The organism is Rhodococcus sp. 852002-51564_SCH6189132-a (genome assembly GCF_001665495.1).
Classification (GTDB): domain Bacteria; phylum Actinomycetota; class Actinomycetes; order Mycobacteriales; family Mycobacteriaceae; genus Rhodococcus; species Rhodococcus pyridinivorans.
In genome coordinates, this window is record NZ_LZMJ01000044.1 from 1 (window position 1) to 49,116 (window position 49,116).

The window sequence follows — 49,116 nt, forward strand, 5'->3', positions numbered from 1 at the left end:
TTCGCCCCGGACTCGCCGATCCGATCGTGGACCGAGTACCCGTATTATCCGGCCAAGGTTGCGTGACGAGCCACTAGTTCCACGAACGTTCGGGCCCGTCCGGAATTCTCCGGACGGGCCCCGTCGTGTATTCGGTGCCGCCTCAGCCTTCGGCGGCGAGCTGCCCGCAGGCTGCCGCGATCTCCTGGCCACGCGTGTCGCGCACGGTGCACGACACGCCCTGGGCCTGCACGCGCCGCACGAATTCGCGTTCGACGTCCTTCGGGCTGGCGTCCCACTCGCTGCCCGGTGTGGGGTTCAGTGGGATCAAGTTGACGTGCACGAGCGACCCGAGCGCCTTGTGGAGCTTCTTGCCGAGCATGTCGGCGCGCCACGGCTGGTCGTTGACGTCGCGGATGAGGGCGTACTCGATCGAGACGCGCCGGCCGGTCTTGTCGGCGTAGTATCGCGCCGCCTCGAGAACCTCGGCGACCGACCACCTGTTGTTGACGGGGACGAGGGTGTCGCGCAGTTCGTCGTCCGGGGTGTGCAGCGACACCGCGAGGGTGACGCTGAGTCCTTCGTCGGCGAGGCGCCGGATGGCCGGTGCCAGTCCCACGGTGGAGACGGTGACCGAGCGCTGCGACAGGCCGAGCCCTTCGGGGGCAGGTGAGGTGATGCGGCGCACCGCCGCGACCACCCGCTTGTAGTTCGCGAGCGGCTCCCCCATGCCCATGAACACGACGTTCGACAGCCGTCCGGGTCCGCCGGCGACGTCACCGTCGCGCAGCGCCGCAGCAGCCGCACGCACCTGATCGACGATCTCCGCCGTGGACAGGTTCCGGTCGAGGCCGCCCTGGCCGGTCGCACAGAACGGGCATGCCATGCCGCATCCGGCCTGGCTGGAGATGCACAGCGTGGCGCGGTCGGGATAGCGCATGAGGACGCTCTCGAGCAGGGTGCCGTCGTGGGCGCGCCACAGGGTCTTGCGAGTCTCCCCTCCGTCGCACGCGATGTGCCGGACCGCGCTGAGCAGAGGCGGGAACAACGCCTCCCCCACCTTGTCGCGGACGGCGGCGGGCAGATCGGTCATCTTCACCGGATCCGCCTCGAGCCGCCCGTAGTACTGGCGGGCGAGCTGGTCGGCGCGAAAGGCCGGAAGCCCCAGTTCGCGCACCGCATCACGACGCTGATCTGCGTCGAGGTCGGCGAGATGGCGTGGCGGAAGACCACGCTTGGGTGCATCGAAGACCAGGGGCAGGGAAGAAGCCATAATCACCTATTGTCCCATGATCCGGGACGGATGGGTCCGGGCGTCGCTGTGATACTCGCCCCCATTCCTGTGCCGGTGGCACCGCTCGGTCTCCCTCACGCCGAGTCACCCGGGCGCGGAGGGGGAATACGGGAGCATGGACATCATGACCGGTCTCGTCGCTCCCGAAGTCGCACGCTCGTGGTTGCTCGTTCCGGGCCGCTCCCCCGATCTCTTCGACGCCGCCGTCGGCTCGCCCGCCGATGCGGTGGTGCTCGACCTCGAGGATGCCGTGCCCGCCGCGGCCAAACCCGCCGCTCGCGACGGCATCGTGGCGTGGCTGCGCGAGGGTGGGAAGGCCTGGGTGCGGGTCAACGACGCCACCACGTCGTTCTGGGCCGACGATCTCGCCGCGCTCGCCGGCCTATCGGGCCTGCAGGGCGTCATGCTCGCGAAGGCGGAGAGCGGTCACCAGGTCGAGGCCACCGCCGACCTGCTGCCGGAGGGCACGCGCATCCTCGTGTTGATCGAGTCGGCGATGGGTCTCGAGGCGGCTCCCGAGATCGCCCGCGCGGAGGGCACCTTCCGCCTGGTCTTCGGCAGCGGCGACTTCCGGCGCGACACCGGCATGAGCGACAGCCCGATGGCGATGGCGTACGCGCGATCGCGGTTGGTCATCACGAGCCGCGCCGCGCGCCTGCCGGGACCCATCGACGGACCCACACTCAGCGACGACCCCGAGGTCCTCGAACGTGAGGCCGAGCTGACGCGCTCGATGGGGATGACCGGCAAGTTGTGCATGACCGGCGAACGCGCGTCGTACGCGAACGTGGCTCTGAGCCCGAACAGCACGGACGTGGACTGGGCGGAAGGCATCATCGACAAGCTCGGTGAGGACGGGCGCAACGTCCGCGACGGCAGCGACCTGCCGAACCTCGCGAAGGCGAAGAAGATCACCGAGCTGGCGCGGATGTTCGGTATCGGCCGGTAGCGCTGACCGGTCTCAGCTCAGTTCCAGGCCGCCGATGGGTCTGCGGCGCACGTGCAGCCGGTAGCGGACGGTGAGCGTCGTGCCGGGTGTCTCCCGGATCGCCCGGGTCGCGACGCGGGGTGCGAACTCGATGCCGAGCACCCGCTCGAGGGTCGCGCGGTCCGGGAACTCCCACAGCGTGTCGATGCGGCGCAGATCGAATCCCTGCGCCTCGAAGAACGCCTCGACCGCGGCCGGGTCGTAGTGCGGGAGGTCGTCGCGCATCCAGTCGCCGTAGGGATGGGCGGTGGCGTCGAGGTCGACGACGGCGAGCGCCCCGCCGGGACGCAGCACCCGCATGGCCTCGAGGATTCCGGCGCCGCACCCGGGGCCGAAGAAGTAGGCGGTGCGGGCGTGGACGAGATCGACCGAGGCGTCAGGCAGCGGCATGTCCGCGGCGGAGCCTTCCGTCACGGTGACCGACGGAAGACCTTTCACGCGGGTGCGGGCCGCGGCGACCAGCGGCGGGTGCGGCTCGATTCCGGTCACCGTGCGTGCGTCGGACGCGAACATCGGAAGGTGGAAACCCGAACCGCACCCGACGTCGACGACGTGGCGGCCGATCCAGTCCGCGGCCTCCCGCAGCGCCGCGTACACGGCGCCGCGGGGGTCCTGCGCGCGGTTCTCCTCCTCGTACACCTCGGGCCAGTGCCAGATGTTGGGGCTGGCGATCACACCACTTCCCGACTTCGGCGCACGAAGCTTCGACGGACGCACCATCGGCCGACTACACGAAGGCCGTGAGGATCAGCCAGGTGACGAAGGCCGACGGCAGGATCGAGTCGAGCCGGTCCATGATGCCGCCGTGACCGGGCAGCAAGGTGCCCATGTCCTTGATGCCGAGGTCGCGTTTGACCTGCGACTCGATCAGATCTCCGGCCGTCGCCGTGAACACGAGCACCGCACCGAGGATCACACCGACCCACCACGGGCCGTCGAGCAGAAGCATGACCGTGAGGACGCCGACGGCGACGCACGCCACGAGCGACCCGCCGAACCCCTCCCAGGACTTCTTCGGGCTGATCGCCGGCACCATCGGGTGCTTACCGAAGAGCACGCCCGCTGCGTAGCCACCGATGTCCGACGCCACGCACACGAGCATCAGGCAGAACACGCGCTGCGCGCCCTGATCCTCGAGGACCATGAGGGTCGCGAACGACGCCAGCAGCGGCAACCAGGCGGCGACGAAGACCGCGACAGCGGTGTCGCGCAGGTAGTTGCGTGGCTGCGCCACGAGACCGTGGTCGAACAGGCGCCACAGCATCGTCACGACGACCGTGCCCGCGAACGCGCCGAGCACACCCGTTGTGCCGTACGGCCACCCGAGCCAGATCATCGCCTGACCACCGGCCAGCAGCGGCAGTCTGGGGACGAGCACGTCGGCTTCACGCAGACGCTTGGTGACCTCCCAGGTCGCGATGCCGATGGCGATCGCGACGACGGCGAGCCACGCCTTCGGGGCGAACAGCAGGATCCCGATGACGAGCGCACCCAGACCCCCGCCGACCGCGAAGGCGGCCGGCAGGTCGCGTCCCGCCCGTGAGGGTTTCTTCACCGGCTCCGACGCAGGGTCGGGGGCCGGTGCCGGGTCTGCAGGGGAGGCACCGGAGTCGGCTCCGGCACCGAGTGGAAGCTGCGGGTCGGAGGACCCGTCGGCTCGACCCACTGTCAGACCTCCATCAGTTCGGCTTCCTTGTGCTTGATCAACTCGTCGATCTGACCGACGTACTTGGCGGTCGTCTTGTCGAGTTCCTTCTCGGCGCGGTTCACATCGTCCTCGCCGGCCTCGCCCTCCTTCTGGATGCGGCCGAGTTCCTCCATCGCCTTGCGGCGGACGTTGCGCACGGCGACCTTGGCGTCCTCGCCCTTGGCCTTTGCCTGCTTGACGAGTTCGCGGCGACGCTCCTCGGTGAGCTGCGGGACCGAGATGCGGATGATGTTGCCGTCGTTGGTGGGATTGACACCGAGATCGGAGTTGCGGATCGCGGTCTCGATCGCGTTCAGCTGCGAGGCCTCGTACGGCTTGACGATGACCATGCGCGCCTCGGGAACATTGATGCTGGCGATCTGCGTGATCGGCGTGGGAGCCCCGTAGTAGTCGACGACGATGCGGTTGAACATGCCCGGGTTCGCGCGACCGGTCCGGATGCCACCCAGATCGTCCCGGGCCACCGTGACGGCCTTCTCCATCTTCTCTTCTGCTTCGAAGAGGGCTTCATCGATCACGGCAGTTCCTCCATGTTCCGTTGTCCGTTCATGACCGTACGAGTGTTCCGATCTTCTCACCGGCGATGGCTCGGGCGATATTGCCCTTGGTCAGCAGATTGAAGACCATGATCGGCATGGCGTTGTCCATGCACAGGCTGAAGGCGGTCGCGTCGGCGACCTTGAGGCCCTGTTCGATGACCTCGCGATGGGTGATCTCCTCGAACAGCACCGCATCCGGGTTCGTGCGGGGATCGTCGGAATAGACACCGTCCACGGCCTTCGCCATGAGGACGACCTCGGCGCCGATCTCGAGTGCGCGCTGCGCGGCGGTGGTGTCGGTGGAGAAGTACGGCATGCCCATGCCGGCACCGAAGATGACCACACGCCCCTTCTCGAGGTGGCGGCGCGCACGCAGCGGCAGGTAGGGCTCGGCGACCTGCCCCATCGTGATGGCGGTCTGGACGCGGGTGTCGATGCCTTCCTTTTCCAGGAAGTCCTGCAGCGCAAGGGAGTTCATGACCGTGCCGAGCATGCCCATGTAGTCGGATCGCGCGCGTTCGAGACCGCGCTGCTGGAGTTCGGCGCCGCGGAAGAAGTTGCCGCCACCGATCACGACCGCGACCTCGGCGCCACCGCGCACGACCTCCGCGATCTGCTGGGCCACCGTCGTCACCACGTCCGGGTCGAGTCCGACCTTGCCGCCGCCGAACATCTCGCCGCCGAGCTTGAGCAGTACCCGGCGGAACCCGGGCCGATCGTGGGCGTGGTCGGACATGACTCTCCTCTGGTTGCGCATGAATCGGCCCTTATCATCCTGCCTCATCCGCTCGCGGGAACCGAGATCGGGCGGATAGACACGCCACACCTGTCACCGCGCAGCACGCGCGGGCGCCTCCGGGCCCCGAGGCGGCGTGGCCCGACACACCTCGACCCCGCCGGTAGCAGCACCGACGGGGTCGTGGAGTGGAAGAACTAGCTGGCGCCGACCTCGAAACGCACGAAGCGGACGACGTTCGCGCCGGCCTCGTCGAGGATCGCCTTGACGGTCTTCTTCGAGTCCGTCACGGACGCCTGCTCGAGCAGGACGACATCCTTGAAGTAGCCGTTGACGCGGCCTTCGACGATCTTCGGCAGAGCCTGCTCCGGCTTGCCCTCGGCCTTGGCGGTCTCCTCGGCGATACGACGCTCGTTGGCGACGATGTCCTCGGGAACCTCGTCACGGGTGACGTACTTGGCCTTCAGAGCGGCGATCTGCATGGCGGCAGCGCGAGCGGCCTCTGCAGCAGCGTCGCCCTCACCGGTGTACTCGACGAGCACGCCGACGGACGGCGGCAGGTCGGAAGCACGCTTGTGCAGGTAGACGGCGGTCTGACCGTCGAAAGCGGCAACGCGACGCAGCTCGAGCTTCTCGCCGATCTTCGCGGACAGCTCCTGGACGAGGGCGTCGACGGTCTTGCCGTCGGCCTCGACGGCCTTGAGCGCCTCGACGTCGTTCGCGCGGGCCTGTGCGGCAGCGGTGACGACCTTGTCGGCGAGAGCCTGGAACTCGTCGTTCTTGGCGACGAAGTCGGTCTCGGAGTTCAGCTCGACGAGAACGCCGTCCTTGGCGACGACGAGGCCTTCGGCGGTGGAGCGCTCGGCGCGCTTGCCCACGTCCTTGGCACCCTTGATGCGCAGCTGCTCGACGGCCTTGTCGAAGTCGCCGTCGTTGTCGGCGAGAGCGTTCTTGCAGTCCAGCATTCCGGAGCCGGTGAGCTCACGGAGACGCTTGACGTCGGCGGCGGTGTAGTTCGCCATGGAAGCGAGCCTCCTGTGTCTGTGGTGGAAAAGTCTCTGGGGGCGGCCCTGTCGCGCGGATGAGCTCGGGCCGCGATGCGACGGCCCCGACCAGGATCTCTCGATCGGAAGGTCGGGGCCGGGCAACGAATCAGGCCTCGGGGGCCGCGTCTGCTGCGGGGGCTACGTCCGCTGCGGGCGCCTCGGCGTCGGCGGCGGGGGTGGCCTGCGCGAGCAGCTCCTGCTCCCACTCGGCGAGAGGCTCGGCACCGGCCTCGGGCTTGGCCTCCGCGTCGCTGCTCTTGCCGGCGCGGGCCTGCAGGCCCTCGGCGACGGCGGAAGCGACGACCTTGGTCAGCAACGCCGCGGAACGGATCGCGTCGTCGTTGCCCGGGATCGGGTAGTCGACGAGGTCCGGATCGCAGTTGGTGTCGAGGATGGCGATGACCGGGATGTTCAGCTTGCGGGCCTCACCGACGGCGATGTGCTCCTTGTTGGTGTCGACGACCCAGATCGCCGACGGAACCTTCGCCATGTCGCGGATGCCGCCGAGGGTGCGCTCCAGCTTGTTCTTCTCACGCGTGAGCATGAGGATTTCCTTCTTGGTGCGTCCCTCGAAGCCGCCGGTCTGCTCCATCGACTCGAGCTCCTTCAGGCGCTGCAGGCGCTTGTGAACGGTCGAGAAGTTGGTGAGCATGCCGCCGAGCCAGCGCTGGTTCACGTAGGGCATGCCCACGCGGGTGGCCTCTTCGGCGATGGATTCCTGAGCCTGCTTCTTGGTGCCGACGAACAGCACGGTTCCACCGTGAGCGACGGTCTCCTTGACGAACTCGTACGCCTTGTCGATGTACGTCAGGGTCTGCTGCAGGTCGATGATGTAGATGCCGTTGCGGTCGGTGAAGATGAACCGCTTCATCTTCGGGTTCCAGCGACGGGTCTGGTGTCCGAAGTGGGCGCCGCTGTCGAGCAGCTGCCGCATAGTCACAACAGGCATGCCTGTTTCTCTCTTTCGTGTCGGTTTCCGCGGTGGATCTTCCGATCCCCGCCCTGGCGCCCACATGCCCGTCGAACCCTTGCGGGACCGGCCGACGGCCATTTCCGATGCGGCCCGGAGAAACGGGTCGGCATCGATGCGCGGACGCGCGAAGTCGATCTGCGTATACAGACCGCCCGACAAGTGTACGCGGAGCAGGCGCGGATCCCTAACCGGGAGTCACCGGACCTGTGGACGGATCCGGAGTTGTGCACAGATCGCGTCGCCCCCCTGGTGCGCAGCGACTCCGATTCACGAGGCTGGCGGGCATGCTCCTCACCGCTCTCCTCCGGTCGCTCGCCGTCGTGATCGCCGTGGTCGTCGTGCTCACCGCTGCGCCGGGACCCGGATCGGCCGACGCCGGACGGTTCGTGTGGCCGCTCGATCCCCGGCCGGTCGTGAGCCGGCAGTTCGACCCGCCCGAGCAGAACTGGCTCCCCGGTCACCGCGGTGTCGACCTCGACGCACACGTGGGGCAGACCGTCGTGGCCGTCGGTGACGGCGTCGTCGCGTTCGCCGGTGTCGTGGCCGGGAAGCCTGTGGTCTCCGTCGATCACGAGGGCGGGCTGCGCACCACCTACGAGCCGGTGGAGGCGGCGGTCGCCGCGGGTCGCCGGGTGACGAGGGGCGATCCCATCGGCACCGTCGTCGCCGGTCACGATAGCTGCGCCTCCCCCGCATGCCTGCACTGGGGACTCCGACGCGGCCGCGACGACTATCTCGACCCGCTGCCCCTCGTCGAGCGCCCGGTGATCCGCCTGCTGCCGGTATGAGACGTCCCGGGGCCCGTGCGCCCCGCCTGGCGCACTGCGTGTCGACCCGACTAGCGCCCCGCGTGTCGACCCGACTAGCGCCCCGCGTGTCGACCCGACAGTGCAGGGAAGTCGTCGGCGACCATCGCGGCGAGTTCGACGAACGCCGTGCGTGTCGCGGGGCGGAGGCGTTCGAGATCGATCTCGGCTCCCTCGGCGAGATGCTCGTCGAAGGGCAGCACCTTCACCGCCCGGCACCGCGCGAGGAAATGCGCGGTCAGCGCGTCCATGTCGATGCTCGCCGCACCCGGGCGCGGCGAGCTGATCACCACGACCGTGCGTTCGACCAGGTCGGAGTAGCCGTGCGCCTGCAGCCAGTCGAGGGTCGCCGCCGCACTGCGGGCCGCGTCGACCGCAGGTGAGGCGACGAGGACGAGGGTGTTCGCCAGGTCCAGCACGCCCCGCATAACCGAATGCATGATCCCGGTCCCGCAGTCGGTGAGGATCACGTTGTAGTAGACCTGCAGAATGCCGACGACGCGGCGGTAGTCCTCCTCGCTGAACGCTTGGGAGGCAGCGGGATCGCGTTCGCTCGCGAGCACTTCGAGCCGGCTCGGCGCCTGGGAGGTGTGGGCACGCACGTCCGAGTACCGGCGGATGTTCGACGCGTTCGCGAGCAGGTCCCGCACCGTCGAGGTGGTCTGCTGCGGAATTCTCTGCCCGAGGGTGCCGAAGTCCGGATTCGCGTCGACGGCGATGACGCAGTCGCCACGCAGCGACGCGAACGTCGACCCGAGCCCGACGGTCGTGGTGGTCTTTCCCACCCCGCCCTTCAGCGACAGCACCGCGATCCGGTAGTCGCCCGGGATCGGCTGGCGGATCCGGGCGACGAGCTCCTCGCGGCGCTCACTGCCTCCTCCGTCGAGCCTGCCGCCGGTCAGCCGGTCGACCCGCTCCCGCCACCGCCGCGTGGAACGTCGTGACCTGCGGACGAGCACTCCCGACGCGAGGTCGACATTCGACGGCTGATGGTCGAACCGATGGGCCTCGTGTTGCAGGTCGTCGACCGGAGCGTCCGTTCGCGCCGGTAGCGGGCCCGAGACCTCGGGTTCGACCGGTCCAAGAGCGACCTCCGTAGTCTCCGGGCCCGACACCTCAGGTGCAGGTGCAGGTGCAGGTGCCACAGTGTCGGGCTGCGTCTCCATGGCTTCGGGTGCCGCTTCCGAGAAGACGGGCTCAGGCTCGGGTTCGGTCACGGCTTCCGGAACCACCGCATCGGTCGCTGCCGAGACCGCCACCTCGGGCTCCGACGATGGGAGCACCGGATTCTCGGGTCGCGCCGGTTTGTGCGCGACGAGCGGTTCGGACGCCTCCGGCTCCGGGTCGTCTGCGCTGATCCGGGGCCGCAACGCCATGCCGAGAGGCACGGAGGCCGTCATCTCGATCGGAGCGGAGGCAGTGGGCGGAATCGCACCGTCGCCAGGCGAAGTGGAGGAGCCGAGCGTCTCGGCGACTCTGGCCGCGCGGCGGAGGCCGCGTCGCGCGTGGTCGGTTCCGGATTCCGGTGGGTCCTGCAGCCAGGCGGGCACGGCAGGACCCGGTTCGTTGCGTCTCATCTGTTCCCCCGATTCGATGGTGCCGGCGCACGCTATCAAACCGGGACGGCTTCTCGGGCAGGCCGATCAGGCGCGGGGATGAGCCTGATCGTGCGCGGCGCGCAGACGCGCCACCGACACGTGGGTGTAGAGCTGCGTGGTGGCCAGACTCGAATGGCCCAGCACCTCCTGGACCACGCGCAGGTCCGCTCCCCCTTCGAGCAGGTGCGTCGCAGCACTGTGCCGCAGGCCGTGCGGTGCGAGGTCGGGTGCGCCCGGCACCGACGAGACGGCGTCGTGCACCACAGACCGGACCTGCCGCTGATCGATCCGGCCACCACGCTTGCCCAGCAGCAGCGCCGCACCCGACGACGGTCGTGTGAGATGCGGGCGTCCGTGACGCAGCCACGCGTCGAGCGCCTCTGCCGCGGGACCTCCGTAGGGAACGATCCGTTCCTTGTCGCCCTTGCCGAGAACCCGGACGACCCGCCGCTCGGCGTCGACGTCGTCGATCTCGACCGCGCACAGCTCACCGACCCGGATTCCGGTGGCATAGAGCAGCTCGACGATCACCCGGTCACGCAGTGCGACGGGATCGAGTTCACGCGCACCGGATTTCGCGGCCTCCATGATCTCCAGTGCCTGGTCGTCGCGGAGCACGGCGGGCAGGGAGCGGTGCGGACGTGGCGAGACCAGACGCGTCGCCGGATCGGCGTCGAGTCGGCGGGTGCGTACGAGCCATGCCGTGAAGACGCGTGCCGACGAGGTGCGCCGCGCGAGCGTGGTGCGGGCCGCTCCCGCCGCCACCATCCCGGCGAGCCAGGATCGCAGCAGATCGAGGTCGAGGTCGGTGATGCGCGCATCGGGATTGCGGTCGGCGAGGTGCTGCAACAGCGAACGGATGTCGGCGCGATAGGCGCGGATCGTGTGTTCCGAGCGGTTGCCTTCGAGGCGGAGGTGGTCGACGAAGTCCCCGAGGTGCACGTCCAGCGTCGCGGGGAGCATGTCGGATTCCTTGCCTCGCATGGGTCTACCGTGCGGCACGACCGCCTCGGGTGCAACGGCCCGCGCCGACTAAGGTGCTTTCGTGAACAAAACGATCCCGGTACCGATGTTGTGCGCCCTGGCGTTGCTGTCGGCGATCGCGCCGCTCGCCACGGACATGTACCTCCCGGGACTTCCCGTCATGGCGGAGAGCCTGGGCAGTTCGACCGTCGGCGTCCAGCTCACACTCACGACGTTCATGGCGGGTCTCGGACTCGGCCAGCTGCTCGTGGGTCCCCTGTCGGACGGCTGGGGCCGTCGACGGCTGATCCTCGCCGGCACGATCGTCCTGGCGGTGAGCAGCGCGATCTGCGCGATGGCACCCACCGTCGAGATCCTGATCGCTGCGCGTCTGGTCCAGGGCTTCAGCGGCGGCACCGGCATCGTCCTCGCCCGGGCGGTCATCGCCGACCGGGCGCGAGGCAATCAGGCCGCCAAGCTGTTCAGCCTGATGATGATCATCGGTGGCATCGCGCCCGTCGCCGCTCCTCTGCTCGGTGGTGTGCTGCTGGGACCGATCGGATGGCGCGGCATCTTCTGGGTGCTCACGGGCCTGGCCGTCCTGATGGCCGTCGGCGCCTTCGCGTTCGTCCCGGAGACCCTGCCGCCGGAGAAGCGGCACGGCGGCGGTCTGAAGACGATGGCCGGCAACTTCGGGTACGTCCTCCGGCAGCGACGCTTCGTCGGTTACGCCGCCGCGATGGCCCTGGGCTTCGGCGCCATGTTCTCGTACATCTCGGCCTCGCCGTTCGTCACCCAGAACATCCTCGGTCTGAGCCCCGGCCAGTTCTCGATGGTGTTCGCCGTGAACTCGGCCGGTCTCGTGCTGGCCAATGCCGTCAACACCCGCCTCATCGGCCGGTTCGAGGTGCGGACACTGCTGCTCTTCGGTGTGACAACCATGTTCACGGCGGGCGCCCTGCTGTTGCTGACGATGGTCGTCGTCGGCTACGTCGCGGCGCTGATCCTGCCGCTGCTGTTCGTCGCGATCAGCATGATGGGCCTGACGCTGGGCAACGCCACCGCGCTGGCCCAGTCGCAGGTCCCGAAGGCGGCCGGTACGGGCTCCGCCGTGATCGGCGCCTCCCAGTTCGGTCTCGCCGCCGTGGTCTCCCCCCTCGTCGGGCTCGGCGGCGAAGGCACAGGTATCCCGATGGCCGTCGCCATCGTCGTGTGCTCGGGACTCGCGCTCACCTCCGCTGCGGTGCTGGCGCGTGACTCGGCCGCGGTGCCGGCGCGCGAGTCCTCGAGCTGACGCGAACCGCCGCCGTCAGTTGCTCTCGACGGCCGCCAGTTCGCTCTTCCACACGCGGAAGCCCTCCTCGGTGCGTCCGCGACGCCAGTAACCCGAGATCGACGCGCGTGCCGGCGGTACGGCCCGTTCCTTCCGCAGGTACGGCCGGATGTGCTTCATGACGGCCTCGGCCTCACCGTGCACGAAGACCTGCACGTCGCCGCCCGGCCAGGGCAGGGCCTTCACCGCTGCGACGAGCGGCGAGTTGCCGTCGATCAGGTCGGCACCGGCGTCACCGGCCGCGACACCGCGATGGAGCCACGTGATGTCCACACCCGCCGGCGCGTCGAGTTTCAGTTCGTCGCCTGGACCGATGACCTCCAGGAAGACCGCGCCCCGCGCGTCAGCGGGCAGGTCCTCGAGCGCAGTCGCGATCGCAGGGATCGCGGTCTCGTCGCCGGCGAGCAGATGGAAGTCGGCGGAGCGATCGGGCCGGTATCCCGCGCCGGGTCCCCGCACCACGACCTGCGTGCCCGGTTGCACCGAGCGAGCCCACGGCCCCGCGACACCCTCGTCGCCGTGCACGACGAAGTCGATCCAGATCTCCCCGGCGTCCGGGTCCACGCGCCGGACGGTGTAGGTGCGGACGACCGTCTCGTCCCCCGCGGGCAGCTCGATCTTCACGTAGCTGTCGGTCTCCGCACGGGCCTGGAACTCGCCGAAGCCGTCTCCGCCGAGCACCACGCGGACGAAGTGCTCGCCGATCGCCTCGGTCCGCAGAACCGTGAGTGTCGTCCCCATGGGCGCTTTCCGTGCCACCGAACCTCCTATTAGGGTTACCTATCTCGCGTCACCGTACTCTGTCGCGGGGTGCGGCGGGGAGGTCACGATCGGCGAGGCTCTAGGCTCGAGAACATGAGCACCACCGCGGCCGACATCGCCACATGGATGACCGACATCATCACCACCGAACGCAGGGTCACCCAGACCGACATGGTCGACGCGATCGAGGCCAAGTTCGGCTCCGAGTGGATCTACGTGAACGACAACGGCCACCCCTCGATCGACCGCGCCGTCCTCAAGGAGTTCCGCAAGGCCCACCGCGGTGCCGTGAAATGGGACCGCGAGGACCGCGCTTGGTACGTCGAGGACGAGCCGACCGCCGACACCTCGGCCGAGTAGGCGGTCCTCCTCCGAATTCACCCTCGCGCGTCCCCGCGAAACGTCTCGGAGTCTGTGAACATACGGTCACGACTCCTTCGCGCGACCGTCTCCGGCACCGCCGGGCGGATCGGCGCGTCGGCGGCAGGCCGGAGGGCGCCGGATGGACATCGAGAACGTGCGGGAACCTACCGTTCCCGCTCGCGAACTGGCGACGATCTGTGTGCTGGCGATCGTGGCCGGCGCCGTCATCGGCGTCGTCGGCGGGGCCTTCCGCTGGTGCCTGGAACGGCTCGAGCGATGGCGGATCCACACCGCGGAGTGGGCGCACGAACTTCCCGGTCCGGGATGGCTCGTGCCGGTGGGAATCACGATCCTTGGCGCTCTGCTCGCAGCGCTGATCGTCCGGATGGTCCCCCTCGCCTCGGGTAGCGGAATCCAGCACGTCGAAGCCGTCGACCGCGGGCAGGCCGAGCCACCACCTCTGTCGGTGCTGCCCTCCAGATTCGTCGGGGCGCTCCTGTCGATCGGGTCGGGTCTCGTCCTGGGACGGGAGGGCCCGATCGTGCACATGGGTGCCGCGGTGGGCGCCGAGACCGCACGCTGCGCCCGGCGTCCCGAGCACGAACGTCTGCTGCAGACCTCGGTGTCCGGTGCCGGACTCGCGGTCGCGTTCAATGCCCCGATCGGCGGTGCGCTGTTCGTCTTCGAGGAGGTCACCGGCAGCTTCCGTTTCCGCACGGTCGTACCCGTCGTCCTGTCGGTGGCCGCCGCGGTGGTGTGCTCGCGGACGATCGTCGGCGACACCCCCGACTTCGCCGTGGACCCCATCGCTCCCCCGTCGATCGTCCTGCTGCCCGTGTTCGTGGTGTTCGGTCTGCTCACCGGACTGCTCGGCGCGGCCTACAATCGGATGGTCCTGGGCTCGCTGAGCGTGGTGGAGTCGGTCCGGTTGCTCTCCCCGGTGATGAAGGCTGCAATCATCGGCGGACTCGTCGGGTTGTTGTCCGTGGTCGCACCGTGGGCCGGCGGTGGCGGCGACTCCCTCGTCCAGCACGTGGTGAGCGGTGGTGCGCTCGCACTGCCGGTGGTCGCCTGGTACGTCCTGCTGCGGTTCGTCGCCGGCCCGCTGTCGTACGCGGCCGGGACACCGGGCGGACTGTTCGCGCCGCTCCTCGCACTGGGCGCTCTCTGGGGTCTGTTGTGCGCCGGGATCTGTACCGCGATCGTCCCCGGGATCGGGTCGTCCCTGGCCGTGCCGATGGCCATCGCGGGGATGGCCGCTCTCTTCGGCGCGTCGGTGCGGGCCCCGATCACCGGAGTCGTCCTCGTCGTGGAGATGACCGCGGCGACGGGAGTGACGGTCCCGATGCTCGCCGCGACGATCTGCGCCGTCGTCGTGGCGTATTCCACGCGGGTCCCGCCCATCTACGACAGCCTGCGCGACCGCATGTTCGGCACCCCTCCCGACCGGGGGTAGACCGCCCCGGGCGTCGATCCGCCGTCACGCCCGCCGCCACCCTCCGTCCGTCACCACCACCAGACCGTCGAGTTCGAGCAGGGGCAGCGCCGCCCGCACCCGCTCGATCGGCAGCCCCGCGGACTCGGCCACCATCGCCGGATCACAGACATCCGACGCCGGAAGCGCCTCGTAGACCAGGGCCATGTCGCCCGACAATCCGTCCAGGTCGCGGCGGAACAGGCCGTCGAGGTCGTCGTCCCCGCCCGCCAGCAGCGGACCGCACTCCTCGACGACGTCGCGCGCCGCGCCCACCAGACGCGCCTCGCCCTCCCTGATCATGCGGTGACAGCCCTGCGAGGCCGCCGAGGTCACCGGTCCGGGCACCGCCATGACAGGCCGCCCGAGTCGTCGCGCCCACGCCGCGGTGTTGCGCGCCCCGCTGCGCCAGCCCGCCTCGACGACGACCGTGCCGGCGGACAACGCCGCGATCAGCCGGTTGCGGGCGAGGAACCGGTACCGCGCCGGAGTCGTGCCCGGGGGATACTCGCTCACCACCAGACCCGATTCGGAGATCCGCCGCAACATCGTCGCGTGTGCCGCCGGATACGCCCGGTCGACACCGCAGGCCAGGATCGCGACGGTGGTGCCACCCACCCCGAGCGCCGCGCGGTGTGCGGCCGCGTCGACGCCGAAGGCCGCGCCGGACACGACCGTCCATCCGTCGGCGGCGAGATCCCCGGCGATCTCGGCGGTGACGTGCTCCCCGTAACCGCTCGCGGCGCGGGTCCCGACGATGCCGATCGCGCGTTCGGCGAGGTCGTCGATCCGCCGGCTCCCCCACACCCACAGCGCGAGGGGTGGCCCTTCGGCGTCGGTCGCGGTGTCGAGAGTGCCGAAGCCGAGCATCTGCCAGGCAGGCCATTCGTCGTCGTCGGGCGTGACCAGTCGCCCGCCGGCCCGTCCCAAACGATCGAGATCCCGTGCCGCGGTATCGAGGTGTGCCCGCACCGAGTACCGCGACGAGAGTTCGTCGAGGCCCGCACCCGACCGGATGGCGGCTGCCACCTCGAGTACACCCTCGGCTTCCACTGCCGCCGACAACGAACGTGACGCACCCTGTGCGACGGTCGACAGATAGGCCCAGGCCAGGCGCCGTTCGTCGCCGTGCCCGCTCATGCGACACCCCGATCCCGGAAGTCGAGTGCGGCAGCGACGTGCGTCGCCGTCGGCGAATCAGAACCGTCGAGGTCGCTCAGCGTCCACGCGACCCGCAGTGCCCGATCCGCTCCTCGCGCGGTGATGGCGCCCTTGCGCAGCGCCCATTCGACGGGTTCGAGCGCAGCACGTGGAAGACGGAACTTCTGCCGGAGAGCCGGCCCGGGCACCTCGGCGTTGGTGGCCCAGCCGTGCTCGGCCCACCGCTCGCGTGCCGCGGCTCTCGCCCGGGCGACGCGCGCCCGTACGTCGTCGGTGCTCTCGCCGGTCTCCCCCATCAACGCGCTGGTCGCGACGGCTTGCATCCGGACCCGCAGGTCGACGCGGTCGAGGAGCGGGCCCGACAGACGCCCCAGATAGCGGCGACGTGCGGTCGGCGCACACACGCAGTCGGCGTCGCGTGGTGGTGCGCACGGGCACGGGTTGGCGGCGAGGATCAGCTGGAAGCGGGCCGGATATCGCGCGACACCGTCCCGGCGGGCGATGCGCACCTCCCCGTCCTCGAGCGGCGTCCGCAGCGCTTCGAGTGTCTTCGTCCCCATCTCGGCGACCTCGTCGAGGAACAGCACGCCACGGTGTGCCCGGCTCACCGCGCCGGGTTTCGCCATGCCGGTACCGCCTCCGATCAGCGAACTCACCGACGCCGTGTGATGGGGCGCGATGAAGGGCGGCTCCGTCACGAGCGGCCGGTCGCTGGTGAGGGTGCCCGCCACCGAATGGATGGCCGTCACCTCGAGGGCGTGACTTTCGTCCAGGTCCGGCAGGATCCCCGGAAGTCGCTGCGCGAGCATTGTTTTCCCGATTCCCGGCGGGCCGGTCAACATCAGGTGGTGCGCGCCGGCCGCAGCGACCTCGATCGCGCGACGCGCTTCGTGCTGGCCGACCACTTCGCTGAGATCGCCGCGCACCGCCCGCGGTGGCAGCGCGCGCGGATCGGGCCGTTCGAGCGGACCGTCGCCCTGGAGCCAGAGCACCAACTCGCGCAGTGTCTCGGCGCCGTAGACGTCGATGCCGTCGACGAGCGCCGCTTCGGTCATCGTCGCGGTCGGCACCACCACGCGCGACCAGCCGTGTTTCTTCGCCGTGATCACGGCGGGCAGCACACCGCGCACCGGCCTGACGCGCCCGTCGAGCGCGAGTTCGCCGAGCAGCACCGTCCGGGAGACGGCCTCGGTCGGCACGACATCCGCTGCGTCGAGCACCGCGCACGCCAGTCCGAGATCGTAGACACTGCCGACCTTCGGCAGCGTGGCCGGCGACAGTGCGAGCACGACCTTCGAATCCGGCCACTTGGCACCGGAATTCGACACGGCGGCGCGCACCCGGTCGCGCGACTCCTGGAGCGCGGTGTCGGGTAGCCCGACCATCGTCACGCCCGGCAGACCTCGCCCGATGTCGGCTTCGATCTCGACGACCTGCCCGTCGATCCCGGAGACGGCGACCGACCAGGCACGGCCGAGCGCCATCAGAGGACCTGCTTGCGATGGGTGATCTCCGGGGCGTGTCCCCGCGCGAGCAGGACGGTGACCACATCGACGCGGATGTGCGACCAGCGGCGCGTCTGCTCGGACAACCACTGTCCGGCGAGGCGACGGATCCGTTCGGCCTTCGCGGGCGTCACCGCCTCGGCGGGGGTGCCGTAGCCGGTGCCGGTGCGGGTCTTGACCTCGACGAAGACGACGGACGCGCCGTCCTGTGCGATGAGATCGAGTTCGCCGTATCGGCTGCGCCAGTTCCGTTCGAGCACGACCATGCCGGCCGACTCGAGGTATTCGGCGGCAAGATCCTCGCCTCGCGCGCCCAGATCCCGGTTGTGTGATGTCCGATTGGTCCCCTGCATGCCCCCACTGTGGAGGACCGGGGCACGCGGAATCGGGGTCCGAGCACGAAGATCGGGGAAACTGTGGATGAGTGCGGTGCCTGTGCACAACGGCGGGCGACGAGCCACGGAGAACGGCTCGGTGTCGGCGCCCCGGCTAGGATGCGGCCGCTGTGCGCAGGGTCATCCCCGAGGGCGTCAGCCCAGCTTGTCGGGCAGTCTCAGTTCGGGCTTGTCGAGCTCTTCGATGTTGACGTCCTTGAAGGTGATGACACGGACGTGCTTGACGAAGCGGGCGGGACGGTACATGTCCCACACCCAGGCGTCGGACATGCGCACTTCGAAGTACACTTCGCCGTTGGCGTTGTGCGGCAGCAATTCCACCGCGTTCGCCAGGTAGAACCGGCGTTCGGTCTCCACGACGTACGCGAACTGACCGACGATGTCCCGGTACTCCCTGTACAGCGAGAGTTCCATCTCGGTTTCGTACTTCTCGAGATCCTCGGCACTCATCGGTCTCGGTGTCCTCCCAGTCTGGTGTGTCCTGCAATCATCCCGCATCCGCCTCGTCGGTGAACAATCGACGCCCCAGGTCGTCTGCATACGATCGACGAACCAGGTCGTCGGCGAACAGCCGACGTCGCACTGCGGGCACTCCGCACACCGAGCGCACATTGGCCCACGACCGCCGGTGCTGCGGCGACGGGCCGTGCTCGGCCAACGCCGCCATGTGCGTCGGCGTGCTGTAGCCCTTGTGTACTGCGAAACCGTACTCCGGTAGCTCGCCGTCGAGGTCGACCATCATGCGATCGCGTGTAACCTTCGCGAGCACGCTGGCCGCCGCGATGCACGCGGCCGCCGCGTCGCCGCCGATCACGGGCAGCGACGGCGCGGGCAGTCCGGGCACCCGGAAGCCGTCGGTCAGCACGTAACCGGGCGGAGTCGACAGACCTGCCACCGCGCGTCGCATGCCTTCGATGTTGGCGACGTGGATGCCGATCGCGTCGACCTCCTCCGCGGGGATCACCACCACGCTCCACGCCCGGGCGCGTCGCACGATCACCGAGTACAACTCCTCGCGGATGCGTTCGGTGAGCTTCTTCGAATCGTCGAGCCGGTCGAGCGACGCGTGCGGCCGGTCGCCGAGCACGCACGCGGCGACGACGAGCGGCCCGGCGCAGGCACCGCGGCCGGCTTCGTCGACCCCCGCTACCGGACCGAGACCGCACCGCGCGAGCGCGGACTCCATGGTGCGCAGTCCGGAGGAGCGACGGATCACGGGTCGAGGTGGCCAAGCAGTCACGAGGGAAGGATCTCCGGTGAGTCGATGAGGCCCCATCTGCCGGGAGGCAGCACGATGAAGCGGGCTTTTCCGATGACATTGTCCAGCGGGATAGAGCCCTGGTGCTCGTCCCCGACGTGGTAGCGCGAGTCGGCCGAGTTACTGCGGTTGTCGCCCATCACCCAGACGTGGCCCTCGGGCACGGTGACGGGCCCGAAGCAACGCCCGGAGGGGACCTCGGTCTCGCAGGTGACGACACCCGGGGTGAACGGGAAGTCCATGGTCACGTACGGCTCGTCGAGCGGGACACCGTCGACGAGGACACGGCCCTGGTCGTCGCAGCATTCCACCGTCTGCCCGCCGGTCGCGATCACGCGCTTGACGAGGTCGTTCTCGTCCGGCGGCACGACGCCGACGAGCGAACCGATCTCCTGCAGTCCCCGCACGACGACGTTGTCGGAACGGGTCGAGGTGTAGCCGGCCGACCACGAGTCGGGGCCTTCGAAGACGATGACGTCGCCGGGACGGGGGTCGGTGAAGCGGTATCCCACCTTCTCGACGACGATGCGGTCGCCGGTGCAGCCCGGGCAGCCGTGCAGTGTCGGCTCCATCGACTCCGAGGGGATGAGATAGACCCGCGCCACGAAGGTCTGCAGCAGGAAGCTCAGGGCCAGTGCGACGACGACCAGGATCGGCAGTTCACGCCAGAACGACTTCTGCTTCTTCGCCTTCGGGGCGGTGTCCTTCGCTGCGGGGTCCTCGCGCCGGTGGTGTGCACCGTCGGCTCGATCGCTCCGAGCCGAACCTCGAACATCGTTGCGGTTCACATCCGGTCGAGCCGGATCGTGCGGGGAATCTGCCACCTCGACAGACTAGCGTCTGCGGCACGGCGGCCCGCCGAGGACGACCGTCGACCGGACGGGAGAGCGACAGACCGCTGCCCACAACGACGACGACCCGGCCGGGACGGAAGTCCGGGCCGGGTCGTCGGATGCTGTATCGGGTGGCTCGGGAGCCGTGCCGAGCAGCCCGAGGGGCTGGTCAGCGGCCGAAGATCAGCGCTTCTCCTTGATCTTGGCAGCCTTGCCGCGCAGCTCACGCAGGTAGTAGAGCTTCGCGCGACGGACGTCGCCACGGGTCAGCACGTCGATCTTGGCGAGGTTGGGGCTGTGGACCGGGAAGGTGCGCTCCACGCCGACGCCGAAGGAAACCTTGCGGACGGTGAAGGTCTCGCGGATGCCGCCGCCCTGACGCCGAATCACGACGCCCTTGAAGACCTGCACACGCTCCTTGCTGCCCTCGATGACCTTGACGTGCACGTCGAGAGTGTCGCCGGGACGGAAGTCCGGGATGTCGTCGCGCAGCGACTTGGCGTCCAGAAAGTCCAGGGTGTTCATCGGTTTTTCATCCTCTTGTTCGCTCGAGCAGAGGAACCTGGCGGCGACCGCCGTGTGGCGGGCTCGACCGGTTCGTGCCCAGGTCAGGTAGGCGTGCCCGAACGGGGCAACCCGTCCATTGTGCCAGACGGAACATCGATCGATGAAATCGGCGGTGGCGCCGGCTTGACGCGACGGTCCAGTTCGGCCTCGGTCGCGGTGCGCGAGTGCTCGACACTGCCCCGCACGGTTTCGAGCGTCGGTGCGCCCGCGACGAGATCCTGCACGAAGATCTTGGCGCGGATCACCGGGCGCCGCAGTCGACGTTCGCGTTCGAGCGCGCGCGCCATGCGACGGGGCCGCTTGCCGTACCGCCAGCGAGCCCAGGGCGCGCCGGGCCGGGAGAGCCGGATCGCGCCGACCCACAGCAGCGGAACGACGAACAGCCCCACCAGGCCCGTCCAGATCTTTCCTTTCGCCAGGACGATCGCGGCGAGCAGGAGGTTCACGAGCACAGCCACCACCAGCGCGGCCCGTCCGGCCCAGTCACCGCTGTCCTCGAAGTTCGTGGTGTCCCCGAGTTCGAACGGTCGCAGACCGAGCAACCACATCCCGGTCACGGCGATCGCCACGAAGACGGCGTCGACGGACACCCGTCCCTGTTCTTCCCAGTACACGTCGTTCAGATAGAAGATCAACGCGAACTCGTCGAGTGTCAGTGCGGCACCGACTCCGAAGAGCGCCGCGAGGATGCACGCGGCGACGCGGTTCGCGTCCTCCGAGATCGCGATCAGTCCCCCACCGGCGATCACCATCGTGACGACACCGAACACCACGTGGTGCACGTGCTGACCGCCCGGGGTGATGTTGCCGGGCCACCAGCGCACCTGCGCGCGGATCAACCGCACGCTGATCCGGATGAAGACGAACGCGGCCACGAAACCGAGCAAGAAGAACAGCAGCGGCAGGCGGCCCTGATCGACGATCTCGCGCCGCATCCAGTCGAGCATCACCGGATCACCCCGGCCACCGTGGATCTCATGTCCACAGCATTGCAGGAGTGACCCGGTGATTCGCGTCAGTTGTTGCCGAAACCGGCGCGTCGCAGGGCGTCGGCCAAGGATCCGGAGGCGGCCGGCGTCGAACGGCGGTCGCCGCCACGGCCCTGCTGCCCACGATTGCCCTGACCGCTGCGTCCACGACCGCCGCCCTGGTTGCCGCTGCCCTGACCTCCGGGGCGACGGCCACCTCCGCGCGGCTGGCCGCCCGACTTCTCGGCGCCCGGGGTGGGGACCTCGTCGTCGAGGCGCAGCGTCAGACCGATGCGCTGGCGCGCGACGTCGACCTCGAGAACCTTCACCTTGACGACCTCACCGGACCGGACGACGTCGTGCGGATCCTTCACGAAGCTGCGCGACATCGCGGAGACGTGCACGAGGCCGTCCTGGTGCACACCGACGTCGACGAACGCACCGAAGGCCGCGACGTTGGTGACCACTCCTTCGAGGACCATGCCGGGCTTCAGGTCGGCGACCTTCTCGACACCGGCGGCGAACGTCGCGGTCTTGAACTCCGGACGCGGGTCGCGGCCGGGCTTCTCGAGCTCGGAGATGATGTCGGTGACGGTCGGGACACCGAAGCGGTCGTCGGCGAACTCGTCGGCGCGCAGCTTCCGCAGGGTCGCGATGTTGCCGAGCAGTTCGCGGACGCTGCTGCCGGTCCGGTCGACGATCCGCCGCACCACCGGATACGCCTCGGGGTGCACCGCGGACGCGTCGAGCGGGTCGTCGCCGTTGGGGATGCGCAGGAAGCCCGCGCACTGTTCGAAGGCCTTCGGGCCGAGTCGCGGAACGTCCTCGAGCGCTCGCCGTGCACGGAACGGACCGTTCTGGTCGCGGTGGGCGACGATGCTCTCCGCGAGCGAGCCGGTGATCCCCGAGACCCGCGACAGCAGCGGGACAGATGCCGTGTTGACGTCGACGCCAACGGCGTTCACCGCGTCCTCGACGACCGCGCCCAGCGACCGCGCGAGCATCGTCTCGGACACGTCGTGCTGGTACTGGCCGACCCCGATCGACTTCGGGTCGATCTTGACCAGTTCGGCGAGTGGATCCTGCAAGCGGCGCGCGATGGAGACCGCACCACGGATGGACACGTCGAGATCCGGGAGTTCCTTGGTGGCGTACTCGGAGGCCGAGTAGACGGACGCGCCCGCCTCGGACACCACGATCTTCGTCAGCCCGGGCACCTTCGCCAGCGACACGAGTTCGGCTGCGAGAGCGTCTGTCTCACGCGACGCCGTGCCGTTGCCGATGGCGATCAGTTCGACACCGTGCCGCGCGACCAGCGCGGCGAGCACCGCGAGGGCCTCGTCACGCTTGTTGTGCGGCTGATGCGGATAGATGGTGGCGTGGTCGACGACCTTGCCGGTCGCGTCGACGACAGCGACCTTCGTGCCGGTGCGGTAGCCGGGGTCGAGGCCCATCGTCGGTCGCGTTCCGGCCGGTGCGGCGAGCAGCAGGTCCTTGAGGTTGGCGGCGAAGACGTCGACCGCGTCCTTCTCGGCGGACTGCCGCAGCCGCATCCTGATGTCCAGCGACAGCGACATCTGCAGCTTGGTGCGCCACGCCCACCGCACAGTGTCGAGCAGCCACTTGTCGGCGGCGCGTCCCTCGTCGGCGATGCCGAAGCGCGTCGCGATCCGGCCCTCGTAGTAGGTGCGCTCACCGGGCACCGGCTCGTCGATCTCGGGATCGAACGACAGCGACAGCACCTCCTCCTTCTCGCCGCGCAGGAGGGCGAGAATGCGGTGCGAGGGCAGCTGGGTGAACGGTTCCGAGAACTCGAAGTAGTCGGAGAACTTCGCGCCGTCGTTCTCCTTGCCGGACCGCACGGTGGAGCTCACCTTGCCGCGCGTCCACATCGCCTCGCGGAGCTCGCCGACGAGGTCCGCGTCCTCGGCGAAGCGTTCGACGAGGATGGCGCGCGCACCGTCGAGCTGCTCGGAGGTGTATCCGGCGGGGTCGGTGGTGGGGTCGCCGATGAGCGCGTCGGCGACGGGTTCGTGACCGGCCTCGCGCGCGATCTGCGCCTTGGTGCGCCGCTTCGGCTTGAACGGCAGGTAGATGTCCTCGAGCCGCGCCTTGGTGTCGGCGAGCATGATCTGTCCGCGCAGCGTGTCGTCGAGCTTGCCCTGCGCCTCGATCGATTCGAGGATCGCGACACGGCGCTCGTCGAGTTCACGCAGATAGCGGAGGCGTTCCTCGAGGGTGCGCAGCTGGGCGTCGTCGAGCCCGCCGGTCGCCTCCTTACGGTAGCGCGCGACGAACGGCACGGTCGCGCCGCCGTCGAGCAGTCCCACGGCCGCAGCGACCTGGTCTTCGCGGACGTCGAGTTCCTGGGCGATCCGCTGGTTCACGGTGTCGAGTTCGGTCGTCACGTCGAACGACCCTACAGTTGCCGTCCCCCGCCCGCGCCTGTGACCGTGGGGCGCCCGCGCGCGTAACGGCACTCGCGCTCGCGAGCGGGGTCCGTGCAGGCTGCCGGGTGGACCGGCGCTATCGTCCACAGCACAATGGAATGCAGGAACCGGACATGAAGCACGGGCGCGGACGCGCACGATCGGGCGCGATGATGCTGTGCGTGGCCACCGCACTGGCCGTATCCGGCTGCGAATCGATGGACTCCCATCCGCTCCCGCACGAGGCGCTCGGTCTCGCCTCGGTGACGGACACCGATTCCGACGAATCGACCGTGACGCTGTCGACGGCCGGACTGCCCCGACAGATCGACGCGGCCGTCGCGCTCGCCGACAGGCGCGGAGCGCGCCTGACTGTCGCCGTGCTCGACCGTGAATCCGGGACCCGCGTGCTCGGCGGTTCGGACGAACCCTTCGAGACCGCCTCGACGGTGAAGCTGTTCATCGCCGAGGAGGTCCTGTACCGCGAGGTGACGGGCGAGGCGACGCTCGCCGACGAGGACCACGAGTTGATCCGGTCGATGCTGCGGTCGTCGGACGACAACGCGGCGACGCTGTTGTGGGAAACCTACGGTGGTCCCGAGATCGTCGAGCACGTCGTGGAGCGGCACAACCTGACCGGCACAACTCCCCCGGATCCGGGGTCCTGGTGGTGGAACACGACCACGACGGCGTCGGACCTGCTGACCTGGTACGACGATCTGCTCGGCGACAGTGCCTCCGGTGATGAGAGCGCGGCCCGGATCGTCGGCCATCTGGTGGAGTTCACCGACGAGGGCATCGACGGATACGACCAGCGTTTCGGGCTTCCCGAGGGTCTCGGCGACTCCACGGACCTGGGTGTGAAGCAGGGGTGGATGTGCTGCCCGGCCGGTGAATGGCTGCACCTGTCCACCGGGTTCTTCGGCGACGACCACCGGTACGCGGTCGTGGTCGCGGCGCGGGAGACCGTCACCTACGAAGAGTCGGATCCCTTCTACGACACCGGTTTCCTGCCCGACACGGCGATGTACGACGCGACGGACGACGGGAGCGCGCAACACGCGCGCGAGACCGTCACGCTGGCGGTCGAGACGACGCTCGGAAGCGCGCACCGGCCCTGAGGACCGTCGGGCCCGGCGTCAGTCGTCGGACGGGAGCAGATCGGGTCGTCGTTCGCGGGTGCGTTCGAGCGACTGCTCGTGGCGCCAGCGAGCGACCTTGCCGTGGTCGCCGGACAGCAGCACCGGTGGCACCTCGAGGTCGCGCCACACCGCCGGCCGAGTGTAACTCGGCCCTTCGAGCAGTCCGTCGGAAAACGAATCCTCTTGATGCGACGCCTGATTGCCGAGTACACCGGGCAGCAGACGGACGACGGCCTCGACCATGACGAGGACGGCGACTTCCCCACCGATGAGGACGTAGTCGCCGATGCTCACTTCTTCGACGCGCACGCGCCGCGCGGCATCGTCGAAGACGCGCTGGTCGATTCCTTCGTAGCGGCCGCAGGCGAAGACGATCCGCTTCTCCTTCGACCACCGTTGTGCGGTGGCCTGATCGAAGCGGCGACCGGCGGGCGTCGGGACGACGAGCAGTACGTCGGGATCGGTTTCACCGTCGGGCCCGGCGAGCACGTCGTCGAGCGCCGGTCCCCACACGGTGGGTTTCATGACCATGCCCGGTCCGCCGCCGTAGGGCGCGTCGTCGACGGCCTTGTGCACGTCGTGCGTCCAGTCGCGCAGGTTGTGCACACCGACGGAGATGAGCCCCTTGTCGATCGCCTTGCCGAGCAGGGCGACGCGCAGGGGTTCGAGATATTCGGGGAAGATGGTGACGACGTCGAGCCGCACGGACTACTGCTTCCCCTCGGTCGACTTCTTCTTCTTGGACGGCGGTTCCCCGAAGTCGGGGTCGAGGAGTCCTTCGGGCGGATCGATCTCGATCACGCCGTCCCGGACCGACACCGTCGGGACGATCTCGGTGACGAACGGGACGAGTAACTCTCCGCGCTCCTGGCCGGCTGGCCGGATCGACAGCAGTTCGCCGGCGGCCGTGTGCAGGACCTCGCGGACGGTGCCGACCTCGGTTCCGCCGTCGGGGCGACCGGCGACGATCCGCACCGTCAGCCCTTCGAGTTCGTGGTCGTAGAACTCGTCCGGGTCGTCGGACGGCGGAAGGTCGGCGCTGTCGACGACGAACAGCACCCCGCGCAGTGCGTCGGCGGCGTCGCGACCGTCGATGCCCTGCAGGCGCAGCAGAAGCCGCCCGGAGTGCTCCCGGGCGGCTTCCACTGTGTACTCGTGCAGGTGCCTGTCGCGAGGCTTACGGCCACGCAGGACCGCGCCGACGGCGAAGCGCTCTTCGGGTTCGTCGGTGCGAACCTCGACGACGACTTCGCCTCTGATGCCGTGCGACTTGGCCACACGGCCCACGACGAGCTCCATCGACGCTCGCCTAGCGGTCGGTGTCGACGACGTCGACACGGATACCCCGGCCACCGATTCCGGTGACGAGGGTCCGCAACGCGGTCGCGGTGCGACCGCCGCGGCCGATGACCTTGCCGAGGTCGTCGGGATTGACGTGCACCTCGACGGTGCGGCCCCGACGGCCCGCGATCAGGTCGACGCGGACGTCGTCGGGATGGGCGACGATTCCACGAACGAGATGCTCGACGGCATCGGCGACCACGGCGCTCATTACTCGGCGGCCTCGGTGGACTCGGCCTCGGTGGACGCCTCGGCGGCCTCTTCCTTGGCAGCCTTCTTCTTCTTGGGCGTGACGGCCTCGGCAGCCGGCTCGTTCTCGGCCTGCGCGAGAGCGGCCTGGAACAGCTCGAGCTTGGACGGCTTCGGCTCCGCCTTCCTCAGGGTGCCCTCGGCGCCCGGCAGGCCCTTGAACTTCTGCCAGTCACCCGTGACCTTGAGGAGGTTGAGGACCGGCTCGGTCGGCTGCGCGCCGACGGCCAGCCAGTACTGCGCACGCTCCGAGTCGATCTCGATCAGCGAGGGCTCTTCCTTGGGGTGGTACTTGCCGATGGTCTCGATGGCCCGGCCGTTGCGACGGGTGCGCGAGTCCGCAATGACGACGCGGTACTGCGGGTTGCGGATCTTGCCGAGACGGGTGAGCTTGATCTTGACAGCCACTGCTGTGTTCTCCTTCGGGGTGCGCCGAGGCGCGTGTCACGTGCAATTCGGACGACGCGCCCTTCTGGCACGCCCGGTTTTGCCTCTAGCCTGTGACCGCCGCGCGGTACGTAACCGGATGCGACGACAGCGAACCATTCTGCCAGACGCGCGAGCCAGGACGAAACCGGCACCCGGTGACTCCGCGCACCCTTTCTACAGCCGCGCGGGGCGCCCCGAGACCACCCGGCCGCGGAGCACCACAAGATCGGGACGCGCGGCCGCGGGGTCGCTGCGCGGATCCTCCCGGTACACGACGAAATCCGCCGACGTCCCCGATTCGAGACTCGGGTGCCCGAGCCATGCGCGGGCCTTCCAACTCGCCGCGGCGTACGCCTCGGTCGGGTCGAGACCCACGCGCACGAGCGATGCGATCTTGTCGGCGATGCGCCCGTGCTGCACCTGGTGCCCGCGTAGATCGGGATGCCGGCCTCGTGGGCAGCAGCGCCGATGGTCCCGTCGACGCGCGCGTACCGTACAGAGTGCGCATGTGCGCCGCATACGCCGGGAATCGCGTCGCCGATGAGTTTGACCCATCCGTCACCGGCCCGGGCCTGACGGGCCACTTCGTCGGGCAGCTACGACTCGTCCTCGAGGTCGACGGGTGTAGGGATGCAGCGAAGACTGGCCGGACACGCTGCTGCACATCGACAGATCCCGGGTGTGTCAACAGTACTCGTGCAAATGCGCGACTCGGTCGACCGCAGCGCCGATCGTGCGCGGCGGCAGCGTGTCGGGCACGCTGGCAGGGTGACAGAGCCTGACCAGGTGTGGCGTCCGCAGACTCGGCTACCGGTGTTGGTGACCGCCGTGTCGATCGAAGACGGGGAGACACCGCCCCCGGAGGTCGGTGCCATTGCGGTGTTTCCGCTGTTGTTCGAGGAGATGCCCGCCGATCCGGCGGATCCGTCGATCGTCACGCTTCGCGCTGCGGCTGAGCCCCTACATTCGGGAAAGCCCGCGTTGCAGCAGCCCGGGGACGGACGGCAGTGGTGGGACTGGACCGTGCTGCTGCGCGGTGTGGGGTGGACGGCGACCTGGTACACCCGTCGTCCGGTGCTCGGTCAGGTCGAGGTCACCGGCCGGCTGATCGGTGATCTGTCCTACGCCACTATCGGGCGGATCCGCGGCCGGGTCAGGCGTATTCGCGTCGCATCCGATCGGTACCGGCGCGAGGTCGATCAGCCGCACTCGCCCTTCCGGCCGGTGCCCGGCACCCGCCGCTATCGGCAGGTCACCACGTCCCCACGATCGTTCGCCCATGTTGCCCGGCCCAGCGGCCCCGACCCGCTGGTCGAGCGCACTCACGAGGTGGGCGTGCTGGTGGATCTCGACTTGACCGATGTGCCGCCACCGCCGCTGCGGCCGAGCATGATCCCCGCCGCGATATCCGCGCACGAGTCGGACCTGTGGATCGCCGACCGTGAGCTGCCCCTGGTCGTGCATCTCGACGCCGGCCGGCGCGTGCGCGAATACATCGTGCCCGGGCAGATCTTCGATACTCCTCCGGCCGATCGCACCCGCTCGGTGTGGGCACACGCCGACGGCTGCTGGGTGGGCGGCTGGGACGGAATCTTCCACTGCACCCGGGGCGGCACCGTCGAGGCAATTACCGATACACCGATTCGAGACGGTGCAGCCCATGGCCAGACCCTTCTCGCCGTGGCGGTGCCGGACCGCGGCGCCGCCGAGCTGATCCTCGCTCGCCCGGGACAGGACCTGGTGAGGCATCCTGCCGAGCAGTGGGGCGACCTCGAATCGATGACCACCTGCGAAGGTGGGTTTGTCCTGCTGTTTCGCCGGCGTGACCCGAGCACCGGCGCGCTCGGAGCGGCGCGCCTGGTCCGGGTCGATCTGCACGCCGCCGTGACCGTCGGTGCGCCGCTGGAGACCGCGGGGATGTCCTATCGGCCGTTTCTGACCGGCCTTCCACCGACGATCGTCGACGGCACCTTCGCATACCGGATACTCGACGATCTCACCCTCGCCCAGCCGAACTCGCTGCCTGATCATGTCCTCGGCGGCGGACAGATCGATGACCCGCTCTGGATCGTCGGCCATCCCCCGGACGGTTCCGGCCGTGGGCAGTGGTGGCCACTGCCGGGGCCGGCCGTGTATCCCGCCGATCACCACCAATACTGGCTGTTCACCCGCCTCGATCCGGTCACCTGGGAGCCGATCGCCAGCATCCCGATCCGCAGTCCCCGCCCGGACGTCACCATCGACGGAGCCGGCACCGTGTGGGTCACCGCTGCGGGGGTGCATGCCTTGCCGCACCAGCACATGAACCCGCCGGAACTGCTCGATGTCGCCGAACTCCTCGACCGCTCCCGCCTCCGGTAGCCGAGCACTCACGAGGCGCAGGTCCGTGTACGCACGCCGCCCGATCACCGGTCCGGCCGCGTCCGCCCACCTCCATTCTCCTTGCTCCGCAAGGCAGACCAGTGGTTCGAGGGGGCTACGCTCCTACATAGACCGTGGCACGTTCACAGCACGCGGGAAAACGCAGGTCGGGCGCAGGAACACCGCGGCGGCCACGGGGCGAGCCGATGATTCAGTCGTCCTCCCAGACCAGTTTGTGCAGACGCATCGCTTCGATCAGATCGGAATCGTGCTCCTCGACAGGGCCGTAATCCAGCACCGTGACGTTCTTGCTGACCGGTCCGTCACCGGGACGCTCGTCCAGCGCCCAGAGTACCAACCCGTCACCGTGCCGGGACTCGAACTCGATGCCGGCCACCGGCTCACCGCCGGGATCGGAGAGAGTGTTGATCCACTGGGAGATCGCCCGGGTCAGGGCACGCGGGCGGGCATTGCGGATCGCCGCGGTGTCGAGGTCGAGCAGACCGTGTCGGATCGCATGGGGCCGGACAGGGTGCGCAGGGTGGCCACCGATTCGGGGTCGCCGGGCACGACGAACCATCCGCTGATCGTGCCGCTGCCGGTGAAGCGCCCGTCGGTGGCGAACTCCCACGGTGCCCACGAGGTCGGCGAGTAGCCGACCCGGTAGGCGGCCACACCGTCGACGTGGACGCAGCGGACATCCCCGCGCGAGGTGGAGATCAGCGTGCGGTCCGGTGCGCTCATCCGACCGTCGCGAACTGCCGGGCAGCGGCGAGGACCTTCGGGCCGACGTCGGACAGCTCGCCTTCGCGCAGCAGCAGCGCCGGCGGGCGGTCGTCGAGGATCGGGTTCAGGCCCTGGAACCACGTCTGCGCTACGGCGGGGGTGTCGCGTTCGGCGATCAGCCGGGCGGCGCGGTAGGCGATGCGCAGGCGTTCGACGTCGGTGTCGTTGTTGATAGTGCGGGTGCCCTCGGCCCACTGGCGGACCGCGCGGGTTTCCTTGACCTTCCCCAGGTAGGCGACGAGTTTGGCGCCGAGCAGGTCGCGCAGTGCGGTGACCAGCTGTGATTGGGTCATGCGGGCGGCGTCGTTGTAGGCGGCGAGGTCGGGGCGTGGGTGAGCGGTTGTCATAGCAATCCACCTCCTGATCACATGGTAAATCACAGTCTTGATGCCGTCGAGGTTCCCACCTTGAGTGACTGTGCGGGGACTGCGCCGGGGTGGACGACTCCGAACAGGTCCGGCGTTCGGCTCCGGGGCACAGTCCGACTGGAGGCAGCCGGCGATCCTTCCCCTCCGCATTGCCCGGCCTCACCGGTGCCGCTACGCTGTGCGGCGGTTGCTTGTGAACCGTTTCCCAGTGGCGACACTCACCGTGGCGCTGGGACAGAGACAAGTGATGTTCCCGAGTGTTCGGCTTGTGCCCACGTCTACAGAACCGCGTTGAGGTGAGCAACGCAGAGACTGGTCTGACACATGCCCACCATCAATTTTCAGACGTGCACCGGAGAATCGCGCTCCTACATCGCCTTTCGCATGCAACATCGCCCCTGCCCGGCGCTTCTCCACTCGACCGATCCCGCCCAGCAGGAACTCGAAGCCACCGTGTTCCGCGCCTTGGGAGAGATCCGAAGCCCGTCCGCACATCCTTTCCACGTCAAACGCATCCGGTTGAGCAAGGCCCACGTGCCGATCGTGTTCCTGGACGGGGCGACCGAAAAGGTCGACGTCAGCGCCACATTCCTCGAGGTCTGTCTCCCGGGCGCAGACGGCGGGAGTCCGGCGGCCGGATTCGGCGTGCGCATTCTGCACATCCACGGTCGTGACCTTGTGCTGGGCCTCGTCGAAACAGATGCACGCGTGATCATTCGAGGTTCCGCCGACACCGACTGGAATGCGCTGCGGAGCGCACATTCTCGCCAGGTGCAGGGCAACGGCACACCGCTGTGGCACGAAAAGCGGTGGACCCCCGCAGAGCTCGCACTCAGGGACCATCCCTCATCGGTGTCACCGGAACCCCGCGTGCGGATGGAGTCGATGCTCCTGCGGCGGATCGCGATCTTCACCTCGTTCAGTTCCGCCCACCGCACCTATGCGTATGCCGGCGGCCCGGACACCACCAAGATGTGGCTCGAATACGATCCCGCGGTACCGAAACGGCACGATGAACTCGTATCGGCGCTGACCGACCCGACCTGGGGCCTGGCTATGCGGGTCGAATCCGATGACTGCGCCTGCGCCACGGACGGTATGTGCGTGACCGTGCTGACCACCGCGGCCGGCGACGCCACACTCAGGCTGCAATCCGTCGCCGACAGACCCGTCTGGGGGCGCGAGTACTTCGAGGAAATCGACGCGCCGCGAAAATGGCTCAACCGCGCGGTGCCCGTGGGCCTCACCCCACACCCGCCGACGGACTGAACGCCGACGACGCTGGTGGTGGCTGTGGGGTCAGTCGCTGGGGGTGGACGCGGCGGGGTGTGCGGTCAGGGCGGGCAGGACCGTGGCCATGATCGAGGCGGCGAACTCGGTCATCGGCTGCTGGGGATGGTCGGGTCCGTAGAACTGTTCGAGGAACGCCCGTAGGTAGCAGGCACCGGCGATCGATGCGGCGACTCCGTCGATGGGGGCGTCGGCGGCCACGGTGCCGGCGCGCTGTTCGTGCTCGAGGAATCGGGCCACGGCGGCGGGCAGCAGGGCCGGGCCGGCGCCGTGCGCGATGACGGCTTCGCGGTGGCGTTCGAGCAGGGCGGCGTCGGAGAACAGGGAGGCGCCGATTGCGAAGGTTTGCCGGTAGAAGGAGGTGATCTGCTCGATCGTCGCCCGCAGTCTGCCGTCGAGGGTGTCGGCGTCACCGGGGGTGCGGTCGGTGCGGGTGAGAATGTCGACGGTGGGCACTCGTTCGCGCAGGACGCTGAGGAACAGGTCGACCTTGTCGTCGAAGAGTTTGTAGATCATTGCTTCCGAGTAGCCGGCGGCCGCCGCGATCTGCTTGGTGGTTGCCTTGGCGATCCCGCGGTCGCGCATGATGCTCGCCGCGGCGTCGAGGATGCGATCACGTGCGGTGGGGGCGTGGTCGGGCATGCCCTGACGGTAACCTACGATCATGGTTAGTGAGTACCCACTAACCAGGGAGTCCGCATGCTGGTCCTTGCGATCGAAATCCTTCTCGTGCTCTGCGTTCTTCTCACCGCATGGTTCGTCGGATACGTGCTCTACCGCCTGGTCACCGACGAACAGCGCTGAACCCACCCGGCTGCGGGCACCCTCGCCGCAGCCGGTGAGCGCACCGCAGCACCACACCACCACCGTCGCGGCCGCGAGGACACCAACGCCGCCGCCACCCGATGACCGCGCCGCACGGTGCGGGCACCAGCGTAGGGAGCACACGCATGAACACGACACCGCCGCTCGGCTACCTGATCAAATCCGTCGACAACGCCCTGCACCGCTATGTGGACCAAGCCCTGCACCAAGCACACGGCGTCGGCCGTGGCCACTGGCAGGCCCTTCGCACCGCACAGGACGACCCCGATCTGACCCTCGAACAGTTCTCCGCGGAAGCCGCCGCCTTCTATACCCCCGCCCGGATCGACGACCTGCTCGCCTCCCTGACCGACAACGGCTGGCTGCGCCTCGATCCGGTCGCCTCGGGTACCACCGCCATGCGGATCACCGATGCGGGCCGCGAGCTGCTCGAGCAGATGAGCCGCACGCAAGCGCGCACCGCGCAGATCCTGACCGAAGGTGTCTCCTCCGAGGACTACGAGACCGTCCTGCGGACGCTGGCCACGATGCTCGACAACCTCGAGACGGCGACACCGCGATCCGAGACGAAACCGACCGCGTCCTGACCGGGTGAGCGTCCGGAGGTGCTTGTCCACCGCGATCGGCGGAGGCTCTGCGGGCTCGGACATTCCTGGGTGGGTCTTCGTCCCGGACGAAATGAACGAGCGTGATCGAAGAAGACCGCTGACCTGTTCTTGGACCCGCTGCATCGGCGGCCTGCCTGCGACACGGACGCGTACCGGCACGACAACCGCCGCTACTGGCTGCTCAGCCTCACCGACTCCACCGGACAAGTGATCGCCCGCACCGAAACACGCACCCCCACACCGGATGTCACCATCGACGGTCACGGCACCGTATGGGCCACCAACATCATCGCCGTGCACTCTCCCACCGGCGCCCTCCCACCACCCATTCCTCTCGCCGAACTCCTCACCCATCACCAGGCCGATCCACCACGTCCCCAGTAAATTTCGGCGACCACTGCACACCGAACTGCGCTAACCCTGCATGCGGAGGTTCCAGGATCTCGACTGCGCACTCGACCGGCGAGGGGGACGTATCCCCGGCGTGCCCTGCTGCCGGGCGAGTCACCGCCCGTGGCAGATCTACTCGGTGCGCAGCCGTGCAGCCACGTCGAGTTCGACGAGTGTGCCGGCAGGATCGAGGAGAAGCACGTCTTTCTTGGTAGCCACCCACACCCTTTCCTGTTCGTCGATCGTCACTGCCGGTTCCGGATCGTCGATCGCCGCCGCCGCGACGACCCGATACGTGGCGGGATCGAGCAGCACCAGCAGCCACCGCCCGTGCTCGCGGGCCGGGACCTCGTCCGGGCTGTCGAACGGCCACCAGCCGGTCTTCCCGGTGCCGTCGGGACGGTGGGTGGTCATCCACAGATGGTCCCCGGCTCCACCGAACGCCAGCGGCCGACCCGGGAGAGCGGGCACAGGCGTGCTCCTCAGATCCGCACCGATCGACACCGCCACACCGCGGCGATCGTAGATGGCCATCCGGTCACCGGTGGAGCCGACACGAACAGGAAACGACAACGGCATCTGCGGTCCGTCGGTGACCGTGCCGTCGAGATCGATGCGCACCATACGATAGATCCGCGGGAATGGCGCCGCGCAATCCTCGGGCACGGCCGGCACCACCGCGACGAACGCTTCCGAGGTAGCCGCCACCCATCGTGCGGTCGGCAACTCCACCCTCCGCGGTTCGGTGCCGGGACGCAGCACAAACACGCCCTCGCCCGCGGTGAGCAGCACCGAGCCACAGGCCGTGGCCGCTGCCATACGGTGGCCCAGATCGATTCGGTGCACTTCGAGGGCACCGGCCGCATCGAGGGTGCAGCGCAGTACCGTCTGTTCGGCGACGACCCAGCAGCCCGACGCGTCGGCAACTACCCGCCCCCGTGGCGGCGAAAAGGTCGTGGTGGCGATGGAGAGGGGCAGAAGATGCTCGGTCACTTCCGCGGCGCCGGCCGGGTCGTCGATCTGCAGCAGGACCGGCAGTTGCCGGTCGAGCGTCCACAGCACCCCGCCGTGGCTGTTGAGTGTCCCGGGACGCACCCGCGGTCGTAGCGGGGCGGGTTCGGCGGCGTCGAGATCCAGCTCGATCAGCACCCCCAGCTGACGCTCGACACGATGGTCGGCGTGCGCCGGGTCCGGTGGGTCGGGGCGATCGAACCACCGCGGCGAGGCGTCGATGTCGGTGTACCGGATGTCTTCGTCCGCCACCGCTGCCCAACTGCGGGTGTGGGGATCGTAGGTGGTCTCGCCGGTCATCAACTGCACCCGCCGCACCAACCCGCGGGCGGTGCCGCTGCCGAGCTCGGTATGGGCGAAGAACATCCCGGTGACCTCGACATGCTCGATCAGCGGCCGTTCCGATCGGCACACTGCGCTCCACCCGTCGCCGCGCAGCATCATCGTCCACCACCACCGCCCGTCACTGTCGACGATCGGCGGCGCGCCTGCCTCGAGCGGTTGCGCGTAGGCCCGCACCGTGCAGATCCGCGGATCGGCCGGATCCGGTGTGTACCGGTGGAACTGCAACGCCACCGACACCGTGTCCCCCACGGTTGGGGGCACGATCGATCGGTCTTCGATCACCCACCCGTCGACCACCACTGTCAACAGACGCCGCCGCGTAGGCACAACCGAGGAAGTCTTCAGATCCTGGGGGCGGGAGTGTTCGTTGTCGAACGACATGACTATCTCCGTGCACTAGGCAATCCGAGAGGCGACGCTCTCGGGCACGGAGCCACCGTGCACCCACTCTAACCACCACAGGCACGCCCGTTCACACAGCCGACCCAGGATCACACCGCGAGGGCACCATGCCACAGTGTGCACCGCTGCGGCGGCAAGGTTGCAGGAGCGCGACTGCGCGCTCGACCGGCGGTAGGGACGCATGTCGGCGGGCGCTGTTGCCGGTGTCGTCGAAGGTCCGCTACCGGATCCCGGTAGCGGATGCACCCCACGCGGGGATCATGGGTTCATGCACATCGATCGCCTCACACTCCCGGTGTCGAACGTGGTGATGCAGTACCGCGAGGACGGCAAGTACCTGATCGCACGCGAAGAGAAACTTCGCATGCTGTATGACGCCGAACGTCGCGGTCTCTCGATCTGGAACGAGCCGAACCACAAGGCGATGACCGCGTTCGAAGAAGAATTCGCCGGCGATGTTCCACATCCCACATGGTGGGTGATCTCAGGAACGGCCAGCCCCGACACCGACATTCACGTGAGCTTTGCTGACGACCATGTGGTGGGGCCCTTCAGACCGGCACGGGCAGCGGGGTCGGCTCCGCAGGTGTATCGCCTCGGTAAGCTCTGGACATGTGAATGGATCAGTCTGCCGACGACGGTTTATATCCATCGAAGTGACGATCCGACCGTCCCGCGAATCACGTTCAGAAGACCGAACTTCCTGCCACCAGCACCTCACCCCGAGGTGGAAATCGACGAAAGCCGCTGACCCTGCCCCGCGATCCTCCCCGTTCAGAATCTGCCGGCGGTGATCGAGTCCGGCCCGCACCCAACCTGCACACAAGCTGCTGTCGGGTCCGGTCGAAAGATGAGCAAGTTCGGTCACCTCAGTCTGTTCAGCGGTTCGATCGGCGCAAGGCCCAGATCCACTCACGTTTTTCGTGACGTTTCAGTCGTTCGACTGCCAGCTCAACGTTCCCGTTGTGGTCGCTGTCCAGCCGTCATGGAGTGGACGTCGATTCCGGATGCTGTCGACGACGGTCTCGATCATGGCGCTGACCGAGACCCACAGTGGGCGTGAACCACCTGCGGATGCGGAGTACTCGACAACACAGCCGTGCAGGTCGCCGGGGCGGGTGTCGACACACAGGGAAGTACCGGCAGCATCGTCGGCGATGGGGATCAGGTCGGGGATGAACACTTCGGCCGGACTACCCGCCGGCGCTGACCGGATCGCTGCCTCGTCAGGGGCGGAGCCTTCCGGCCAGCGCTCCCGTAGCTCGTCGTTGATCTGCGTCCACATGTCCCATGTCGTGACGGTCTCGTCGAGGGAGAGCAGCCGGAACATCGGGACGATCTCGATACCTCCGCCTTGGAGCTGGAACAGCTCACGGACCTCGTCCGGCCACTGATAGTCGGTGTGGTTCTCGGCGGCGTCGAGATCGTCCTCGCTGGCTCCTGCTGCCACGTCGTCGAGGGCGCCGCTGGCAGCGAGGTCCTGCCACAACACGGTCAGGTCACCGCCGCGGGTGGCGGACCGCGGTGCGGTGCCGTCGTCTTCCGGCTCGATCGCACTAGCGCTCTCGCCCTCGGGGACGGCATGACGTTGCTGAACGTGCCACTGGTGCAGCGCGTCTTCGGCTCCGGCCGCGACCTCATCCAGAGGCAACGAACCATCGAGGCCGGGAAGATCGATCGGCCCCTGCACCCCGTTGATCAGCAAACGGCCCGGAACCGCCTTGATGGTGCTGCCGGTTCTGTCCGCCCACTCCCGGGCCGCTCGCACCGCATCGCGTACTGCCTGCGCAACGGAGTCACTGTTGTTCAGACCGTGCAGTCCTTGCCCACCACCGGAGTCACCACGCCGGTAGAAGACCGTCAGATCCCAAGCGATCACGAGCAGATTCTGCCCTGTTCAACTGATCAGAAGGCGAAGTGGCAGATTTCTCGAAGCTGAATGGTGCAGCTGACTGATCAAGGTCCAATCCTCCACAGTGATCACTTCTCAATCGTCGAGACGAGTGCTCACTTCTCGACCGGGTGGGCCCTCCCCCTCGGTGCCATCGCGACTATCGGTACGACGGGGTTCGCTCTCTGGCACCGCGCGCGTCCTGCGGCAACAGGGTTCACGTGCTCGCACGGTATATGAGACACGATTCCATCGTGCTGGGGTTGCCCTCTGCGGCGATCTTCCCCTCGGATATCAGCGCGATCAACCGTCCCCTCAACACGTAGTCGGCCACCGGCCCTGACGGGTTCGTGCCCATCGCTTCGGCGACCACTCGGCTCATCGGTGTCGGCAGCATCGGCGTGCGCTGAAGCAACAATTCGTCGAAGTGATCCGCCGGCGCTGACCTCAGGGTCGAACCCGTCAGCACCCGAAACGGTGCGTTCTCGTGTTGAAGCGTTCGCCAACGCTCGGCCAGTTCGGCAGACTTGCTGGTATCAACCGGACGCGCAGTGTCGACGAGCTGGCTCAATTCCGATGGCGCCGTGGACGAGACACTCCCGGAGCCACTGTTTTCGGTGACGTCGATCAGTGACCAGGGTCGACCCTCGGCAGTGCTCGCAAAACACAGCAAGCTGCACAGTTCTTCAGCGGATCGTCTGCCGAACCAGAAAACCGTCGGAGTCGATGCGTCGATGAAGCGTGGATCCCACCGTCCGAAAGCCGGCATCCACGGATGATGTCGCCCCGCGATGACATCGCTGAACCACCAACCGGATGGGTGACGGCGCAGCGACGGCGCGTCGATCGGACCCCAGCTGAGATCATCGACGTCGGTCAAGATCATGCAGTCGTCGCCGATAGCGGCCAGCGCCTTCTGCAACGCGGTCCCGGCGGTGAAGCTGGGGGCAATATGGTTCGTCGGCACAACCTCGTGATATCGGACTGCGGCGACGATGTCGAACCCATGATCCTGCGACCAGGCATTCACAGGGGCCCTTCAGCGCTGCGATAAGCCCGTCCGTGCACCCGACCGACCTGGAGGCCCTCCCCCGCGCGATCACGCATCCGACGGGTCGTCAGGGACGGTTCGATCAGCGGGAATGGACAGGCCGAGAAGGATGGGGAGGTAGTCGTCGTAGCCCTCCCACGGAACCGGATGCGGCAGCGTATCCGGGACCTTGCCGGCCAGCAGCGCCGAAGTAGTTTCCGGTAGAGGATTGCGCAGCACGAGCAGACTCAGCAGATCCAGGAACCGGAAGGCCGTTGCGACGGCCTTGTCGGCGACCGTCCACAGATCCGCGGCCCATCCTCCGTCGAAGGCTGGCTCGAATCCCCACGCGTTCGCGATCTTGGGACCGATCTTCTCGAGCTCGGCGACGATGTCCGCGGTGATGTGCGCGCCGAAGGGTGCTTGCCCGCGCGGCGCGTCCGGCTCGCGCAGTGAGCCGAGCATCAGCGCCGGGCGGATCTGCACGTTGTGGATGGAATTGCGCAGTTCGAAGATCACCCGCAGGTCCCGCTGGAGCCGAGACAGTTCCGCGATGGTGGCGCTCTCCGCCGGCTCGGCGCCGTAACGCTCCGCGACCTCGCGGGTGTACCAGCGCCCGTGCAGCTTGGCATTGCGGGCGGACTCTTTCGGCAGACCCAGCGCCACGTGCAGCGCGCGGGCGACCACGTCCACCGCCCCGCACAGCAACAGCAGCAGGTGGTCGAAGTCGTCCATACAGTCCTCGAGCACAGGCTTGGTGAGATAGCTGCCCAGACTCCAGATGATGTCGTCGCGGCATTCGAGCACGCGGGCCAGCCGGCTCCTGGCAGTGAGATACCGCGACCACACCTCCTCGGTTATCTCCGCCGGCACACCACTCACAGCGGCGAAGCGCGTTTCCCAGCCGCGCAGTGCCGGAGCAAGGGCGTGGACCGAGTCGGCGTAGTAGTCGTGGCGGCTGTGTGTTCTCACCAGCCGCGGGCCGGTACGGAAGATGTGCTGACGGCGCAGATAGTGCGCGATGATCGGGACCGCTTCCGAGCGGGAGACCACCACCATCCGATCGTGCATCGGCAGCAACCGCGCGGCCGCCGCCGGTGCTTCGGAGATCAGCAGATCGAAACCAGCGGAGCGGGCCACCTCGGCCACGACCGCACAGGTCACTGCCTCGTCGACGCCGACATCAACCGTATGGCCTCGGGCAGCGAGCCTGTCGACGGTCTGCATCGTCTCGTAGACCTGCTGCCAGGGGTACGTCGAAGCGCTGGCCGCTTGGGTGGTCGAGCCATCCGGGTGCGGATTCTCGTCGTCGATGGACCAGTGATACCCCACGCCACGGTCCGTGGACTCACCGGCAACTACGGGGACGGCTCGGACCCTCAACAGGCCGGCTCGCGCGGTCTCGGAATGCTCGGTCGAGGTGATCGTGCTGGTCTCGACATCGAGGCGGAACACCCGCGGATGCTCGATCAACGCCTCGAACAGCTGCACCGGTGTGGAAGTGTCCTCCGACAGGCTCTCGACGTCGAGCAGTACCCGGATCTTGCGGGGACTCGGGCGGTGAGCGAACAAGTCCCCCTCGTCCTTGGTCGGCGACAGGTCCTGCCGTTGCTTGCGGAGGATCGGATCGTCACCACTGTTGTGCAACTCCCGGAAAATACGCATCACCGTGGCATTGTGCCGAAGCTGACCAGGTAGTTGACACGTCCCCTGATGTAGGTGCCGTGGCGACATCGGTTTGCGCGTCGCAGCGCTGTCGCGGCTACGTCATTCAAGCTGTTCTCGTCGCCCCACCGACAGCGGTGATCGTTGAGCTCCGGTCTCCAACTTGAGACCACCCGATCGCACTACTTGTGATGCGTCTCACTTTGCGAGATGGAAATCGAAAAATCGCAATAAGCCGCAGGTACAACCACTCCGTGGTTGTACTCGCGCGTAAGGAATGCAGACACGCGGGACACGATGAACACCACGAAGGATTTTCATGACCGTAGAGCAACATCACCAGCAGAACGACCGGCTCGGCGCTCTCCTGGAGTCCGCACAGGAGGTAGGAGCATTCGATGCGCGCGACCGCCTCACTCCTGCCTGCGCGGCACTCGCGCAGGAGCTGTACACCATCGCTCTTCCCCAACTCCTCGCGATGCTTAAAGACGGGCGGATCGCGAGCGCGGGCCCACTCGGTGCGGCGGTGCAACTCGATTCCGAAGACCTGGACTTCTTGGCCAAGAGCAAGGACACCAGGGAAGAGCTCGCGCTCGAGATGATCAGCCGAGCCTTCCGCCCGTTCCTGGCCAACGTGGTTGACCGGCGCGCGTGGAACTCATCGCAGTCCTCCCTGACCACGTTCTTCGTCAACCGATGCCTGTTGACCAAGGGGCAGATCCTGAAGGACTGGGTCGAGCACCGCCGCCGCCGCCAAGACGAACGCGCTGCCAAGAACGAAGGCTTCGAGAGGCCCGATCAGAGCTTCGACCAGGACGAGGAGTTCCTGCGCCACGCTGTCTTCCAACTCATCCAGGGAGCCCCGAGTGACGTTCGGCCCATCCTGGAAATCGTGTCCCACGGATTCGACATCCGCGATGCCGCAGCCGCGATGGAAATCACCGAGAACGCCGCGCGCAACCGGCTCTACCGCTGGCGCAAGCACATCATCACCCCGAAGCTGGGGCGCGTCGGAAAGGAAGTCCTTCCCCGTGGCTATGCCCTCGTCGAATACCTGCTGACCGATCACCGCTCCGCAGCCTGATCTCACCCTCAGTCTCAACCGCACGGAGGACGAATGCACACCAACGATTCAAATCCCCAGCCGCCGCATCGCTACCGATGGTGGTACGGACATCCCTTGACCTCGCTCCTCACAGCCACCGCGCTGGCAGGGCTGCTCATCGTCCCGTTCGGCGCCGACACCGCCGCACTCACACTCGGCGGCATGTTGTCCTTCCTGACCGCATGCAGGAGCGCCTACGGTCCCGGCGACAGCAAGGCATGACGCCACGCGCGGGGAAGCAGCCGAAGAGGAGACCAGCGAGGGAGGGCACCGACACGCGCTCCGCATCACCGTCGACCGCCGTCAGCTGCGCGGCGAGCCCACCGGCGACGACGCCGGTGGGCTCGCCCTCGCCGAGAACCAACAGCGCCGGCACACCCGCCGCTGAGTCCACCTGCCAGGAGGCCCCTGTGATCGTGACCGTCGTGCTGATGCTCGGAGCGCTGGTGCTGCTGGCCGGATTCGTGTGGACCCGCACCGCCACCGAACCCGCCCCGAAGATCGCCGCGCTCGCCGTCCAAGCCTGCGGCGCATTAATGCTCGGCGCGGCCGCGCTCGCCTCCGCCTCGTCCTGGACCGCGAAACTACCGATCCTGCTGAGCTCGACGATCCTGCTGACTGCCTGCACCTACGCCTACCGGCGTGCCCGCCAGCACAGCCAGAGCACCGACTGACCCGCTGCGCGACCCCGAACACCTGCCGTGAACTGCGCAGATGACACGTCCCCGCGCGCCGTGGGTGCGGGGACATCCCGGCTGGGTACCGGCGGGTCGGTCCTGCGGGGACCGGCCGCGACCGGTGCCTCCGTGATGGGCGCATACGGGGTTACAGCCAGCCGGGGCCGTGCTCATCCCACGGGTTCGGGCTCTCCGGTCCCCAGGCGAGGTCGATGGACCCGCCGCCCCGCGTCGTGTTCTGACCGGTCAGCAGCGGAATGCCGGCCACCACGGCGTCGAGGGCGATGTCCGGCAGCGGCATCGCCTTCAGTACCGCGGTGCACAGCCGGTTGTCGATCACACTTCGCGGCCCGGCTCAGTTTTCCTCCACAGAGCAGGGCTGCTCGGTCGCGGACGATGCCGGTGCGGTGGTGTGGATTCGGATCGGCTGCGGGGGATGCCGCAGCCGGGTGCCGTCCGGATCGGACATGCCCTGCACCCAGCCTTCCTGCCAGAAGCGCAGGTAGACATGCGGATCGCTCACCCACCGCGGGATCGCCGGATCTTTCGGCTCGCGTGTCGGGTTGCGCGCGAACCGCGCCCCCGCGCGGCGGCCGTCCCGATAGCCGCGGTCCTCGTCGTCGAGCATCGACCACTCCCCTCCCCTGTCGTGGTGCGGCCGTTTCGTCTGGGGCCGCACGCGCGAGCTGTGCGCGCCCGGCGACCGTAGACACCAGCACCGACACCGGTGGATGTGAGAGCGGCAGGGGCGGTGGCTCAGTCGAGCTCGTAGCCCGCCTCGCCGGCGATGACGGCCGCGACCTCGCTGGGGGTGATCACCCCGCGGATCAGATCGACGAGCAGGTCCTTGTCCCCATCGCTCATCTGCCGGCCTTCGATAGCCATGATCGGTTCCATCTGCGCGACAGCCGCGCGGGCGGCGGCCTCGGTCTTGTGGGGTGCTGTCATGGCCACCAGCACAGCACATCCCACTGCCCCACTCGCCGCGATCGCACGACGCGCGTGCTTCGGCCATCTCCCCGCCGGGGCGCAGTGGCATCCCCGACCACGGGTGCCGGTGCACCAGACGCGTGAGGAGCAGCGGCGCGAAATGCCGTGCCGCGGCACGTGCCACACCCACCCTTCGACGGTCCCGATCGCCGGATGCGAGGATGGGGGTACGTGCGTACCCCTCGGGCACGGCACTTCGCCGCAGGGAAGAGCCGGTCTACTTGCCGGTCTCGAGAATCAGAACGTGGCCCTCGACGCCAAGATCGATGGTCGACTCGGTCCAGCCGCTGTCGAAATAGTCGCCTCCGGTGGCTGCCTGGGCGAGCCCAGCACGGGTCAGACCGGTACCCCCAGGCGGCCCTCTTGACGATCGCCACCGTCCCCTGCACCACCTCGATGGCGTTGGGCTCAGACCTGGCCGGTTTCGATGCCTTCCGAGGTTGGGATCGAGACTTCTCGCTCGACGATGTCGAGATTCCCAGCAGACCGAGACCAGAACTGATCCCGGCGCCACCCGGGCCTGGGTGAACGTGAGCTATTCGAGGTCCGCCGCTTGCATTCACCCCCTTTTTATGATGCGCTCGAGCTGACTCCCGGCGTATTCGCATGAACCGAACGACTGGCTGTGCGCGCACCGGGGAGGATGGCACGAAGTGTGGACCGCCTCGGCCCCGTTGTGATGGCGAATCTGCGAGTTCTCGGAGGTGTGCGCCGCAGCGGAGGGATCGTCCCAACGGTAACGACGTCACTCGAGAGCATCACAGTGTCCGACACGAACCATTGACGACTCCCCGCGATGGTGCACACGCCCTGCTGACGCATCGCGGTGCCGGCGAGCTGTGGTCCGGGGTGGGTCGGTGGACCTGATGGTGCCGCTGGCCGGAGTTGTCGCCGGCGCGAGACCGGCGACGAGAAAGTCAGGCCGTCCCTGGCGCCGTCCTACCGGCACGGGCATGCCGTGCGACCCGGGCGCGGTTCCCGCACACCGGTGAGCACCACTCTCGCCGAGGATGGGACTTGACGAAGAAGAGGATGCATCCCGGCGCGGGGCATGCCCGCACCTGGCCGATCAGATCCGGCATCAGCAGTCGGCACGCGTCGGACGCGACTTCGCCGAGCGCGATCAACCACGGATCGTCGACCTGCCACCGCCGCGTCACCACTACAGGGTTCCCGGGTGAGATTTCCAGGCGAGATGCGCTGTAGCGGCTGAATCCGTTGATGACCGCGAGGGACTCGCCGTTGGGTACTGCGTGCTCGACAACGGACTGCAGGCAGCTGCGTAGCGCCTCGCGCAGCGAGAGGAACTGTTCGTGGGTGCGCGGGGTGCAGGCTCGTTCCACGAGAACCGCGGGTAGTTCATCACTGAACTGACCGGCATGTTCGCTCGCCCAGGCGGTGAGCTGGTCCGTGGTGGTCAGTGCGTCGACACGATGCCCCCGGAGTCCTCCGTCGATGTAGGTGGTGTTCACCAATTCCAGGGCGAGGGGTTCTCCGCTCAGAGGTGCAGTCGGGGAGGGATGGGGCTGTCGCGTCATAGAACTAATGGTATCCCCGTTTGACTTGCGTTAGATCTCGTGCTGCGATACCTAACTAACGGCCAAGCAATACACATCCATTAGCTTAGGGGGGATTCATGGACAGGTCCGTACTGCACAGCCGCTGGGGCACACGCATCACCGCAGTGGCGTTCATATCGCTGACCGGCGCCTTCGGACTGAATCTGGCAATCGGCCAATTCATCCCGCCCTTGATGGGGCACTTCGGGTGGTCACTCGCAGCCACGAGCGGCACCGTCGCAGCGAGCACCCTCATGTGGGGGCTGGCCCAGCCGGTCATGGGCCGGCTCATCGACCGGTCGGGTCCACGAACGGTGATGACCGCCAGCGCCGCGCTGATGGGCCTGGCTTACCTTCTTCTCGCGGCCATCACCGAGTTCTGGCAGTTCGTCCTGCTCTTCGGAATCATCGTCGCGATCGGATTCGCCGGCTGCAGCTCGATGCCCGCATCGGTCCTGGTGACGCGATGGCACGTACGCCGGCGCCCTCAGGCACTGGCGATCAGCTCGATGGGCATCAACGCCGGCCAACTACTGCTACTTCCGCTCGCAGGAGTCCTGATCTCCACGTTCGGATGGCAAACCGCCTTCGCGATCCTCGGCTGTGTGATGCTCGCCATCGTCGTTCCGGTCACCTGGTTCGGCGCCCGGAATGACCCCGGCGATGTGGGACTGGAAACGGAGAAAACCCCCGTTCCGACGCTCGCTGCAACCAGCCTTCATCAAGCACTGAAAGATCCTCAGTTCTGGCTGATCGGCCTCAGCTTCGCGGGATGCGGTTATTCGCTCTACATGTTCACCACCCACATGCCGAAACTCGCGGTGGAGCTGGGGCTCGGGACCTCTGCCGCCGGATGGCTGATGGCGCTCGTCGCAGTGTGCAGTGCTGCCTCGATGTGGGCTACCGGTCAATGGGCCGCCAAACGGTGGGGCAAGCGCCGCCCCCTGCTGGCATTGCATCTCGTACGCGTCGTGAGCTTCCTCGTGTTGGCTTTCGCCGGCACCGGACAGCTCCTCACCGTTGCCGTCGTCCTTTTCGGGCTGTCCTCGTTCCCCGTGATCCCGCTGACCACAGGATTGATCGCGGATCGCTTCGGTGGCACCGCCATGGGCGGGATTCTCGGCTCGACCTGGCTGATCCATCAACTGTTCGCTGCGCTCGGTGTGCTGATGGGTGGCGTGCTCCATGATGCCACCGGCAGTTATGGCATCTCTTTCCTCAGCGGCGCTGCGGTCCTGCTCGTGTCAACCGTCCTGACCTGGCTCATTCGAGAGCAGCGAGTAGCAGCACCGCAGCCGGCGATGCAGCCGAGCTGAGCTCCATCATCGATTCGGCAATCTGTCAATGGACGATCGATTTCGGGAAGCGCTTGCACATACGGCACTTGCACATACAACGTTTTATCGTTGTCCCGGAGCGACAGGCGGGGCCACCAACCCGACCTCGATGGTGCCCGGTGTACCTCCGGGCAGGTTCAAGAAATGTTCCCTGTGCCAGTTGTGCGGTCGGTTCTCATGGAACGGGCCACGCGTACTCGATTGCCGCAGATGTCACTGGGAGGCCACTTCGGTCCCGAGGTCGATGCCGCGTGTCTGGCCGAAGAGCCGGCGGTCGACCGCTGGGAGGCGGGCATCGAATATCCGAGTTGGGAGCAGACCGTCGCGCTGGCCCGCTTCCTCGATGTGCGGGTGCGCGATCTGGCCCACCCCGACGCCGAGCCCGGCACCACGAGGTCCGTGTCCACGACTCAAGATTTCGGGCCTGGCGATCCTGTCCTTCGAGCCTGCGGCCGTCTCAGCGGTCACAGCAGGTGCCGGCGCCACCGAGCGCACCGCACACGGCGATCACCCCGATGCCTGAACCGGATTCCGGAGCGGACCGGAGACATACGCGTTGACCTGGCCCGACGGCATGTCCCCGCGCTGCACTGATGACATGCCGCCCTGCGGTGGGGTGGACGACATCGCCACCGGGGAACTATTTGGTCCGATGCAACGGCCGGTGCTGCAATCGCAGGTGTAACTGCGGTCGGCCCGCACGAAGCGGTCCCTCCACATCTCACGAAGTCCGTGAGGTCTGGTAGGGGTGTTCGCTACTGATGGAACCTCGGCGTCCGCTTCCGGCGGAGCAGCTGGGAGATTGAATTTCACGATGTCGAGAAGGGTGTCGCCAGGAAGACCCGGATAGCGCTGGTCCAGGGCTGCGTGAAGTGATTCGAGGCAATCGATGTCGCTTGCCAGGTTGATGGGACGACCTGATTGCCAGAGGGTAGGGACCACCATGGCGCGCTATTGAGGATGCGCGTTGTCGATGCCGGCGTCAACTGTTCCGGGCCGGGTGCGTTGACGATAGGACGGCCCTTCGACGACGAGGGTGTGGGCGCTGGAGGTCAGCCGGTCGATTGTGGATTGGGCAAGAAGGGTGTCTGCGGTCATCGTCAGCCACTCCGACGGCTCCCGATTGGATGTCACGATCGTGGTCTTCTTCTTGTGTCGTTCGACGATGAGTTCGTAGAAGTCGTTGGTTTCGGTGGCGTCGAGCGGTCGCAGCGCGAAGTCGTCGATGATGAGGACGTCGATCGCGGTCAACCGGCGGATCTCGGCGTCGACGGTGTCATCCAATCGGGCTGCGCGGAGCCGGGTGAACAGCTTGTCGAGCGTGCGAACAGAACGCTGTGCCGCCAACGAATCGCCATGTGCCCTAATGCTGTCGCCAGGTGAGTCTTGCCGACCCCGACCGGGCCGAGGACGATCGCGCACTGCTGGTTGTCGAGGAACCGCAACGAGGTCAGATCCCCGAGGAGTGTCCGGTCGTAGCGCAGATCGTCGAGTGCATTCCAGGTATCGAACACCATCGCCGGATCGAGTCCTGCTTTGGTGGCTCGCATTGTCGCCGAACGTGATTCACGCCGGTTCACCTCGTCGGCGAGGAGCACTTCGAGGAACCCGATGTGGCTGAGCTTGTGTTGACGGGCCAGAGCGGCGCGTTCGGGCAGTGTGTCGGCCAACGCCCCGAGTTGGAGGGCTTTGAGCAGGCGGATCATGTCGGTGCCGACAGGTTCGGTGGCTATGGTGCGAGCATTGGCGTTCGTTAGTGGGTCTCCGCGTTCTCGGCATTGTCGCCGACGACTGACAGTGCAGGTGCATTTGCGGCAGTGTTGAGTTCGGAAGGATCACGTGAGAATCGTGATGCATTGTGTCCGAATGCTTTCGGAAGATCCGGCGAGGTCTTTTCGGTGGCGCGTTCGACCATCGAAGCGATCTTGGTGACCGAGACGACGTCGAGGTCGAGCGACAGGGAGCAGGCCTGCTCGACCCGTTCGGCTCCGTAGCGGCGGACCAGTCCTTGCAGACGGTAGACGCTGCGGATCCTCGTCCACGGCAGCGGATCGTCGAGGATGCGTTCGGCGTAGATCCCGATGTTCGGCCCGTGCGCGGTGCACTTCGCGATCAGGGAGGTGACATCACGCAGCGCGTAGTCGGACTTGTGTTCGGGCAGGTCAGCACGGTCGGTGCTCCGGCCACCAGGTGGGGTGCGGGGGTGGATCTTCACCAGGGTCCCGCGGTGATAGAACTTCACCAGTTCAGTGTCGGCGCGCACCGACAGCGTCGATCCGATCCACTGGTGCGGCAACGAATACAACGCCCGCCCGATTTCTGCGTGGAGATCACGGTGCACTTTCACGTCCTTGAAGACTGGCACATCGTAGACCGCCGGCATCGGCAACAACATGGGTCGTTCGGCGGTGCCGAAGACCTCCAGCGGCCGTGCACAGGTGGTGCCGTGGATACGCATGCCCGCAGTGTGGATGCACCAGCGGACAACGGACTCTTGAGCTTCGGCAAGATCAGTGAAGTGTTCACCGGCCAAGAAGTTTCCGCGCACGTACTGCACGATGCGTTCGACACGGGGTTTGTCCTTCGGTGACCGCACCCGGGCAGGATCGGTGATGAATCCCACGTGGCTGCTGTAGTCGAGCCACCCCTCGCTGAAACGCGGGGTGATCGGGTCCGCCGCGGTCGTGACGACGGGTTTGAGGTTGTCCGGGATCAAGACCGCGAAGGCCCCGCCGAAGAGCGTCCATGCCGCCTCGCATCCGGCGATCACCGCCGCCAGCGTCTGCGAGTAGGTCAGCCACACGAACATGTGCCGGCTGTACACGGCGGTGAAGATCAGGGCATGAACTTTCCGGGCCCGACCGTCTTCGGGGTCGGTGAGCATCCCCAGATACCCGAAGTCGACTTGGCATTCGACACCCGGATCTCCGTCGACGACCCGAACGGTGAGGTCCTTGCGGCCGAATCCGCACCGCTCGGTAGCGAAGCGGTGCAGCGTCCGATAGGGCACCACACAGCCTTGACGGGCGAGGAGCACTTCGATTTTGGTGATCGTCAGTGGCTTCCGACCATCGTCTCCTGCCACCCACCTGGTGATCTGCTCCTCATGCGCAAGCAACTGTTCCCACGCCGCCCCGTGGCCGCGAGGCCGGTCGGGCCGCACGGTATCGACGACCGCAGCGATCAACTCGTCGTCGATGTCGGCTGCAGTGCCGCCCCTCGTCAACCCGGCAACCTGGGCGGCGTCGACGTAGCGTCGGACGGTTTTGCGGTCCACCCCGGCATGCCCTGCGATCGTGCGCAGCCCAGGCGCCGGCAGAGCGGCCGTCCCGAGCCACAATCGCAGTACTTCTCTGATCTCGTTCACACTGATCTCCCGAAAAGCCATGCCCGTCGAACCTCCGTGACCTCGATTGAGCTGTCACAGACGATCGAACGAGCAAATGACGAGACCACCGGCAAGGCGCGCCGGTGGTCCCATAACTGGCAATCCAGGTGGTCCCATCACCCTGGCAGAATCAGCTCACACTGGTCCCATCCTCATGGCAGACCACAGTGCGGGGACTGCTGCACGGATAGGTGACATCTGATCTGTGGTGCCGCAAGGCACTGCTGGAAGGATGTGCCCTGTGCCGAA

At 67.7% G+C, this 49,116-nt stretch carries 52 protein-coding genes and 1 pseudogene; 15 read left to right on the forward strand and 38 right to left on the reverse strand.

The genetic code is table 11. The features are described from left to right. Positions 1-142 precede the first annotated feature (142 nt). The gene (gene rlmN / locus A5767_RS10725; protein WP_024100641.1) at positions 143-1,252 is read right to left on the reverse strand and encodes a 23S rRNA (adenine(2503)-C(2))-methyltransferase RlmN; all 1,110 of its coding nucleotides are present in this window, start codon (positions 1,250-1,252) and stop codon (positions 143-145) included. Positions 1,253-1,388: 136 nt separating this feature from the next. Here rlmN and A5767_RS10730 point away from each other — a divergent pair, with 136 nt between their 5' ends. After that, positions 1,389-2,222, forward strand: a complete 834-nt coding sequence (locus A5767_RS10730; RefSeq protein ID WP_064852281.1) for an HpcH/HpaI aldolase/citrate lyase family protein — start codon at positions 1,389-1,391, stop codon at positions 2,220-2,222. Between the two features lie 12 nt (positions 2,223-2,234). On the opposite strand, the gene A5767_RS10735 is transcribed toward A5767_RS10730, so the two are convergent. From A5767_RS10735 to rpsB, 6 genes are all read right to left on the reverse strand, one after another. Then, positions 2,235-2,981, reverse strand: a complete 747-nt coding sequence (locus tag A5767_RS10735) for a class I SAM-dependent methyltransferase (RefSeq protein ID WP_052039969.1) — start codon at positions 2,979-2,981, stop codon at positions 2,235-2,237. Positions 2,982-2,988: 7 nt separating this feature from the next. Next, entirely contained in the window at positions 2,989-3,927 is a 939-nt protein-coding gene (locus tag A5767_RS10740) for a phosphatidate cytidylyltransferase (protein ID WP_064852282.1), read from the reverse strand. A gap of 2 nt (positions 3,928-3,929) precedes the next feature. Further along, positions 3,930-4,487, reverse strand: a complete 558-nt coding sequence (gene frr, locus A5767_RS10745; protein WP_006550977.1) for a ribosome recycling factor — start codon at positions 4,485-4,487, stop codon at positions 3,930-3,932. 28 nt (positions 4,488-4,515) lie between these two features. Next, positions 4,516-5,244, reverse strand: coding sequence for a UMP kinase (pyrH, locus tag A5767_RS10750; RefSeq protein ID WP_006550976.1), 729 nt, complete (start codon positions 5,242-5,244; stop codon positions 4,516-4,518). Between the two features lie 197 nt (positions 5,245-5,441). Beyond that, the gene (tsf, locus tag A5767_RS10755) at positions 5,442-6,266 is read right to left on the reverse strand and encodes a translation elongation factor Ts (protein WP_006550975.1); all 825 of its coding nucleotides are present in this window, start codon (positions 6,264-6,266) and stop codon (positions 5,442-5,444) included. A 130-nt stretch (positions 6,267-6,396) separates the two neighbouring features. Continuing rightward, positions 6,397-7,239 (reverse strand): 30S ribosomal protein S2, encoded by an 843-nt coding sequence (gene rpsB, locus A5767_RS10760; protein WP_024100637.1) that lies wholly within the window; start codon positions 7,237-7,239, stop codon positions 6,397-6,399. A gap of 308 nt (positions 7,240-7,547) precedes the next feature. Here rpsB and A5767_RS10765 point away from each other — a divergent pair, with 308 nt between their 5' ends. Next, the gene (locus A5767_RS10765) at positions 7,548-8,051 is read left to right on the forward strand and encodes a M23 family metallopeptidase (protein WP_064852283.1); all 504 of its coding nucleotides are present in this window, start codon (positions 7,548-7,550) and stop codon (positions 8,049-8,051) included. Positions 8,052-8,125: 74 nt separating this feature from the next. Here the strand turns inward: A5767_RS10765 and A5767_RS10770 are convergent, their stop codons facing one another. Both A5767_RS10770 and A5767_RS10775 read right to left on the reverse strand, forming a co-directional pair. Then, a complete protein-coding gene (locus A5767_RS10770; RefSeq protein ID WP_064852284.1) occupies positions 8,126-9,646 on the reverse strand; it encodes a MinD/ParA family ATP-binding protein in 1,521 nt (506 codons plus the stop codon). Positions 9,647-9,712: 66 nt separating this feature from the next. Beyond that, entirely contained in the window at positions 9,713-10,651 is a 939-nt protein-coding gene (locus tag A5767_RS10775) for a tyrosine recombinase XerC (protein WP_064852285.1), read from the reverse strand. 85 nt (positions 10,652-10,736) lie between these two features. On the opposite strand from A5767_RS10775, the gene A5767_RS10780 reads away from it, so the two are divergent. Beyond that, positions 10,737-11,924 (forward strand): multidrug effflux MFS transporter, encoded by a 1,188-nt coding sequence (locus A5767_RS10780; protein WP_024100634.1) that lies wholly within the window; start codon positions 10,737-10,739, stop codon positions 11,922-11,924. A 15-nt stretch (positions 11,925-11,939) separates the two neighbouring features. Here the strand turns inward: A5767_RS10780 and A5767_RS10785 are convergent, their stop codons facing one another. Further along, the gene (locus A5767_RS10785; RefSeq protein WP_006550969.1) at positions 11,940-12,704 is read right to left on the reverse strand and encodes a siderophore-interacting protein; all 765 of its coding nucleotides are present in this window, start codon (positions 12,702-12,704) and stop codon (positions 11,940-11,942) included. Positions 12,705-12,818: 114 nt separating this feature from the next. On the opposite strand from A5767_RS10785, the gene A5767_RS10790 reads away from it, so the two are divergent. Both A5767_RS10790 and A5767_RS10795 read left to right on the forward strand, forming a co-directional pair. Next, complete coding sequence (locus A5767_RS10790; RefSeq protein ID WP_006550968.1) at positions 12,819-13,085, forward strand: DUF6953 family protein; 267 nt, start codon at positions 12,819-12,821, stop codon at positions 13,083-13,085. 142 nt (positions 13,086-13,227) lie between these two features. Next, positions 13,228-14,544 carry a ClC family H(+)/Cl(-) exchange transporter gene (locus tag A5767_RS10795; RefSeq protein ID WP_024100632.1) on the forward strand — a complete coding sequence of 439 codons (1,317 nt, stop codon included), beginning with the start codon at positions 13,228-13,230 and terminating at the stop codon, positions 14,542-14,544. 24 nt (positions 14,545-14,568) lie between these two features. Here A5767_RS10795 and dprA read toward each other — a convergent pair whose 3' ends face one another. The 9 genes from dprA to A5767_RS10840 form a co-directional block, all read right to left on the reverse strand. Continuing rightward, entirely contained in the window at positions 14,569-15,702 is a 1,134-nt protein-coding gene (gene dprA / locus A5767_RS10800; RefSeq protein WP_024100631.1) for a DNA-processing protein DprA, read from the reverse strand. Beyond that, entirely contained in the window at positions 15,699-17,207 is a 1,509-nt protein-coding gene (locus tag A5767_RS10805; RefSeq protein WP_064852286.1) for a YifB family Mg chelatase-like AAA ATPase, read from the reverse strand. Before A5767_RS10805 ends, dprA begins: the two co-directional genes overlap by 4 nt. Next, positions 17,207-17,581 carry a YraN family protein gene (locus A5767_RS10810; protein WP_064852287.1) on the reverse strand — a complete coding sequence of 125 codons (375 nt, stop codon included), beginning with the start codon at positions 17,579-17,581 and terminating at the stop codon, positions 17,207-17,209. The genes A5767_RS10805 and A5767_RS10810 overlap by 1 nt, the downstream gene beginning before the upstream one ends. Positions 17,582-17,758: 177 nt before the next feature. After that, entirely contained in the window at positions 17,759-18,073 is a 315-nt protein-coding gene (locus A5767_RS10815; protein ID WP_006550963.1) for a DUF2469 domain-containing protein, read from the reverse strand. A gap of 37 nt (positions 18,074-18,110) precedes the next feature. Next, complete coding sequence (locus A5767_RS10820; RefSeq protein WP_024100630.1) at positions 18,111-18,863, reverse strand: ribonuclease HII; 753 nt, start codon at positions 18,861-18,863, stop codon at positions 18,111-18,113. Further along, positions 18,860-19,669: a signal peptidase I gene (lepB, locus tag A5767_RS10825; RefSeq protein ID WP_006550961.1), complete on the reverse strand. Its 810-nt coding sequence runs from the start codon at positions 19,667-19,669 to the stop codon at positions 18,860-18,862. The genes A5767_RS10820 and lepB overlap by 4 nt, the downstream gene beginning before the upstream one ends. 228 nt (positions 19,670-19,897) lie before the next feature. Continuing rightward, positions 19,898-20,239, reverse strand: a complete 342-nt coding sequence (gene rplS, locus A5767_RS10830; RefSeq protein WP_006550960.1) for a 50S ribosomal protein L19 — start codon at positions 20,237-20,239, stop codon at positions 19,898-19,900. Positions 20,240-20,322: 83 nt separating this feature from the next. After that, positions 20,323-21,228, reverse strand: coding sequence for a hypothetical protein (locus A5767_RS10835; RefSeq protein ID WP_024100629.1), 906 nt, complete (start codon positions 21,226-21,228; stop codon positions 20,323-20,325). 68 nt (positions 21,229-21,296) lie between these two features. Further along, positions 21,297-23,657: a Tex family protein gene (locus A5767_RS10840; protein WP_024100628.1), complete on the reverse strand. Its 2,361-nt coding sequence runs from the start codon at positions 23,655-23,657 to the stop codon at positions 21,297-21,299. A 155-nt stretch (positions 23,658-23,812) separates the two neighbouring features. Between A5767_RS10840 and A5767_RS10845 the strand changes: the two genes are divergently transcribed. Continuing rightward, on the forward strand, positions 23,813-24,799 hold the full coding sequence (locus A5767_RS10845; RefSeq protein WP_231913170.1) for a hypothetical protein: 987 nt from the start codon (positions 23,813-23,815) through the stop codon (positions 24,797-24,799). An 18-nt stretch (positions 24,800-24,817) separates the two neighbouring features. Here A5767_RS10845 and trmD read toward each other — a convergent pair whose 3' ends face one another. The 5 genes from trmD to A5767_RS24155 all read right to left on the reverse strand — a co-directional run bounded on the left by trmD (position 24,818) and on the right by A5767_RS24155 (position 27,259). Then, on the reverse strand, positions 24,818-25,525 hold the full coding sequence (gene trmD / locus A5767_RS10850) for a tRNA (guanosine(37)-N1)-methyltransferase TrmD (RefSeq protein WP_006550956.1): 708 nt from the start codon (positions 25,523-25,525) through the stop codon (positions 24,818-24,820). A gap of 3 nt (positions 25,526-25,528) precedes the next feature. Continuing rightward, a complete protein-coding gene (gene rimM, locus A5767_RS10855; RefSeq protein WP_019289112.1) occupies positions 25,529-26,119 on the reverse strand; it encodes a ribosome maturation factor RimM in 591 nt (196 codons plus the stop codon). A gap of 10 nt (positions 26,120-26,129) precedes the next feature. Beyond that, positions 26,130-26,372 (reverse strand): RNA-binding protein, encoded by a 243-nt coding sequence (locus A5767_RS10860; protein ID WP_006550954.1) that lies wholly within the window; start codon positions 26,370-26,372, stop codon positions 26,130-26,132. After that, a complete protein-coding gene (rpsP, locus tag A5767_RS10865; protein WP_024100625.1) occupies positions 26,372-26,818 on the reverse strand; it encodes a 30S ribosomal protein S16 in 447 nt (148 codons plus the stop codon). The genes A5767_RS10860 and rpsP overlap by 1 nt, the downstream gene beginning before the upstream one ends. Before the next feature lie 195 nt (positions 26,819-27,013). Beyond that, positions 27,014-27,259: a hypothetical protein gene (locus A5767_RS24155; protein ID WP_064852289.1), complete on the reverse strand. Its 246-nt coding sequence runs from the start codon at positions 27,257-27,259 to the stop codon at positions 27,014-27,016. Positions 27,260-27,607: 348 nt separating this feature from the next. Between A5767_RS24155 and A5767_RS10875 the strand changes: the two genes are divergently transcribed. Then, positions 27,608-29,200, forward strand: a complete 1,593-nt coding sequence (locus tag A5767_RS10875; RefSeq protein WP_231913171.1) for a hypothetical protein — start codon at positions 27,608-27,610, stop codon at positions 29,198-29,200. 211 nt (positions 29,201-29,411) lie between these two features. Here the strand turns inward: A5767_RS10875 and A5767_RS23710 are convergent, their stop codons facing one another. From A5767_RS23710 to A5767_RS10885, 3 genes are read right to left on the reverse strand one after another with little or no spacing between them, the layout of a single operon-like run. After that, positions 29,412-29,597, reverse strand: coding sequence for a hypothetical protein (locus A5767_RS23710; RefSeq protein ID WP_231913172.1), 186 nt, complete (start codon positions 29,595-29,597; stop codon positions 29,412-29,414). Positions 29,598-29,650: 53 nt separating this feature from the next. Further along, positions 29,651-29,944, reverse strand: coding sequence for a hypothetical protein (locus A5767_RS23715; protein ID WP_228045010.1), 294 nt, complete (start codon positions 29,942-29,944; stop codon positions 29,651-29,653). After that, positions 29,941-30,333 (reverse strand): hypothetical protein, encoded by a 393-nt coding sequence (locus tag A5767_RS10885; protein WP_064852290.1) that lies wholly within the window; start codon positions 30,331-30,333, stop codon positions 29,941-29,943. The genes A5767_RS23715 and A5767_RS10885 overlap by 4 nt, the downstream gene beginning before the upstream one ends. Positions 30,334-30,678: 345 nt before the next feature. Between A5767_RS10885 and A5767_RS10890 the strand changes: the two genes are divergently transcribed. Beyond that, positions 30,679-31,623, forward strand: a complete 945-nt coding sequence (locus tag A5767_RS10890) for a hypothetical protein (RefSeq protein ID WP_064852291.1) — start codon at positions 30,679-30,681, stop codon at positions 31,621-31,623. Between the two features lie 30 nt (positions 31,624-31,653). On the opposite strand, the gene A5767_RS10895 is transcribed toward A5767_RS10890, so the two are convergent. Beyond that, positions 31,654-32,286: a TetR/AcrR family transcriptional regulator gene (locus tag A5767_RS10895; RefSeq protein WP_064852292.1), complete on the reverse strand. Its 633-nt coding sequence runs from the start codon at positions 32,284-32,286 to the stop codon at positions 31,654-31,656. 308 nt (positions 32,287-32,594) lie between these two features. On the opposite strand from A5767_RS10895, the gene A5767_RS10900 reads away from it, so the two are divergent. Continuing rightward, positions 32,595-33,056, forward strand: coding sequence for a MarR family winged helix-turn-helix transcriptional regulator (locus A5767_RS10900; RefSeq protein WP_156665145.1), 462 nt, complete (start codon positions 32,595-32,597; stop codon positions 33,054-33,056). A gap of 129 nt (positions 33,057-33,185) precedes the next feature. Continuing rightward, on the forward strand, positions 33,186-33,461 hold the full coding sequence (locus A5767_RS10905) for a hypothetical protein (protein WP_064852294.1): 276 nt from the start codon (positions 33,186-33,188) through the stop codon (positions 33,459-33,461). A 138-nt stretch (positions 33,462-33,599) separates the two neighbouring features. Here A5767_RS10905 and A5767_RS10910 read toward each other — a convergent pair whose 3' ends face one another. Continuing rightward, positions 33,600-35,084, reverse strand: a complete 1,485-nt coding sequence (locus A5767_RS10910) for a hypothetical protein (RefSeq protein ID WP_197483230.1) — start codon at positions 35,082-35,084, stop codon at positions 33,600-33,602. Between the two features lie 409 nt (positions 35,085-35,493). Between A5767_RS10910 and A5767_RS10915 the strand changes: the two genes are divergently transcribed. Further along, on the forward strand, positions 35,494-35,976 hold the full coding sequence (locus tag A5767_RS10915) for a hypothetical protein (RefSeq protein ID WP_064852305.1): 483 nt from the start codon (positions 35,494-35,496) through the stop codon (positions 35,974-35,976). A 180-nt stretch (positions 35,977-36,156) separates the two neighbouring features. On the opposite strand, the gene A5767_RS10920 is transcribed toward A5767_RS10915, so the two are convergent. The 3 genes from A5767_RS10920 to A5767_RS10930 form a co-directional block, all read right to left on the reverse strand. Further along, positions 36,157-37,104: an SMI1/KNR4 family protein gene (locus A5767_RS10920; protein WP_064852296.1), complete on the reverse strand. Its 948-nt coding sequence runs from the start codon at positions 37,102-37,104 to the stop codon at positions 36,157-36,159. A 229-nt stretch (positions 37,105-37,333) separates the two neighbouring features. After that, a complete protein-coding gene (locus A5767_RS10925; protein ID WP_064852297.1) occupies positions 37,334-38,146 on the reverse strand; it encodes a DUF3658 domain-containing protein in 813 nt (270 codons plus the stop codon). Positions 38,147-38,215: 69 nt separating this feature from the next. Next, positions 38,216-39,814 carry a hypothetical protein gene (locus A5767_RS10930; RefSeq protein ID WP_156665147.1) on the reverse strand — a complete coding sequence of 533 codons (1,599 nt, stop codon included), beginning with the start codon at positions 39,812-39,814 and terminating at the stop codon, positions 38,216-38,218. A 316-nt stretch (positions 39,815-40,130) separates the two neighbouring features. Here A5767_RS10930 and A5767_RS10935 point away from each other — a divergent pair, with 316 nt between their 5' ends. From A5767_RS10935 to A5767_RS10940, 3 genes are all read left to right on the forward strand, one after another. Further along, on the forward strand, positions 40,131-40,895 hold the full coding sequence (locus tag A5767_RS10935) for a hypothetical protein (RefSeq protein WP_064852299.1): 765 nt from the start codon (positions 40,131-40,133) through the stop codon (positions 40,893-40,895). A gap of 96 nt (positions 40,896-40,991) precedes the next feature. Continuing rightward, a complete protein-coding gene (locus tag A5767_RS23075) occupies positions 40,992-41,138 on the forward strand; it encodes a hypothetical protein (protein ID WP_156665148.1) in 147 nt (48 codons plus the stop codon). Between the two features lie 188 nt (positions 41,139-41,326). Further along, the gene (locus A5767_RS10940) at positions 41,327-41,590 is read left to right on the forward strand and encodes a hypothetical protein (RefSeq protein ID WP_064852300.1); all 264 of its coding nucleotides are present in this window, start codon (positions 41,327-41,329) and stop codon (positions 41,588-41,590) included. A 151-nt stretch (positions 41,591-41,741) separates the two neighbouring features. Here A5767_RS10940 and A5767_RS10945 read toward each other — a convergent pair whose 3' ends face one another. From A5767_RS10945 to A5767_RS10960, 4 genes are all read right to left on the reverse strand, one after another. After that, complete coding sequence (locus tag A5767_RS10945) at positions 41,742-41,933, reverse strand: hypothetical protein (RefSeq protein WP_064852301.1); 192 nt, start codon at positions 41,931-41,933, stop codon at positions 41,742-41,744. 15 nt (positions 41,934-41,948) lie between these two features. Next, on the reverse strand, positions 41,949-42,221 hold the full coding sequence (locus A5767_RS10950; protein ID WP_064852302.1) for a hypothetical protein: 273 nt from the start codon (positions 42,219-42,221) through the stop codon (positions 41,949-41,951). A gap of 128 nt (positions 42,222-42,349) precedes the next feature. Next, complete coding sequence (locus tag A5767_RS10955) at positions 42,350-42,541, reverse strand: hypothetical protein (protein ID WP_064852306.1); 192 nt, start codon at positions 42,539-42,541, stop codon at positions 42,350-42,352. Between the two features lie 959 nt (positions 42,542-43,500). Continuing rightward, positions 43,501-44,121: a CGNR zinc finger domain-containing protein gene (locus A5767_RS10960; protein ID WP_230826424.1), complete on the reverse strand. Its 621-nt coding sequence runs from the start codon at positions 44,119-44,121 to the stop codon at positions 43,501-43,503. A gap of 98 nt (positions 44,122-44,219) precedes the next feature. Here A5767_RS10960 and A5767_RS10965 point away from each other — a divergent pair, with 98 nt between their 5' ends. Further along, positions 44,220-45,458: an MFS transporter gene (locus A5767_RS10965; RefSeq protein ID WP_006551236.1), complete on the forward strand. Its 1,239-nt coding sequence runs from the start codon at positions 44,220-44,222 to the stop codon at positions 45,456-45,458. Positions 45,459-46,430: 972 nt separating this feature from the next. Here A5767_RS10965 and istB read toward each other — a convergent pair. Next, a pseudogene (gene istB / locus A5767_RS10975) lies at positions 46,431-47,185 on the reverse strand (IS21-like element helper ATPase IstB). Between the two features lie 47 nt (positions 47,186-47,232). After that, a complete protein-coding gene (istA, locus tag A5767_RS10980; RefSeq protein WP_064852303.1) occupies positions 47,233-48,867 on the reverse strand; it encodes an IS21 family transposase in 1,635 nt (544 codons plus the stop codon). Positions 48,868-49,116 lie beyond the last annotated feature (249 nt).

Coding starts and splice junctions, on each gene's coding strand:
- A5767_RS10765 (WP_064852283.1), top strand. CDS start 7,548: ATGCTCCTCACCGCTCTCCTCCGGTCGCTCGCCGTCGTGATCGCCGTG.
- A5767_RS10770 (WP_064852284.1), bottom strand. CDS start 9,646: ATGAGACGCAACGAACCGGGTCCTGCCGTGCCCGCCTGGCTGCAGGAC.
- A5767_RS10810 (WP_064852287.1), bottom strand. CDS start 17,581: ATGCAGGGGACCAATCGGACATCACACAACCGGGATCTGGGCGCGCGA.
- tsf (WP_006550975.1), bottom strand. CDS start 6,266: ATGGCGAACTACACCGCCGCCGACGTCAAGCGTCTCCGTGAGCTCACC.
- A5767_RS10805 (WP_064852286.1), bottom strand. CDS start 17,207: ATGGCGCTCGGCCGTGCCTGGTCGGTCGCCGTCTCCGGGATCGACGGG.
- A5767_RS10950 (WP_064852302.1), bottom strand. CDS start 42,221: ATGCTCGACGACGAGGACCGCGGCTATCGGGACGGCCGCCGCGCGGGG.
- A5767_RS10730 (WP_064852281.1), top strand. CDS start 1,389: ATGGACATCATGACCGGTCTCGTCGCTCCCGAAGTCGCACGCTCGTGG.
- A5767_RS10915 (WP_064852305.1), top strand. CDS start 35,494: ATGCACATCGATCGCCTCACACTCCCGGTGTCGAACGTGGTGATGCAG.
- A5767_RS10815 (WP_006550963.1), bottom strand. CDS start 18,073: ATGAGTGCCGAGGATCTCGAGAAGTACGAAACCGAGATGGAACTCTCG.
- A5767_RS10935 (WP_064852299.1), top strand. CDS start 40,131: ATGACCGTAGAGCAACATCACCAGCAGAACGACCGGCTCGGCGCTCTC.
- A5767_RS23715 (WP_228045010.1), bottom strand. CDS start 29,944: ATGAGCGCACCGGACCGCACGCTGATCTCCACCTCGCGCGGGGATGTC.
- rlmN (WP_024100641.1), bottom strand. CDS start 1,252: ATGGCTTCTTCCCTGCCCCTGGTCTTCGATGCACCCAAGCGTGGTCTT.
- A5767_RS10900 (WP_156665145.1), top strand. CDS start 32,595: ATGAACACGACACCGCCGCTCGGCTACCTGATCAAATCCGTCGACAAC.
- A5767_RS10790 (WP_006550968.1), top strand. CDS start 12,819: ATGAGCACCACCGCGGCCGACATCGCCACATGGATGACCGACATCATC.
- rpsB (WP_024100637.1), bottom strand. CDS start 7,239: ATGCCTGTTGTGACTATGCGGCAGCTGCTCGACAGCGGCGCCCACTTC.
- A5767_RS10860 (WP_006550954.1), bottom strand. CDS start 26,372: ATGAGCGCCGTGGTCGCCGATGCCGTCGAGCATCTCGTTCGTGGAATC.
- A5767_RS10780 (WP_024100634.1), top strand. CDS start 10,737: ATGTTGTGCGCCCTGGCGTTGCTGTCGGCGATCGCGCCGCTCGCCACG.
- A5767_RS10895 (WP_064852292.1), bottom strand. CDS start 32,286: ATGCCCGACCACGCCCCCACCGCACGTGATCGCATCCTCGACGCCGCG.
- rplS (WP_006550960.1), bottom strand. CDS start 20,239: ATGAACACCCTGGACTTTCTGGACGCCAAGTCGCTGCGCGACGACATC.
- A5767_RS10845 (WP_231913170.1), top strand. CDS start 23,813: ATGAAGCACGGGCGCGGACGCGCACGATCGGGCGCGATGATGCTGTGC.
- A5767_RS10965 (WP_006551236.1), top strand. CDS start 44,220: ATGGACAGGTCCGTACTGCACAGCCGCTGGGGCACACGCATCACCGCA.
- dprA (WP_024100631.1), bottom strand. CDS start 15,702: ATGAGCGGGCACGGCGACGAACGGCGCCTGGCCTGGGCCTATCTGTCG.
- A5767_RS10835 (WP_024100629.1), bottom strand. CDS start 21,228: ATGCTCGACTGGATGCGGCGCGAGATCGTCGATCAGGGCCGCCTGCCG.
- A5767_RS10735 (WP_052039969.1), bottom strand. CDS start 2,981: ATGGTGCGTCCGTCGAAGCTTCGTGCGCCGAAGTCGGGAAGTGGTGTG.
- A5767_RS10775 (WP_064852285.1), bottom strand. CDS start 10,651: ATGCGAGGCAAGGAATCCGACATGCTCCCCGCGACGCTGGACGTGCAC.
- rimM (WP_019289112.1), bottom strand. CDS start 26,119: ATGGAGCTCGTCGTGGGCCGTGTGGCCAAGTCGCACGGCATCAGAGGC.
- A5767_RS10955 (WP_064852306.1), bottom strand. CDS start 42,541: ATGACAGCACCCCACAAGACCGAGGCCGCCGCCCGCGCGGCTGTCGCG.
- A5767_RS10785 (WP_006550969.1), bottom strand. CDS start 12,704: ATGGGGACGACACTCACGGTTCTGCGGACCGAGGCGATCGGCGAGCAC.
- A5767_RS10795 (WP_024100632.1), top strand. CDS start 13,228: ATGGACATCGAGAACGTGCGGGAACCTACCGTTCCCGCTCGCGAACTG.
- istA (WP_064852303.1), bottom strand. CDS start 48,867: ATGGCTTTTCGGGAGATCAGTGTGAACGAGATCAGAGAAGTACTGCGA.
- pyrH (WP_006550976.1), bottom strand. CDS start 5,244: ATGTCCGACCACGCCCACGATCGGCCCGGGTTCCGCCGGGTACTGCTC.
- A5767_RS10890 (WP_064852291.1), top strand. CDS start 30,679: ATGCCCACCATCAATTTTCAGACGTGCACCGGAGAATCGCGCTCCTAC.
- A5767_RS10960 (WP_230826424.1), bottom strand. CDS start 44,121: ATGACGCGACAGCCCCATCCCTCCCCGACTGCACCTCTGAGCGGAGAA.
- A5767_RS10885 (WP_064852290.1), bottom strand. CDS start 30,333: ATGACAACCGCTCACCCACGCCCCGACCTCGCCGCCTACAACGACGCC.